The 55,145-nt window shown below is 65.6% G+C and carries 57 protein-coding genes and 3 tRNA genes (2 of these 60 cut by a window edge); 30 read left to right on the forward strand and 30 right to left on the reverse strand.

Annotation, left to right across the window (positions count from 1 at the left end):
• Both MBENS4_RS20545 and MBENS4_RS20550 read right to left on the reverse strand, forming a co-directional pair.
• Positions 1-138 carry the 5' end (the start) of a phosphatidylserine decarboxylase gene (locus tag MBENS4_RS20545; RefSeq protein ID WP_039394244.1) on the reverse strand. 612 nt of this gene lie to the left of the window's left edge, so the window shows 138 of its 750 coding nt (coding positions 1-138); the start codon lies at positions 136-138; its stop codon lies off the left edge, out of view.
• 240 nt (positions 139-378) lie between these two features.
• Positions 379-464 (reverse strand) — tRNA-Tyr (locus MBENS4_RS20550).
• A gap of 175 nt (positions 465-639) precedes the next feature.
• Between MBENS4_RS20550 and MBENS4_RS20555 the strand changes: the two genes are divergently transcribed.
• Both MBENS4_RS20555 and MBENS4_RS20560 read left to right on the forward strand, forming a co-directional pair.
• Positions 640-1,428 (forward strand): TrmH family RNA methyltransferase, encoded by a 789-nt coding sequence (locus MBENS4_RS20555; RefSeq protein ID WP_039394246.1) that lies wholly within the window; start codon positions 640-642, stop codon positions 1,426-1,428.
• Positions 1,429-1,462: 34 nt separating this feature from the next.
• Positions 1,463-2,296 carry a hypothetical protein gene (locus MBENS4_RS20560; RefSeq protein WP_039394250.1) on the forward strand — a complete coding sequence of 278 codons (834 nt, stop codon included), beginning with the start codon at positions 1,463-1,465 and terminating at the stop codon, positions 2,294-2,296.
• Between the two features lie 168 nt (positions 2,297-2,464).
• On the opposite strand, the gene MBENS4_RS20565 is transcribed toward MBENS4_RS20560, so the two are convergent.
• From MBENS4_RS20565 to MBENS4_RS20600, 8 genes are all read right to left on the reverse strand, one after another.
• Entirely contained in the window at positions 2,465-2,737 is a 273-nt protein-coding gene (locus MBENS4_RS20565) for an HU family DNA-binding protein (RefSeq protein WP_039394254.1), read from the reverse strand.
• Positions 2,738-3,094: 357 nt separating this feature from the next.
• Positions 3,095-3,463: a 50S ribosomal protein L19 gene (gene rplS, locus MBENS4_RS20570; protein WP_039394257.1), complete on the reverse strand. Its 369-nt coding sequence runs from the start codon at positions 3,461-3,463 to the stop codon at positions 3,095-3,097.
• A gap of 4 nt (positions 3,464-3,467) precedes the next feature.
• Entirely contained in the window at positions 3,468-4,205 is a 738-nt protein-coding gene (trmD, locus tag MBENS4_RS20575) for a tRNA (guanosine(37)-N1)-methyltransferase TrmD (protein ID WP_084592264.1), read from the reverse strand.
• 83 nt (positions 4,206-4,288) lie between these two features.
• Positions 4,289-4,798, reverse strand: a complete 510-nt coding sequence (gene rimM, locus MBENS4_RS20580) for a ribosome maturation factor RimM (RefSeq protein ID WP_039394260.1) — start codon at positions 4,796-4,798, stop codon at positions 4,289-4,291.
• Positions 4,799-4,816: 18 nt separating this feature from the next.
• Positions 4,817-5,242, reverse strand: a complete 426-nt coding sequence (gene rpsP / locus MBENS4_RS20585; RefSeq protein ID WP_039394262.1) for a 30S ribosomal protein S16 — start codon at positions 5,240-5,242, stop codon at positions 4,817-4,819.
• Between the two features lie 38 nt (positions 5,243-5,280).
• On the reverse strand, positions 5,281-6,750 hold the full coding sequence (ffh, locus tag MBENS4_RS20590; protein ID WP_039394265.1) for a signal recognition particle protein: 1,470 nt from the start codon (positions 6,748-6,750) through the stop codon (positions 5,281-5,283).
• Positions 6,751-6,967: 217 nt separating this feature from the next.
• A tRNA-Ala gene (locus MBENS4_RS20595) sits at positions 6,968-7,043 on the reverse strand.
• A 285-nt stretch (positions 7,044-7,328) separates the two neighbouring features.
• On the reverse strand, positions 7,329-7,652 hold the full coding sequence (locus MBENS4_RS20600; RefSeq protein WP_039394268.1) for an FYDLN acid domain-containing protein: 324 nt from the start codon (positions 7,650-7,652) through the stop codon (positions 7,329-7,331).
• 241 nt (positions 7,653-7,893) lie between these two features.
• On the opposite strand from MBENS4_RS20600, the gene aroA reads away from it, so the two are divergent.
• Positions 7,894-9,246, forward strand: a complete 1,353-nt coding sequence (gene aroA, locus MBENS4_RS20605) for a 3-phosphoshikimate 1-carboxyvinyltransferase (RefSeq protein WP_039394271.1) — start codon at positions 7,894-7,896, stop codon at positions 9,244-9,246.
• Entirely contained in the window at positions 9,243-9,866 is a 624-nt protein-coding gene (cmk, locus tag MBENS4_RS20610) for a (d)CMP kinase (protein WP_039394275.1), read from the forward strand. The genes aroA and cmk overlap by 4 nt, the downstream gene beginning before the upstream one ends.
• A gap of 88 nt (positions 9,867-9,954) precedes the next feature.
• Here the strand turns inward: cmk and MBENS4_RS20615 are convergent, their stop codons facing one another.
• Positions 9,955-10,983 (reverse strand): NAD(P)-dependent alcohol dehydrogenase, encoded by a 1,029-nt coding sequence (locus tag MBENS4_RS20615; RefSeq protein ID WP_039394277.1) that lies wholly within the window; start codon positions 10,981-10,983, stop codon positions 9,955-9,957.
• 350 nt (positions 10,984-11,333) lie between these two features.
• Here MBENS4_RS20615 and rpsA point away from each other — a divergent pair, with 350 nt between their 5' ends.
• The 5 genes from rpsA (at position 11,334) to MBENS4_RS20640 (ending at position 16,451) form a co-directional block, all read left to right on the forward strand.
• Positions 11,334-13,040, forward strand: a complete 1,707-nt coding sequence (gene rpsA / locus MBENS4_RS20620; RefSeq protein ID WP_039394280.1) for a 30S ribosomal protein S1 — start codon at positions 11,334-11,336, stop codon at positions 13,038-13,040.
• Positions 13,041-13,135: 95 nt separating this feature from the next.
• Entirely contained in the window at positions 13,136-13,561 is a 426-nt protein-coding gene (locus tag MBENS4_RS20625; protein WP_144401018.1) for a hypothetical protein, read from the forward strand.
• 88 nt (positions 13,562-13,649) lie between these two features.
• On the forward strand, positions 13,650-14,018 hold the full coding sequence (locus MBENS4_RS20630; RefSeq protein WP_039394287.1) for a hypothetical protein: 369 nt from the start codon (positions 13,650-13,652) through the stop codon (positions 14,016-14,018).
• Between the two features lie 83 nt (positions 14,019-14,101).
• Positions 14,102-14,872, forward strand: a complete 771-nt coding sequence (gene gloB / locus MBENS4_RS20635) for a hydroxyacylglutathione hydrolase (protein WP_039394290.1) — start codon at positions 14,102-14,104, stop codon at positions 14,870-14,872.
• Between the two features lie 484 nt (positions 14,873-15,356).
• Positions 15,357-16,451, forward strand: a complete 1,095-nt coding sequence (locus tag MBENS4_RS20640; protein WP_039394294.1) for a 5-methyltetrahydropteroyltriglutamate--homocysteine S-methyltransferase — start codon at positions 15,357-15,359, stop codon at positions 16,449-16,451.
• Between the two features lie 159 nt (positions 16,452-16,610).
• Here MBENS4_RS20640 and MBENS4_RS20645 read toward each other — a convergent pair whose 3' ends face one another.
• The 8 genes from MBENS4_RS20645 to MBENS4_RS20680 form a co-directional block, all read right to left on the reverse strand.
• On the reverse strand, positions 16,611-17,192 hold the full coding sequence (locus MBENS4_RS20645) for a F0F1 ATP synthase subunit B family protein (RefSeq protein ID WP_084592266.1): 582 nt from the start codon (positions 17,190-17,192) through the stop codon (positions 16,611-16,613).
• Complete coding sequence (locus tag MBENS4_RS20650) at positions 17,185-17,679, reverse strand: F0F1 ATP synthase subunit B family protein (RefSeq protein WP_039394297.1); 495 nt, start codon at positions 17,677-17,679, stop codon at positions 17,185-17,187. Before MBENS4_RS20650 ends, MBENS4_RS20645 begins: the two co-directional genes overlap by 8 nt.
• A gap of 111 nt (positions 17,680-17,790) precedes the next feature.
• On the reverse strand, positions 17,791-18,018 hold the full coding sequence (locus MBENS4_RS20655; protein ID WP_039394300.1) for a F0F1 ATP synthase subunit C: 228 nt from the start codon (positions 18,016-18,018) through the stop codon (positions 17,791-17,793).
• 52 nt (positions 18,019-18,070) lie between these two features.
• Positions 18,071-18,856: a F0F1 ATP synthase subunit A gene (locus MBENS4_RS20660; RefSeq protein ID WP_039394302.1), complete on the reverse strand. Its 786-nt coding sequence runs from the start codon at positions 18,854-18,856 to the stop codon at positions 18,071-18,073.
• 72 nt (positions 18,857-18,928) lie between these two features.
• Positions 18,929-19,249: an AtpZ/AtpI family protein gene (locus tag MBENS4_RS20665; RefSeq protein WP_039394305.1), complete on the reverse strand. Its 321-nt coding sequence runs from the start codon at positions 19,247-19,249 to the stop codon at positions 18,929-18,931.
• 328 nt (positions 19,250-19,577) lie between these two features.
• Positions 19,578-19,979, reverse strand: coding sequence for a YdbL family protein (locus MBENS4_RS20670; protein ID WP_052322579.1), 402 nt, complete (start codon positions 19,977-19,979; stop codon positions 19,578-19,580).
• On the reverse strand, positions 19,979-20,248 hold the full coding sequence (locus MBENS4_RS20675) for a YnbE family lipoprotein (RefSeq protein ID WP_445321525.1): 270 nt from the start codon (positions 20,246-20,248) through the stop codon (positions 19,979-19,981). The genes MBENS4_RS20670 and MBENS4_RS20675 overlap by 1 nt, the downstream gene beginning before the upstream one ends.
• Positions 20,249-20,259: 11 nt before the next feature.
• A complete protein-coding gene (locus MBENS4_RS20680) occupies positions 20,260-23,340 on the reverse strand; it encodes a YdbH domain-containing protein (protein WP_242405031.1) in 3,081 nt (1,026 codons plus the stop codon).
• 179 nt (positions 23,341-23,519) lie between these two features.
• Between MBENS4_RS20680 and radC the strand changes: the two genes are divergently transcribed.
• Together radC and MBENS4_RS20690 are read left to right on the forward strand one after the other, a co-directional pair.
• Complete coding sequence (gene radC, locus MBENS4_RS20685; protein WP_039394314.1) at positions 23,520-24,290, forward strand: RadC family protein; 771 nt, start codon at positions 23,520-23,522, stop codon at positions 24,288-24,290.
• Between the two features lie 261 nt (positions 24,291-24,551).
• Positions 24,552-26,348 (forward strand): SLC13 family permease, encoded by a 1,797-nt coding sequence (locus MBENS4_RS20690; protein WP_039394317.1) that lies wholly within the window; start codon positions 24,552-24,554, stop codon positions 26,346-26,348.
• 15 nt (positions 26,349-26,363) lie between these two features.
• On the opposite strand, the gene MBENS4_RS20695 is transcribed toward MBENS4_RS20690, so the two are convergent.
• Entirely contained in the window at positions 26,364-27,386 is a 1,023-nt protein-coding gene (locus tag MBENS4_RS20695; protein WP_052322580.1) for an alpha/beta fold hydrolase, read from the reverse strand.
• A 165-nt stretch (positions 27,387-27,551) separates the two neighbouring features.
• Here MBENS4_RS20695 and purB point away from each other — a divergent pair, with 165 nt between their 5' ends.
• From purB to MBENS4_RS20715, 4 genes are all read left to right on the forward strand, one after another.
• Positions 27,552-28,865 (forward strand): adenylosuccinate lyase, encoded by a 1,314-nt coding sequence (gene purB, locus MBENS4_RS20700; protein WP_039394319.1) that lies wholly within the window; start codon positions 27,552-27,554, stop codon positions 28,863-28,865.
• A 140-nt stretch (positions 28,866-29,005) separates the two neighbouring features.
• Complete coding sequence (locus tag MBENS4_RS20705; RefSeq protein WP_039394322.1) at positions 29,006-29,362, forward strand: LapA family protein; 357 nt, start codon at positions 29,006-29,008, stop codon at positions 29,360-29,362.
• A 4-nt stretch (positions 29,363-29,366) separates the two neighbouring features.
• Complete coding sequence (gene pyrF / locus MBENS4_RS20710) at positions 29,367-30,044, forward strand: orotidine-5'-phosphate decarboxylase (RefSeq protein WP_039394324.1); 678 nt, start codon at positions 29,367-29,369, stop codon at positions 30,042-30,044.
• A gap of 208 nt (positions 30,045-30,252) precedes the next feature.
• Positions 30,253-31,005, forward strand: coding sequence for an SIMPL domain-containing protein (locus MBENS4_RS20715; RefSeq protein WP_039394328.1), 753 nt, complete (start codon positions 30,253-30,255; stop codon positions 31,003-31,005).
• 13 nt (positions 31,006-31,018) lie between these two features.
• Here the strand turns inward: MBENS4_RS20715 and MBENS4_RS20720 are convergent, their stop codons facing one another.
• Positions 31,019-31,441 carry a DUF4019 domain-containing protein gene (locus MBENS4_RS20720; RefSeq protein WP_039394331.1) on the reverse strand — a complete coding sequence of 141 codons (423 nt, stop codon included), beginning with the start codon at positions 31,439-31,441 and terminating at the stop codon, positions 31,019-31,021.
• A gap of 69 nt (positions 31,442-31,510) precedes the next feature.
• Here MBENS4_RS20720 and MBENS4_RS20725 point away from each other — a divergent pair, with 69 nt between their 5' ends.
• Positions 31,511-32,149: a phosphoribosylanthranilate isomerase gene (locus tag MBENS4_RS20725; RefSeq protein ID WP_039394335.1), complete on the forward strand. Its 639-nt coding sequence runs from the start codon at positions 31,511-31,513 to the stop codon at positions 32,147-32,149.
• Positions 32,150-32,153: 4 nt separating this feature from the next.
• On the opposite strand, the gene MBENS4_RS20730 is transcribed toward MBENS4_RS20725, so the two are convergent.
• Positions 32,154-32,621 (reverse strand): hypothetical protein, encoded by a 468-nt coding sequence (locus MBENS4_RS20730; protein WP_039394338.1) that lies wholly within the window; start codon positions 32,619-32,621, stop codon positions 32,154-32,156.
• A gap of 217 nt (positions 32,622-32,838) precedes the next feature.
• Positions 32,839-33,306, reverse strand: coding sequence for an outer membrane protein (locus MBENS4_RS20735; RefSeq protein ID WP_039394341.1), 468 nt, complete (start codon positions 33,304-33,306; stop codon positions 32,839-32,841).
• A 267-nt stretch (positions 33,307-33,573) separates the two neighbouring features.
• Between MBENS4_RS20735 and trpB the strand changes: the two genes are divergently transcribed.
• The 4 genes from trpB to MBENS4_RS20755 are packed head-to-tail and all read left to right on the forward strand — an operon-like array spanning position 33,574 to position 37,237.
• A complete protein-coding gene (gene trpB / locus MBENS4_RS20740; RefSeq protein WP_052322581.1) occupies positions 33,574-34,851 on the forward strand; it encodes a tryptophan synthase subunit beta in 1,278 nt (425 codons plus the stop codon).
• A complete protein-coding gene (locus tag MBENS4_RS20745; RefSeq protein WP_039394344.1) occupies positions 34,848-35,096 on the forward strand; it encodes a hypothetical protein in 249 nt (82 codons plus the stop codon). The genes trpB and MBENS4_RS20745 overlap by 4 nt, the downstream gene beginning before the upstream one ends.
• Positions 35,096-35,872 (forward strand): tryptophan synthase subunit alpha, encoded by a 777-nt coding sequence (trpA, locus tag MBENS4_RS20750; RefSeq protein WP_039394347.1) that lies wholly within the window; start codon positions 35,096-35,098, stop codon positions 35,870-35,872. Before MBENS4_RS20745 ends, trpA begins: the two co-directional genes overlap by 1 nt.
• 27 nt (positions 35,873-35,899) lie before the next feature.
• Positions 35,900-37,237 carry a bifunctional folylpolyglutamate synthase/dihydrofolate synthase gene (locus MBENS4_RS20755; RefSeq protein WP_039394349.1) on the forward strand — a complete coding sequence of 446 codons (1,338 nt, stop codon included), beginning with the start codon at positions 35,900-35,902 and terminating at the stop codon, positions 37,235-37,237.
• Positions 37,238-37,259: 22 nt separating this feature from the next.
• Here MBENS4_RS20755 and MBENS4_RS20760 read toward each other — a convergent pair whose 3' ends face one another.
• A complete protein-coding gene (locus MBENS4_RS20760; protein WP_052322582.1) occupies positions 37,260-38,531 on the reverse strand; it encodes an MFS transporter in 1,272 nt (423 codons plus the stop codon).
• Positions 38,532-38,686: 155 nt separating this feature from the next.
• Here MBENS4_RS20760 and MBENS4_RS20765 point away from each other — a divergent pair, with 155 nt between their 5' ends.
• A complete protein-coding gene (locus MBENS4_RS20765) occupies positions 38,687-39,685 on the forward strand; it encodes a pseudouridine synthase (RefSeq protein ID WP_039394355.1) in 999 nt (332 codons plus the stop codon).
• A gap of 13 nt (positions 39,686-39,698) precedes the next feature.
• Positions 39,699-40,268, forward strand: a complete 570-nt coding sequence (rsmD, locus tag MBENS4_RS20770; RefSeq protein WP_039394358.1) for a 16S rRNA (guanine(966)-N(2))-methyltransferase RsmD — start codon at positions 39,699-39,701, stop codon at positions 40,266-40,268.
• Between the two features lie 86 nt (positions 40,269-40,354).
• On the opposite strand, the gene MBENS4_RS20775 is transcribed toward rsmD, so the two are convergent.
• Positions 40,355-40,624, reverse strand: coding sequence for a hypothetical protein (locus tag MBENS4_RS20775; protein WP_039394361.1), 270 nt, complete (start codon positions 40,622-40,624; stop codon positions 40,355-40,357).
• A 202-nt stretch (positions 40,625-40,826) separates the two neighbouring features.
• Here MBENS4_RS20775 and MBENS4_RS20780 point away from each other — a divergent pair, with 202 nt between their 5' ends.
• A complete protein-coding gene (locus MBENS4_RS20780) occupies positions 40,827-43,127 on the forward strand; it encodes an ATP-dependent helicase (protein WP_039395687.1) in 2,301 nt (766 codons plus the stop codon).
• A 59-nt stretch (positions 43,128-43,186) separates the two neighbouring features.
• Here MBENS4_RS20780 and MBENS4_RS20785 read toward each other — a convergent pair whose 3' ends face one another.
• Entirely contained in the window at positions 43,187-44,596 is a 1,410-nt protein-coding gene (locus MBENS4_RS20785) for a carboxylesterase/lipase family protein (protein ID WP_084592312.1), read from the reverse strand.
• Between the two features lie 190 nt (positions 44,597-44,786).
• On the opposite strand from MBENS4_RS20785, the gene MBENS4_RS27485 reads away from it, so the two are divergent.
• A complete protein-coding gene (locus MBENS4_RS27485; RefSeq protein ID WP_340140856.1) occupies positions 44,787-45,641 on the forward strand; it encodes a M20/M25/M40 family metallo-hydrolase in 855 nt (284 codons plus the stop codon).
• The gene (locus MBENS4_RS27490) at positions 45,569-46,327 is read left to right on the forward strand and encodes a peptidase dimerization domain-containing protein (RefSeq protein WP_340140864.1); all 759 of its coding nucleotides are present in this window, start codon (positions 45,569-45,571) and stop codon (positions 46,325-46,327) included. Before MBENS4_RS27485 ends, MBENS4_RS27490 begins: the two co-directional genes overlap by 73 nt.
• Positions 46,328-46,352: 25 nt before the next feature.
• On the opposite strand, the gene MBENS4_RS20795 is transcribed toward MBENS4_RS27490, so the two are convergent.
• On the reverse strand, positions 46,353-47,780 hold the full coding sequence (locus MBENS4_RS20795) for a DEAD/DEAH box helicase (protein ID WP_039394369.1): 1,428 nt from the start codon (positions 47,778-47,780) through the stop codon (positions 46,353-46,355).
• 153 nt (positions 47,781-47,933) lie between these two features.
• Entirely contained in the window at positions 47,934-48,524 is a 591-nt protein-coding gene (locus MBENS4_RS20800; protein ID WP_039394372.1) for a hypothetical protein, read from the reverse strand.
• 149 nt (positions 48,525-48,673) lie between these two features.
• Here MBENS4_RS20800 and MBENS4_RS20805 point away from each other — a divergent pair, with 149 nt between their 5' ends.
• Both MBENS4_RS20805 and MBENS4_RS20810 read left to right on the forward strand, forming a co-directional pair.
• Positions 48,674-50,110: an FAD-binding oxidoreductase gene (locus tag MBENS4_RS20805; RefSeq protein WP_039394374.1), complete on the forward strand. Its 1,437-nt coding sequence runs from the start codon at positions 48,674-48,676 to the stop codon at positions 50,108-50,110.
• A gap of 106 nt (positions 50,111-50,216) precedes the next feature.
• The gene (locus MBENS4_RS20810; RefSeq protein ID WP_039394377.1) at positions 50,217-51,002 is read left to right on the forward strand and encodes a SapC family protein; all 786 of its coding nucleotides are present in this window, start codon (positions 50,217-50,219) and stop codon (positions 51,000-51,002) included.
• 403 nt (positions 51,003-51,405) lie between these two features.
• On the opposite strand, the gene MBENS4_RS20815 is transcribed toward MBENS4_RS20810, so the two are convergent.
• Positions 51,406-52,332, reverse strand: a complete 927-nt coding sequence (locus MBENS4_RS20815; protein ID WP_039395690.1) for an N-formylglutamate amidohydrolase — start codon at positions 52,330-52,332, stop codon at positions 51,406-51,408.
• 370 nt (positions 52,333-52,702) lie between these two features.
• Here MBENS4_RS20815 and cpdR point away from each other — a divergent pair, with 370 nt between their 5' ends.
• Both cpdR and MBENS4_RS20825 read left to right on the forward strand, forming a co-directional pair.
• Positions 52,703-53,077: a cell cycle two-component system response regulator CpdR gene (gene cpdR, locus MBENS4_RS20820; protein ID WP_039394380.1), complete on the forward strand. Its 375-nt coding sequence runs from the start codon at positions 52,703-52,705 to the stop codon at positions 53,075-53,077.
• A gap of 98 nt (positions 53,078-53,175) precedes the next feature.
• Positions 53,176-53,250 (forward strand) — tRNA-Val (locus MBENS4_RS20825).
• 70 nt (positions 53,251-53,320) lie between these two features.
• Here the strand turns inward: MBENS4_RS20825 and MBENS4_RS20830 are convergent.
• Positions 53,321-53,770, reverse strand: coding sequence for an NUDIX hydrolase (locus tag MBENS4_RS20830; RefSeq protein WP_039394383.1), 450 nt, complete (start codon positions 53,768-53,770; stop codon positions 53,321-53,323).
• 279 nt (positions 53,771-54,049) lie between these two features.
• Between MBENS4_RS20830 and MBENS4_RS20835 the strand changes: the two genes are divergently transcribed.
• Positions 54,050-55,145 carry the 5' portion of an NADP-dependent isocitrate dehydrogenase gene (locus MBENS4_RS20835; protein ID WP_039394385.1) on the forward strand. 134 nt of this gene lie beyond the right edge of the window, so the window shows 1,096 of its 1,230 coding nt (coding positions 1-1,096); the start codon lies at positions 54,050-54,052; its stop codon lies beyond the right edge, outside the window.

The raw sequence follows: 55,145 nt of genomic DNA on the forward strand, positions 1-55,145 counted from the left end.
CCAGGGTCCGAACAGGACCCAGACGCCCAGCGCCAGGACACCGGCAATGGCGCCGAACTTGCGCCCTTCGGGATGAATGGCCGGCCATTGCCACGAGGCATCGCCACGACCCTGATTATCGAGAATATCTGAGGACATCGGTTTCCTCTAGTGAGTGGCGTTCAAGACCGCAATGCCGCCACGCGCGGGAAGTTCCGCAAAGCGTGCGCAAAGCTGTGTCTTGCACTCCAGGGACAACCGTTCCTGGGCCCCTGCCGCTGGCAAGCCGTACTCATCTGGAAGAATGGGCTGATAAAGGCATCCGCGCCATGGGTTCAGCCGCCACCCGATCCGCCTTGGCGGATCCCTTCGTCATCGCGATTTCGAGAGAAGGGCTGGTGGTGGACAGGGCTGGATTCGAACCAACGTACGCTTGCGCGGGCAGATTTACAGTCTGCTGCCTTTAACCACTCGGCCACCTGTCCACACCAGTCATCTGGCTGAGATTTTCCTTTCGGATCATCTCGTTGGTCGAGAGCGTTTAGTGCCGCCCCCGTTGCCGAGGACCGGCCCAATGCCGAACTCGGCCTTGCCTGTCAATGGGTCGAATGGCAGGAGCGGCACATAATTTGAATTTTTTTGAAAAAAGGATCACACGAGATGAGCAAGCGCGGACAGGGGAAAGCCCTGCGCGGCCGGGCCGGACGCATGAAAAACGGCCGGGGATCGGGGCGCGCGAGCAGCGGCATGGTCCGCCTGTGGGGTCGCCATGCGGTTGAGGCGGCGCTCAAGAATCCGAATCGCCAGCACCGCAAACTTTGGGCGACTCGCGAAGGCGTCGAATCACTTGATGGCGAATTGCCCGTCGATTTCACCGTCGAATGGGCCGAGGCACCCGACCTTGCCCGACTCGTTGCACGCGATGCCCCCCACCAGGGCCTCGTCCTGGAATGCGAGCCGCTCGACGATTTTTTCCTCTCAGACGTCCTCGACAACGATCCCGCGCGCCCGGTGCTCGTCCTCGACCAGGTGACCGATCCGCATAACGTCGGCGCGATCCTGCGTTCGGCGGCCGCCTTCAATGCCTGCTGCATCGTCACCCAGGACCGCCACGCGCCCCCCGAATCGGGAACGCTGGCAAAATCGGCCTCGGGCGCGCTCGAAATCGTGCCGTGGATCCGGGTCGTGAACCTCGCGCGCGCGCTCGAAGAGATCGCCGAAGCGGGCTACTGGCGCATTGGCCTCGATGGCGAAGCCGAATCGACGCTGGCCGAGGCCCTGCCTGCGGGCCCCGTCTGCCTCGTTCTGGGTGCTGAGGGTGATGGCATGCGCCACAACATCGTCCAGCACTGCGATGCGATCGCCAAGCTGCCGATCTCCTCGGACATGGAAAGCCTCAACGTCAGCAATGCGGGCGCGATCGCTCTCTACGCGGCCGCGACGCGCTGAGGCGCCCGGCCAACACGCATCGGAGACGTTCGTCATGCACCTCCCCTTCCCGCGTGCCGATCAGGCACGTCGTGCGCTCGCGGTCTTGACCGCGGGCGCCGCCGCCCTCCTCGTCGCCGCGTGCTTCTTTGCCCCGGGGCGCTTCTCCTCGCGCCTCGATGTCAACGCGGACCACAGCTTCGCCTTCCGCTACACAGGCGAACTCATCATGATCCCGCTGAAGGAAGAGGCCGACAAGGCCGCGCAACCCTTCGAGCCCGAGGACTGCTACGACGAGGACAGCTTCGAGGAGCGAACCTGCACCGAAGATGAGATCGCCCAGCAGAAGGAGGATTGGGCTGCCAAGAAGGGTTCGAATGCCGACGCGGCGCGTGCGCTTCTGGGCGGTATCGACCCGAGCGATCCCGAAGCGGGCCATGAACTAGCCCGCAAGCTGAGCCGCCGCCAGGGCTGGAACAAGGTGGCGTACAAGGGCGGCGGCGTGTTCGACGTCGACTACGCCGTCTCGGGCCGCCTCGACCACGATTTCGTCTTCCCGACCTTCGAAGGCTTCCCGATGGCCAACGCCTTCGTGCAGATCACTCCGCGCAAGGATGGCGCGGTACGCATCAACGCGCCGACCTTCGGCCCCGATGCCACGAGTTCGCCGGCAGCGGGCCTGATCCCAGGCAATCTGTCCGGCCCGTCCAAGGACGGTGGCCCGGCGGAACTGGCCGATGGCACCTTCACCATCCACACCGATGGCAAGATCCTCGCCAACAACACCGACGAGGGTCCGACCACCGACGGCGCGATGCAGGTGCTGACCTGGGCGGTCAATCCGCGTATCCCGGCCGCCCCGACCGCGCTCCTGCAACTGGAGCCCTGAGGGCAGCGCTCAGGGGCGGCGCCACCGGTGTCGCCCCTGACAGCCTCCTCTTTTCCGGCCCCCTCACAGCAGACGCCCACAAAAAAAACGCCGCTTTCCGCACGTGGGGAAAGCGGCGTTTTTGCGTTCACAAGGCCCGTGAGGCGTTACGGGCCCTTGAAGGACGTCTTAGTTGACGGCGTCCTTGAGGCCCTTGCCGGCCTTGAACTTGGGCTGCGACGAAGCCGCGATTTCCATCGGCTCGCCGGTGCGCGGGTTGCGGCCGGTCGAGGCCTTGCGCTTGGCAACCGAGAAGGTGCCGAAGCCGACGAGGCGCACTTCGTCGCCCTTCTTCAGCGCGCCGGTGATGGCGTCGAACACGCCTTCGACAGCCTTGGTCGCATCGTTGCGGGTCAGACCGCTGGTTTCCGCGACAGCGCTGATGAGATCGTTCTTGTTCATTATACCCCCTACCTTTCAGTGGAACAGGATGTGATGGGAAGCTGGATTCGCCTCGTAAGAGGAGACGGAATTGAGCGGTTTTTGGTCACGCTGTCAAAGCCTAAACCGGGCAAAAAAGCGCGGTTTATCGTGTTTTTCCGCCATTTTAGACGCAGAAGCACGTTGTGCAGTGCAGCATGGACTTGCGCCACGGCCCCGCATGCAAATTCGCCGGATTTGCGCGGGGAACGCGACAATGCGGTGACTGCATGGATTTGCCGGTTGCCCAAGCGCCTGCGCCGGGGACAAAAAAGGCGGCTCGCATGCGAACCGCCTGATTGCCGTCCCAGGCCAGAGCCGTGGACGAATGTGACCGAATTAGCCTTCGGTGCGCACGTCGCGACGCTCGGCGATGCGGGCGCGCTTACCGGTACGACCACGCAGGTAGTACAGCTTGGCACGACGCACGATACCGCGGCGAACGACGGTGATGCTGTCGATGTTGGGCGAGTAGAGCGGGAATACGCGCTCCACGCCTTCACCGAAGCTCATCTTGCGAACGGTGAAGTTCGAACCCATGCCACGGTTCGAACGCGCGATCACGACGCCTTCGAAGTTCTGGACGCGGGTACGGGTGCCTTCGACAACCTTCACACCAACCTTGACGGTGTCACCGGCGCGGAAGGTCGGGATTTCCTTGGCGGCCTTGGCAATTTCCTCGGCCTCGATCTGCTGAATCAGGTTCATGAACCTAGTCCTTCGTCTTTTTGCCGCGCATCAGAGGCAGACGGTCCCGAACGTCGACATGACGTTCCCAAAGGTCCGGCCTGCGTGACCGTGTGTGATCTTCCGCCTGGGTCTTACGCCAGGCTGCGATCTTCGCATGATCCCCCGATCGCAGCACTTCAGGGATCGTGCGCCCTTCCCATTCGACGGGTCGGGTATAGTGCGGGTACTCGAGAAGGCCGTCCTCGAACGATTCCTCGGTACCGCTGGAAGCCGCGCCCATTACGCCGGGAAGCAGGCGAATGCAAGCGTCCAGTACCATGAGAGCCGCGCATTCGCCGCCCGACAGGACGATATCGCCGACCGAGATCTCCTCGACCTCGCGGCCCTCGAAGATGCGCTCGTCAAAGCCCTCGAAACGGCCGCACAGGATGATCGCGCCGGGACCTGCCGCGAGCTCGCGAACGCGTTCCTGCGAGATCGGCGTGCCGCGCGGCGTCATCGCCAGCACGGGCGCGCCCGGATTGGTGGCCCGGGCGTGGTCGATCGCGCTCGCGAGCACGTCGACCTTGAGCACCATGCCCGCCCCGCCGCCTGCGGGCGTATCATCGACCGTGCGATGCTTGTCGGTCGCGAAATCACGGATCTGCACCGCGTCCATCGACCAGTCCCCGCGCTCGAGCGCACGGCCCGCCAGGCTGATGCCCAGGGGCCCGGGGAACATGTCGGGATAGAGTGTGAGAACGGTGGCCGCGAACGTCACGAGAGCACGCCTTCCTATTCAAAGATATGCACGTAGCCGCCCGCTTACGGCCATGCCCGGCCAGCGGCGGCTCGGCTCCGGGGTCAATCCTCGGCGAACGCGGCCGTTACCACCAGCTTCTCGGCGTCCCACGAAGGCACAGCGGCCTCGGTCATGGGCACCATGAAGCGCTGGATGCGGCCCTTCTCGTCGCGCTCGGCACGCTCGATCTCGAGCACGTCGCCCGCGCCGAAATTCTCGACCGCAATGACGCGGCCAAGGGCCTCGCCCGTGTCGGAGACAGCGGGAAGACCGATAAGGTCGGCGTGGTAATATTCGCCGTCCGCCAGCTCGGGCATCTCGGCGCGCGGAACGGTGAGGACGGTGCCGCGCAGCTTTTCGGCCGCGGTACGGTCGGTCACTTCCTCGAAACGGGCGATAGCCCCGCCCTTGCCGTCGTCCTTGAGCTTCTTGAGCGTCAGGGCCGAATCGTTGAAGGCGCGGTAGCGCTTGAGCGCCGCCACGCCTTCCCCGAACAGCTTGAGGCGGACTTCACCCGTCACCCCGTGCGCGCCGGTGACGGCGGCCAGGGTGACGGACGTGTCGTGTGCCATATGCCGTGTCCCGAAGGCTTACGCCTCGGTCGATTCCTCGGTGGCTTCGGCAGCCGGAGCTTCCTCGGCGGGAGCGGCCGAAGCGGCAGCAGCAGCCTCAGCAGCTTCGCGAGCCTTCTCGGCCTTTTCCTCGGCGCGTTCCTTGGCCTTGTCGCCCGGCTCACCCTTCTTGGGGTTGTTGGTCGCCTGACGCTCCTTGATGCCGGCCTTGTCGAACATGCGTGCAACGCGGTCGGTCGGCTGCGCGCCGACGGAGAGCCAGTACGAAGCGCGCTCGCCGTTGATCTTCACGCGGTTCTCGTCGTCCTTGGCGAGGAGCGGGTTGTAGGTGCCGATCTGCTCCAGGTACTTGCCGTCGCGCGGTGCGGTCGCGTTGGCGACGACGATCTTGTAGTAGGGACGCTTCTTCGCACCACCGCGCGACAGACGGATCGAAACTGCCATGAGATTACCTTTCTTCTAAATCTTACAAATGTTTGGAATTATTTCTTCAGAAACTTGCTGAGGTCCGGACCACCGGCTCCGCCCGGTCCGCCGAGCCCGGGCAAGCCGCCCTTGGCTCCGCCGCCCAGACCCTGGCCGCCCAGGCCGGGCATCGCGGCATCGAGACCACCCTTGCCGAACATCGCGGCCAGCCCCTTGAGGCCGCCCATCTTCTTGATCTGCTTCATGGCCTTGGACATCTCCTGGTGCATCTTGAGCACCTTGTTGACGTCTTGGACCTGGGTGCCCGAGCCGTTGGCGACGCGGATCTTGCGCTTGGCGTTGAGAAGCGCGGGATTGGCCCGCTCCTTCTTGGTCATGGAGCCGATGATCGCCTCCATGCGCAGCAGCACCTTGTCGTCCATGTTCGAGGCGGCCATCGCGGCCTTGGCCTTCTTCATGCCGGGCATCATGCCCGCCAGCATGCCGAGGCCGCCCATGTTCTGCATCTGACGAAGCTGGGTGCGCAGGTCGTTGAGATCGAACTTGCCCTGCTCCATGCGCTTGGCGAGTTCTTCGGCCTCCTCGACCTTGACCGCTTCGGCGGCCTTCTCGACCATCGAAACGATGTCGCCCATGCCGAGGATACGGTTGGCAACACGGCTCGGGTGGAAGACCTCGATCGCGTCCATCTTTTCGCCGGTACCGGCAAACTTGATGGGCTTGCCGGTGACCGCACGCATGGAAAGCGCCGCACCGCCGCGCGCATCGCCGTCCATGCGGGTCAGCACGACACCGGTAAGGTCGACTTCGCCCGCAAAGCTCTGCGCGACGTTGACCGCGTCCTGACCCGTCAGCGAGTCGACGACGAGCAGTGTCTCGCGCGGGGTGGCGATGGCGGCCACCGCCTTCATCTCGTCCATCAACTGCTGGTCGACGTGGAGACGGCCCGCGGTGTCGAGCATGAGGACATCGACGGCCTGCAGCTTGGCGGCCTGCATCGCGCGGGTGGCGATTTCGGTCGGCTGCTGGCCGGCAATGATGGGAAGCGTGGCAACGCCGGTCTGCTCACCCAGGACCTTGAGCTGCTCCTGGGCGGCCGGACGGTTCACGTCCAGCGAGGCCATCATGACCTTCTTGCCCTGCTTGTCCTTGAGAAGCTTGGAAATCTTCGCCGTGCTGGTGGTCTTGCCCGAGCCCTGCAGACCGACCATCATGATGACGACGGGCGGGCTGGCGGCAAGGTCCAGTTCGGGCGTCACATCGCCGCCCAGGGTCTCGATCAGTTCGTCGTTGACGATCTTGACGACCTGCTGGCCGGGCGTGACCGAACGCAGCACCGACTGGCCAATGGCCTTTTCGGTAACGCGATCGACGAAGCGGCGCACGACGGGAAGAGCAACGTCGGCCTCGAGCAGCGCGATGCGCACCTCGCGCATGGCGTCGCGGACATCCTGCTCCTTGAGCGCGCCGCGGCCACGCAGCTTGTCGAACACACCGCCGAGACGATCGGAAAGGCTGTCGAACATGACCTTGCTCCTCTTTGACAGGCCCCGCCTTGCACAGCGACGAGGCCTATCGAACGCCAAAAACGCCGGTGGGCGAAACCTCGCCGACCGACGCATGCGGGACAGTACGCGAAAAACGCCGGCGGACGAAACCTCGTCAACCAGCGTGGTACGCACATCGCGCGAAACTGATACAACAGAAGCCGCCCTCTTGCGAGAAGCGGCATCTGGTGGGAAATGGTGGAGCCTAGCGGGATCGAACCGCTGACCTCTACAATGCCATTGTAGCGCTCTCCCAGCTGAGCTAAGGCCCCGTGCCATTTCGAAAAACCGGTCTGGGAAGGCCGGTCTGTGTTACCGTTTGGAGCGTCGCCCCGTCCGGTGAAGCGCCATCTAGGGTAGGTCGGTCAGGCTGGCAAGAACTTTTTTCAAAAAAATGAAATTTTTCTGCTCAAGCTAGAATTTGCGCCAATTCCAAGCCCTTGCCTGGCCATTGGCGCCCAACCTTGCCGCGCCGGGTGACCGGCGCCTGCCGGCCGATGCCCCCTTATGCGGGGCATCGACCCACCTGCTCCCGGGAGGCCCCCGGGGAGCGCGCCTTACTCGTCGCGATCGTCGTCGTCGTCGCCGCCGCTCGAGATGCCCAGGTCGTCATCGCCACCCAGGTCCACATCGTTGTCCGGCGAATCGCCGTCGTCATCGATGTCGAGATCGTCATCGGCCAGGTCGTTGTCCTGCTCCTCGACCTTTTCCTTCTTTTCCGCTTCCTCATAGGGGATCGGCTGCTTGGACTTGAGCACCGGCTCGGGCGTCCAGGTGTGGCCGCATTCGATGCAGGTCACCGGGTCGTCCTTGCCCAGGTCGTAGAAACGGGTGCCGCATTTCGGGCAGCCGTGCTTGGCGCCCCATTCAGGTTTGGCCATGAAATGTCCTCGTCTTGGGCGACCCGCGAAGACACGGGCGCTGGAAAAATCCGTTATATGATGGAAAGGCCCCGCTTCAAGATCAAGCACCCACGCACGAACCGGCACAAGGGCCGGCAGGCAGGGCGCACGATCAGGCATTGAAGCCACATCAGGCGCGCGCCTTGCCATGGGCCGCTGCCGCTGTCAAAAGCCGCCGCGATTTTCCGCCCTTCGCCTAGCCCAGAAAGACGCCCTGCCCGTGACTTCCTCTGCCCACGACGCCGCCTCTGCCACTCCGCGCCGTTTCACCGCGCAAGGCCCGCTCAAGGGCCGCACTCGCGTGCCCGGCGACAAGTCGATCAGCCATCGCTCGATCATGCTGGGCGCGCTCGCGGTCGGCGAAACCAAGGTCACCGGCCTTCTGGAAGGCGAGGACGTTCTCGCCACAGCCGCGGCGATGCGCGCCATGGGCGCGACCGTCGAGCGCACGGGCGAAGGCGCCTGGACGGTCAGCGGCGTGGGCGTGGGCGCGCTCCTCCAGCCCCAGGGCCCGCTCGACATGGGCAATTCGGGAACCTCGACCCGGCTGCTCATGGGGCTTGTCGCCAGCCACCCGATCAACGTCAGCTTCACGGGCGATGATTCGCTCTCCAAACGTCCGATGAACCGGGTGATCACTCCTCTCTCGCAGATGGGCGCCAGCTTCGAGGCAAGCGAAGGCGGGCGCCTGCCTCTCATCGTGCGCGGCGCAAGCCCTGCCGTGCCGATCACCTACACGCTGCCCGTCGCCTCAGCGCAGGTGAAGAGCGCGATCCTGCTGGCCGGCCTCAACACGCCCGGCAAGACCACCGTCATCGAGCCTGTCCCCACCCGCGACCATTCCGAGCGCATGCTCAAGGGCTTCGGCGCCGAGCTTGAGGTGGAAACACAGCCCGACGGCACGCGCATCATCACCCTCACCGGCGAAGCGGAACTCAAGCCCCAGACCATCGAGGTCCCGGGCGACCCCTCCTCGGCAGCCTTCTTCCTCGTTGCCGCGCTCATCACGCCGGGCAGCGATGTCGTGATCGAGAACGTGGGCCTCAATCCCACGCGCGCTGGCCTTGTCGACGTACTCATTGCAATGGGCGGCCAGATCGAGAAGCTCGACGAACGCGACGTTGGCGGCGAGCCGGTTGCCGACCTGCATGTGCGCCACTCCGCGCTCAAGGGCATCGAAGTCGACCCCGCCGTGGCGCCGAGCATGATCGACGAGTTCCCCGCCCTGTTCGTCGCCGCCTCGGTTGCCGAGGGTGTGACGACGACAAGTGGGCTCGACGAACTGCGCGTCAAGGAATCGGACCGCCTTGCGGTCATGGCGAGCGCGCTCACCGCCGCTGGCGCCACGCTGGAAGAGCGCGAGGACGGCCTGGTCATCACCGGCACCGGCGGCAAGCCCCTTCCCGGCACCCGTGCAGGGATCGAAATCGCCACGCACCTCGACCACCGGATTGCCATGTCGATGGCCGTAGCGGGCCTGGCAAGCCGGGACGGCGTGCTCGTCGACGACACCCGCCCCATTGCCACCAGCTTCCCGGTGTTCGAATCGATGCTCGAAGGACTTGTCGCATGATCATCGCCGTCGACGGCCCCACCGCCTCGGGCAAGGGCACCATCGCCAAGGCCCTGGCCGCGCACTACAGCCTGCCGCATCTCGACACGGGCCTGCTCTACCGCGCGGTCGGGCGTCAGTGCGCGAAGAACGGAGGCAATCCCGACAGCGCCGAGGACGCGCTGGCGGCCTGTGCGTTCCCCGACGACCTGCTGGCCGACCCGGAGCTTCGCTCGGAGGTGACCGGGGGGCTGGCAAGCCGCGTCTCGATCCACCCGCCCGTGCGCCAGGCGCTCTATGAACGCCAGCGCAGCTTTGCCACGCAGCCGGGCGGCGCGGTCCTCGACGGGCGCGACATCGCCAGCGTCATCGCGCCCGAGGCCGAGGCCAAGCTCTTCGTTACCGCCAGCGTCGAGGCCCGCGCGCAGCGCCGTTTCCTGGAAATGCAGGAGCAGAACCGCGACGTCACCCTCGAGGACATTGCCGCCGACCTCGCCGCGCGCGACGAACGCGACCGGGGCCGCAAGGACGCTCCGCTGGTGATTGCCGAGGGCGCGGTCGAGATCGACACCTCGGACCTGCGCCGCGAGGAAGCTATCGCGGCTGCCATTGCCGCGGTCGAGGCTTTCCGCGCGGGATAACGCCCACCCTATCACACAGAACATGAAGAAGGGGCCGCAAGTATAGCACTTGCGGCCCCTTCTTCATGTTTCGACCTCGTTCGCCGGATCAGGGTACCAGCACCGCGCGCCCCGGCACCTTGCCCTCGCGCAGCCGGTCATAGACCTTGACGGCCTCATCAAGGTCGTGCGTTTCGATATCGGCCTTGATCTGCCCGCTGCGGGCCAGCGCGATGACCTCGATCAGTTCAGCCCGCGTGCCCCAATAGGGAACCATGACCTGCGATCCATAGGGCATGGTGTTCGCATTGTAGCTGAGCGTTCCGCCCGCCAGCCCCACGATCGTGAGGCGGCTGTCGCGCCCGATCAGCGAACTCGCCAGGTCGATCGTCGCCTGCGCCCCCACGAAGTCGAGCGCCACCGTGACGCCGCGCCCGCCGACGAGATCACGGATCTCCTCCTCGGCGCTCTTCGAACCGGAATTGACGACCACATCCGCGCCCAGCTTGCGGGCTGTCTCCAGCTTGTCTGCGCTGATATCGGCCGCCACGATTCGCGAGGAGCAGGTGGCCTTCAGGATCTGGAGCGCCATCTGCCCAAGCCCGCCGATGCCGGTGACGAGCACGGTCGCATCGGGCGTCAGCTTGGCCTGCGCAGCTCGGATCGCGTGATAGGGCGTCAGAGCGGCATCGCTGAGCGGTGCGGCCTGCGCCGGATCGAGATCGCCCAGCGGCACCAGCAGGCGCGGATCGGGCACGATCATGTACTCGGCCATGCCACCATCGGAGCCCAGGCCACCACCGAAGGTCGGCAGGCTGGCGTGATTCTCGCAGTAATTCTCCGCCGAGGTCTGGCAGTGGTGGCACGAACCGCAGCCCCAGGGGCCGTAGACAGCGACCGCGTCGCCCTCCTTCCAGCCCGTGACGCCCTGTCCCAGCGCCTCGATCCAGCCTGCGTTCTCATGGCCAAGCGTGAAGGGCCCCTTGAACGGCACCTCGCCATCGAGGACGTGAAGGTCGGAGTGGCAGACACCCGCGCCGCCGATCCGCAGGAGGACTTCCCCGGGCCCCGGCTCGGGCTTCGCGATGTCGACGATTTCCGGCGGGCGGCCGCCCTCGATGAAGCGCACGGCTCTCATGGCAATTCTCCAGATCGTATCATGTTTGCAGCTATTCAACGACTTAGGCCCGATCGCGTTCCGATGAATTGACAGACATCAAGCGAAACCGGCCCGCCAGCGCCCTCACGCAGGAAATTTGCGCCCTCCCCCGCATACCCCGCCATTTCCCTTGCATTTCCCGCCCCACGCGCGTAGGCGCGCCGGTTCGAGGGGCCGTTCAGTCGGCTCCAAGAGCGCTGTGCAGGTATCCGGCCTGCATGGCAGTTCGGCCCTTTTGGCCCGCCGATGCAATGGTGCGGATGGCGGAGAAAGACCGGCGGAAACAACCGCCTGGCCGGAAAAACGTACAATCTGAGGATAACCTCTTAATGGCTACTTCTGCCAATCCGACCCGCGACGATTTCGCGGCTATGCTCGACGAGCAGCTCGGTGGCGTTGCTGACGACGGCTTCGAAGGCCGCGTCGTCAAGGGCACGATCACCGCAATCGAGAACGACAAGGCCGTCATCGACGTAGGCCTCAAGAGCGAAGGCCGCGTGCCGCTGCGCGAATTCGCGCGCGGTGAAGACGAGCACGGCCTCAAGGTCGGCGACGAAGTCGAAGTCTACGTCGACCGCGTCGAGAACGCCGACGGCGAAGCGATGCTGTCGCGCGACCGCGCTCGCCGCGAAGCCGCCTGGGACAAGCTCGAGAACGAATTCGGTGAAGGCAAGCGCGTCGAAGGCGTGATCTTCGGCCGCGTCAAGGGCGGCTTCACCGTCGACCTCGACGGCGCCGTGGCCTTCCTCCCCGGCTCGCAGGTCGACATCCGCCCCGTGCGCGACGTCACCCCGCTGATGGACGTGCCCCAGCCCTTCCAGATCCTCAAGATGGACCGTCGCCGTGGCAACATCGTCGTGTCGCGCCGCGCCGTCCTCGAAGAGACCCGCGCCGAGCAGCGCAGCGAGCTCATCGACAAGCTGAGCGAAGGCCAGGTCATCGACGGCGTCGTCAAGAACATCACCGACTACGGTGCGTTCGTTGACCTCGGCGGTATCGACGGCCTGCTCCATGTCACCGACATGAGCTACAAGCGCGTCAACCACCCGAGCGAAGTGATCGCCATCGGCGACACCGTCACCGTCCAGATCATCCGCATCAACCAGGACACCCAGCGCATCAGCCTCGGCATGAAGCAGCTGGAAAGCGATCCCTGGGAAGGCGCAGCGGTCAAGTACCCGGTCGGCGCGAAGCTCTCGGGCACGGTCACCAACATCACCGAATACGGCGCCTTCGTGGAGCTGGAGCCGGGCATCGAAGGCCTGGTCCACGTTTCGGAAATGTCCTGGACCAAGAAGAACGTCCACCCGGGCAAGATCGTTTCGACCTCGCAGGAAGTCGAAGTCATGGTTCTCGAGGTCGACTCCGACAAGCGTCGTATCTCGCTCGGCCTCAAGCAGGCTCAGCAGAACCCCTGGGAAGGCTTTGCAGAGCGTCACCCGGTTGGCTCGACCGTCGAAGGCGAAGTCAAGAACGCGACCGAATTCGGTCTGTTCATCGGCCTCGATGGCGACGTCGACGGCATGGTCCACATGTCCGACATCGCATGGGGCATCTCGGGTGAAGACGCCCTGGCCCTGCACCGCAAGGGTGAGGTCGTCCAGGCCGTGGTTCTCGACGTCGACGTCGACAAGGAACGCATCAGCCTCGGCATGAAGCAGCTCGAGCGTGGCGCTCCGGCCGCTGGCGGCACGGTCACCGGTGGCAGCTCGCTGCGCCGTGGTGAAACCGTCACCGTCACCGTCCTCGAAGTCCGCGACGGCGGTCTCGAAGTCCAGGCTGGCGAAGACGGCGCGACCGGCTTCATCAAGCGCTCGGACCTCGGCCGTGACCGCGACGAGCAGCGCCCCGACCGCTTCCAGGTCGGCCAGAAGCTCGACGCGATGGTCACCGGTTTCGACCGTTCCAAGAAGCCGAACTTCTCGGTCAAGGCCCGTCAGCTGGCCGAAGAGAAGGAAGCGGTGGAGCAGTACGGTTCGTCGGACTCGGGCGCTTCGCTCGGCGACATCCTCGGCGAAGCTCTGAAGGGCCGTTAATCGGACCTTTCAGCCTCACCGAAGCTGAAATCACCAAGAGCCCGCCCGGAGCGATCCGGGCGGGCTTTTGCGTTTGCGCGATTACCCTGCCCGGCATGACCCGAGCCGCGACCGTGAACCTTTTTGGCCGCTACGGCCTTGCCATCGCGCTGATGCTCGTTGGTTGGTGTGCATTTGCCATGGGTTACGCCCTGCTTGGCCGCCCGCATGCGACGAGCGCCGCAGGATATGCCCTGTGGATCGTGGCCGGTCTCGTCACCCTTGTGCAGGCACTCTGCATGAGCGGTACAGGCCCCGGCGCTGTGGCCACCGTCGCGCGCGCGGCCTGGCCCCTGTCATACCGCCTCATCCTGGCGGCAACGTTGGCTCTCTTCCTCATCTGGGCCTGGGATCAGTTCCTTGGGGAAGAGCGCATTCCCCCGATGGGCTTCATGCCCCTGGTCGGCGTGAGCGCGGCGCTCGAACTGGCCGCTTCGCCACGTGACCGAGCCGGTCCCCCGACCACCATCCCCAAAGCCTGAAGTCAGGTCTGCGACACCGCCACAAACACGGTTCAAACGTGTGCCCCGGACATTTGCCTTCCCATGCCGGCTGGCCTAACGCAGCCTCATGAGCCATCCCCGCAAGAGCCCGCTCGGCACACTCCTCCAGGCCCGGCGCGACCGCGTGGGCGCCCTCTTCGTCGCCCTCGCCATCGTCACCGCCTTCCTGCCGCCAACCGCCTTTGCGCTCGTCGCGGGGCTGGAAGCGCTCGCGCTCGTCCTCGCCTTGCGCACGGCACGCGCCATGACACCCGAGGAACGCGCGCCGATGTCGATCCTCGGGCACATCTCGGCGGTCGTGGCGGGCTCGCTCGTCTGCGTGTTCTTCATCAGCCGCTATGTGCACTACATCAGCTTCCAGACGCAGGCGGTTGCCTCCGTCCTCCTGATCGGCGCGCTCGCCATTCTGCTGGTGCTGCGCCGCCCGGTGCACTGAGACAAAGCTACCAGGTCCCGACTTCCTTTGACACTTGGGACCCTTTGCCTAGACTCAAGACCATGCAAGGAGAAAGGAGCGCCATGCTCGAAGTTCACCAGTTTCCGTGCCTGAACGACAACTACGGCTACCTGCTGCACGACAGCGCCTACGGCGAAACGGTGTGCATCGACACGCCCGATGCCGAGGAATACCTGAAACAGGCGGGCCAGAAGGGCTGGCAGATCACCCAGATCTGGAACACCCACTGGCACCCCGACCACGCGGGCGGAAACATGGCGATCAAGGCCGCCACCAATTGCACGATCACCGCGCCCGAAGGCGATGCGGGCAAGATCGAGGGCGTCGACCGGATGGTGAAGCAGGGCGACATCGTCACGATCGGCGACCGCGAGGGCAAGGTCCTCGACGTGGGCGGCCATACGCTGGGCCACTGCGCCTACTGGCTTGCCGGCGCGCGCATGGCTTTCGTGGGCGACAGCCTCTTCGCGCTGGGCTGCGGGCGCATGTTCGAGGGCAGCCCCGAACAGTTCTGGACCAGCCTCAAGCGAATCAAGGCGCTTCCGGCCGACACGCTGATCTACTGTGCCCACGAATACACCGAGGCGAATCTCAAGTTCGCGCTTCACGCCGATCCCGACAACGCCGAACTTGCCGCCTATGGCGAGGACATCGCCCGCTGGCGCGCCGAGGGCCTCCCGACCGTGCCGACGAAGCTCCAGCGCGAACTTGCGACCAACCCCTTCCTGCGCGCCGACGATGCGGATCTTTCCGCCCGCTGGGCTCCCGACGGCCACATGGGCGACCCGGTCGCGACCTTTGCCGCCCTGCGCGCCGCCAAGGACAACTTCTGAGCCCGGGTGGGCGGGCCCATACGCAAGCGCCCGCCCAAGCCTGCCTCAACCGTCCGTGAAGCCGAGGAAGGCTCGCTCCGCAGGACAGCGCACATGGCCGCGCCAGTACGCCCGCACTGGAGCCCGCGCCCCGGCAGTGAGTATACGGAAACGACGAAGTTTCAGGGGCCTCCGCGCTATGACCCCGCCCGCAGAACACATATAAAGAACTCTTTATATCCGCCTTGACGGTGCCGCATCGCTGCGCTCTAAGGCAGGTGTCGCGGTTCATGGCGCTGCAGTGCAGCATGCCCGGCTCGCGACCACGAAACTACGAACCGCGCCGGGACACAAGGAGCCCTGCGGATGCGGAGCAGGGCTGGCCTTCCCCAAGGAACCACGCCTTCCTCCGACACTCCGCACACGCCCCAGCCCGCCGGAGCCAGAACAGGCGTGTGGCCCCTCGCCGCACGCACAACGGACCAGCAAGAAGGGTCATACGTCCATGTCCAAACCCCGCTTTCGCGCCGACCACGTCGGCAGCCTGCTTCGCCCCGAGCCCGTCGCCAAGGCCCGCGCCGAAGGTGCCGACGCCGCGATCCTGCGCGCCGCCGAAGACGCGACCATCCCCGACCTGATCAAGATGCAGGAAGACGTCGGCCTCAAGGTCGTCACCGACGGTGAAGCGCGCCGCGCGTTCTGGCACTTCGACTTCATGGGCATGCTTGATGGCATGGAACTGCGCACGCGCGACGAAGGCGTGAAGTTCCACGGCGTCGACCTGCCCCCGATCCGCCCGACCATCACCGACACGCTGGGCTTCCCGGCCGATCACCCGATGCTCGAACACTTCACCTTCGTGAAGGACCACACCACGGTCTGCCCGAAGATCTCGATCCCCGGCCCCTCGGCCGTGCACTTCCGCACCGACCCCTCGGACGTGCTGCCCGAGAAGTACCGTGATCAGAAGGTGCTGATGGCCGACATCGCCGCGACCTACAAGGCCGCCGTCGAGGCCTACTACGCCGCTGGCTGCCGCTACCTGCAGATGGACGACATCTTCTTCGCCTACCTCGCCGACCCCAAGCAGCGCGAACAGCGTCTGGCGATGGGCCAAGATCCCGACCAGCTCATCACCGACTACGCCTGGATGCTGAACGAGGCGATCAAGGACCGTCCGTCGGACATGACCATCGGCATGCACATGTGCCGCGGCAACTTCCGTTCGACCTACGCGGCGACCGGCGGCTACGATGCGGCGGCCGATGCCATCTTCAACGGCACCGATGTCGACATCTACTTCATGGAATACGACACCGAACGTGCCGGTGGCCTCGAGCCGCTCGCGCTCCTGCCCAAGGGCGACAAGCGCATCATGGCCGGTTTCATCACCACCAAGACGCCCGAACTGGAATCGATGGACGACATCAAGCGCCAGTTCGAAGCGGCCAGCAAGTTCGTCGACATCGACCAGCTCGGCATCGCACCGCAGTGCGGTTTCTCCTCGACCGAGCACGGCAACTCGCTGACCGTCGATGACCAGCGCCGCAAGCTGGAACTCGTGGTCAACGTCGCCCAGGACATCTGGGGCGAAGCCTGATCCAACAATGTGTTGCGCGCCGGTCTTCGGACTGGCGCGCCGCACGCGCGTTGTCCTCGGGAGACATCTCCCATGCACACGAAAAAAGCCCCCGCCAAACGGCAGGGGCTTTTTTCGTGGTTGGATTATCGCAAGGCCTCCGGAGACGTCCGGAGACGATCAGATCCCGGAAATCGCCTGGTTGACGAGAACCTTGTCGGCATCGGCCGAGTGATTGCCCGCAATGAGGCCACGGGCAGCTGCCGTCGCTGCGTCGGCCGCAACGGCGCGAAGGTCCGCAACGGCCGCAAGCTGGGCAGCACCGATCTTGTCTTCGGCCATCTTCTCGCGGCGGGCAATGACGTCCGCCGTATCGGTTTCGGCCTTGGCAACGATGGCGATCGCTTCCTTGCGCGCATGCTCGAGCATCTCGGCGGCGTCCTTTTCGGCACCGGCGATCTTGTCGGCATACTCCTTGCGCAGGGCTTCGGCCTCGGCGCGCAGGGTCTTGGCTTCCTCGAGCTGGGCCTTGATGTCCGCGATGCGCGAATCAAGACCGCGGCCGATCGCCTTGGGAACGCCCTTCCACAGAGCGATGCCCAGAAGCACCAGCATCGAGGCGCTGACGACCATGGCCGGCGGGGCTACGCCCAGCAGCATCGGCTCGGCGTGGTGCTCGACACCCGCGTGGGTCTCGGCCGCCGCTTCGACGTGCGCGCCTTCGTTTTCCAGGGAGGACTGGACGGCAGGGGTATCAGCCATGGACCAGGTTCTCCTTCACGGCGGCGCGGACCTGGCCCTCGTCAAGCGAGAGACCGGCAACGCGGCCAATGATGTCACGGGCAGCTTCGGCTGCAACCGTTTCGATTTCGTCTGCTGCGGCCTTGCGGGCGGCAGCAATGCCAGCCTCGGCTTCGGCGATCTTGCCGTCGATCGTGACCTGGGCGGCGGCAAGGCGCTGCTCGGTTTCGGTCGCGGCCGTGGCACGGGCCTCGGCGATCAGGGCGTGGGCCTTGGCGCGGTTGGCGTTTTCACGCTCCCGCCAGGATTCCTCTTCGGCATCCGCCTGCTTGCGCGCGCGTTCGGCGGCAAGGAGGTCGTCGGCAATCTGGGTGTCGCGCTTCGCAACCGTGTCCATGACCTTCGGAACCATGCCCCGTCCGATGACGAAGAAGGTGAAACCGAAGAACACCAGCATCCAGAAGATCTGGCTGGAATAGGTTGCGGCAAGCTGTTCGATCTGAGGCATGGGTCAGCCCTGTGGTCGAGGTGGCCGGAAAAAGTGTTCCGCGATCCGGCTGCCCTACCAAAGGGTCAGGGCAGCCGGATGCGGATCAGTGTGGTCTGGATCAGTCCGCGATTATGCGGCGAAGATCAGCAGAGCCGCGATAACGAACGAGAGAAGACCGAGAAGCTCGGCACCGGCGAAGCCGATGAAGAGACGGCCCTGCTGCGCGTCGGCAGCACCCGGGTTGCGCAGCGCGCCTTCGAGGAACTTGGCGAACACGTTGCCCACGCCGATCGAGGCGAGACCAGCACCGATAGCGGCGAAACCTGCACCAAGCAGCTTTGCAGCTTCTGCGTCCATTTCAAAAACTCCCTTTGGTATGCCCGAATGTTTGAGGCGGTAAAACTTGAGATCAGTGAAGATTCTCGGCGTCGTTGAGATAGACGCAGGTGAGAAGAGCGAAAACGTAGGCCTGGATGCCGGCGACGAGCAGCTCGAGAGCGCAGATGCCGATCATCAGGATGAAGCTGGGCAGGCCGGCAATGGCGAAGAGGCCGATGTTGGCGTTGCCCGAGTCGATCACGAAGCTGGAGAGCACTTCGAGCAGAACGTGGCCGGCCATCATCGCAACGAAGAGACGCAGGCCAAGGCTGAACGGACGCACCAGGAACGAGACGAGTTCGACGAAGAAGATCGGAACCACCATCGCAGCGGGCGTACCGTGCGGCACGAACAGCGAGAAGAAGTGCAGCTTGTGCTTCGCAAAGCCAACGATCAGCACGATCGCGAAGGACATGATCGCCAGGACACCGGTCGCCGAGAAGTGGCTGGTGAACGTGAAGGCGTGCAGGCCCAGGACGCCGATCGGAAGAAGACCGAGGACGTTGGCGAACAGAATGAACATGAAGAGCGAGAAGATGTACGGGACATACTTCTTGCCGTTGGGGCCGACATTGGCGGCCAGCATGCCGTCCACGAACCCGGTGAAGGTTTCCACCGCCATCTGCCAGCGACCGGGAACGAGCTGACGCTTCGAGCCCCCCGCCACGAAGATGAGAAGCGCCACGGTGGCAATCGCCATCCAGAGCGCACTGTTCGTAAAGGCGATATTATACCCCGCGATGGACCAGTGACCCGAGCCGAACAACGGCTCGATGGTGAACTGGTGCATCGGATCGACCTTCGCTTCGGCTGCCACGCGAATATCCCTGTCGCCTGTGAACGGCAGCGCCCTTGCCTGATCCCCTTGCCCCATCGAAGAATGGAGAGATCAGTCCGGGCGCCGGTTCGTAATCCGGATAATGTTCCTGAAGGCAATGAATATTCCGAAGAACATCATCCCCAACAGACCCCAAGGGCTTGTACCTGCGAAATGGTCAATGAGCCACCCCAGGAACAGGCCACCTGCAATTCCCCCCAGCAGCTCCGAAAGAACGCGGTTTCCGATGCGGTAATTCTCATCGGCTTCCACGCCTGCTTTCGGCTGGTTGCGCACTTCCTCGCGTTCGCGGAGGTCCTTCAACCTCTCGTCGAGCGCCCGGATGCGCGCATCCTCGCCAACAGGGCCTTGGACGGGGTCCTTATCGCTCATGTCCTTTGCTCCTTATATCAATCAGGAACGAGTGACGCGTTCGACAGTTGCCCGTCTTGGGCGCCGACCCCTTAGGGTGGGGCTTTTCCCGAGTCAACCATGGCAGCCACATGACGAACCACCGATCTGCACAGGCAGCCCCGTCACGGCGCCCCGCTGCGAATTGGAAGTTAGCGATAACCTAATTCCGCAGCCGCGCAAAAGTGCGGCATCGCGCATCGCGATAGAATTGTCCTACAAAAGCGAAAGGCCCTCTCCCGTTTTTCAGGAGAAAGCCTTTGCATGAGACCTAAGTCGAAGAAAAGAAGTTCTATGGGATCCGCCGTATTCAGGGACACTTGGGATCGCGTTCGGGCGCGCCGCTCCCGCGTGTCTTCCAACTTCCGTCGAGCCCCTCGTACTTCTCGCCAGGCGAGGTTTCCGCGATCAGGCGGCAGGCTGTGGTAAAGGCGTACTCGTCGATCGTGCTCGACAGGCTGGCGGCCTTCGAGGTGTAGATCGAGCGGCGCTTGTTGTTGATATCGCGCACCATCGAACGCACGTCCGCGCTCTGATCGCCGACCACCCCGAGATAGCCGTTGCGCTGCTCACCAACCTGGCCTTGCGCCTTGGCGGCAGCATAGGCCTCGCCGCGCGACTGGGCACCAGCCGGTGCCGCCATGCCCAGCCCCGCCAGCATGGCGAGGGCCAGCGTCGCCGCGGCTACGGGTTTCTCGATAAGGCTGCGCATCAGAAGATCTCCGGATTTTCCTCAATGGTGTTCGCGGCATCGGCGGCCAATCGGTAGATAACCTCCTGGCGGATATTGATGTTGAGCTCGATCACGATGGGCTTGTCGGGTGCGGATACGTTCACGCAGCCCCCCAGCGTCGGTATCGCGCCCAGCCCCAATCCTGCCAGTGCCATCGCCCGCATCACGGACCTCACTCCCTTGCCCTGCGTCAGGTTCGCCCGGCGAACCGTGTGCGTTCCTTTTGCAGCGACGGGCGGTGTGGTCAAATTACACGTAATCATGGAGTGTCCTCGCTGACTGGAGGCTGAATGGAGATGAACGGAGCGACAGCGCCCTCTCCCGCCTGGGATTTGCCGTCCTTGGCAACAAGGCCGAGCTCGCGCGGATCGACCACGTAGTTCGAATCGTAGAGCGAGCGCATGTTGCCAAAGAGCTGGAAGAACGGCGCCTGGATATTGACGATGAAGCGCACCGGCAGCTTCGCGATCTGGCGGGTCAGGAAATTGCGCGTGGCTCCTGTCCCCTGGCTGATCCCGGTAAAGCGCAGCTGGGTGATGATTTCACCCGAGAGCGAGCCGTTGAGCGTCACTTCCATCGTCTTGTAATCAATCGACTTGAGCGCATCGAACGCAAAGTTGCCCATGGTCGAGAGATCTTCGTAGCTGAGCGCCCCGACATAAGCGACGTTGCCGCCCGGCTCGCGCGCGACGAGGCTGCCGTTCTCGATCCGCGCGCCGTTCTGGTCGTAGACAATCGGCAGCTGGCCATCGAAGACGCCGCTCGCCGAGATATTGTCGAGTTCCATGTGCCGCACGAGGCTGGCTGCGTTCAGGCCCTTGACGTTCAGCGTGTAGCGCCGGGTCTCGAGCGCACCGACCGTCATCGTGGTGGGCGCAAGCGTCAGTTCCCCGTCCATGAACGGCCACTTCGCCCCGTTGACGACCAGACGATAATCGGGCTGCATCTCGAAGGAGATCGTCCCGTCCGTGACCTCGATACCCGGATTGATCGAGGCGACGGCAAGGCGCTGGTCGGGGGCGGTGACCATGCCGAGCAGGTCATTGAAGACAACCTCGCCCGACAGCCCCTCAACAGGTCCAAAGGGCGCTGCAAAATCAAGGCCTTCGCTGGCGAAGCGGCCGCGACTGGTGACCGCATCGCCCCTCCAGTCGATCCGCCCCGTCCCCGTCACGGTCCCCTCGACGAGCGAGACAAGACCGCGCAGGTTCGTCGAGAGCTGCTCGGGTTGGAGATTGTCGCCAAAGGTCAGGCCATCGACCGCAAGATCCGCATGCCCACGCAAGGTGCCCAGGTCATGGACGATGTCGACACGGCCCACCGCGCGATCCGATTGCGGTTCGCGCAATCGGGCCGAGGCAGAAATCACGTTGTCAGCAAGCTCCAGCGAAGCGCCGCGCGCGACCATCGGCTCGAAACGGGCGTCCTTCTGCCTGTCGACCAGGACGAACTGCGAATCGTCGAGCCGCAGCACACCCCCGGCGTAGCTCCAATTCCCGGCGACCTCGTGCAGATCGAGCGGCACCGCCGCGAGCGCGACGTCCGCATTTTCAAATGTGCCCGCGACATCGCCCGCGAGATCGGCCGTCAGATTGGCGATGGCAAAGCGCGAGGGCGCCGTCTCGGGCCCCAACGCCACGGCGATATCGCGCGCCGCAAGCGTTCCGGGATAGGCCAGGCCGACAGGACCGGTCGCCAGCCGCACCTCGGATTCGCCAAGATGACCGGAAAGTTCGAGCGCGGGTGTACCCGCTGCGAACGCAAAGCCGCCGCTATCGTAGCGTGCCATTGCCCGACCCTTGGGCGGGCACAGCGAAAGCCGGTTCGCATCGAGCGTCAGGTTCGCCATCGTGAGAGCGTCAAACGTGACCGTGGTGCACGAGGACCAGAGCGCGAGATCGCCATTGCCCTTCCAGCGGCCCGAGACCGGTACACGCAGGTTGCGGACTGATCCGCCCGGCAGCGCCCCGCCCAGCCGCACTTCGCCCGCGACATCCAGATCGCCATTGCCCCGCTGGCGCAGGACCATCTCGGGGATCGCGACATGGTCCTCGCCCGCCCGGTAATCGGCCATCTGGACGTGGAAGGCCGTCTCGCCCGAATCGCGCGTTTCCATGCGCCCGTTGAGGCGCGGCAACCCGCGCCCCGACGTCACGAAGTTGCCCGAGACGCGCGGTGCGCCATCGGCCAACAGCATCTGCATGCGCGAGAGTTCGAGCAGGCTTTCACCGCTGCGCGCCCGGACCCGCGCCTGGGGTACCACCACGCTGCGTCCGCGCGCATTGCTGCGCGCGATGAGCCGCGCTTCGAGCGTGCTCCCGCGCAGCTCGCGGGCAAGATTGACGCGAATCTGGTCCGCGAGCCCGGCGACCAAGGAACCTTGCGTAGTGCGCGCCAGGTCCTGCAGGGCGGAAGCAAGCCCGGAACCGGGCCGCAGGTTCTCACCCGACAGGTCGGTTTCGAGCGAGAGCGTATCGAAACCCGCGCTCGCCCGGGCCGTACCGCTGAGCTCAAGCCGGGAAAGATGGAGCGGCGCACCGCCCGGATCCCTTGCGGCCAGATCGTAGCGCGCATTGAGACTGTCGCCCCGGTAGGTGACCTGCGCGGAGCCCTCGAGCGCTGCGGCGCCGGCATCGGCCATGCGCAAGCGCTGCGCGGAAAGGTCCAGCGAAGCGCGGCCGCCGTCCAGCGTGTCATCAAGCTCAAGGTCGAGGTCGAGCGCGGCCTTCGCGAGCGAGGCCCCCTGCCCTTCGCAGGCGAAATCCTCCAGCCGCAACGGCCCTTTCAGGCGCGGCCGCCCCGCCGCGACGGACAGCTTGCCGTAAAGGCTCAGCGGACCGCTGGTGCAGCCCGCATAGGCCAGCGCCGGGGCTTTTGCGGCAAGCTCCCCCTCGAAGCCACCGCGCAAGGTGCCCTCGCCTTCCAGGCTGACCCCCACCCGCCCCGCATCGGTCACGAGCAGCGCGCCGCCATCCTTCACGGCAAGATCGAGATCGGGAAGCTGCGTGGGCTCCGTGCTCTGCGGATCGGCAAAGAGGACCTTGTCCAGCGAGCCGAAGCTGACACTGCCGTTCTTCATTCGGCCATAGAGACGCGGGCGCACAAGAGTGATGCGGCCAAGGCCGGGCAATCCGAAGGTGAGCCGCGTTGCCACACGCACCTCCGCGATCGTCAGGTCGGGATGCGCCGGATCGCCGATCACCACATTGCGCACGATCTGCTCGTCGGGCCCGATCTGGACGATGTCGTAGGTGGCTGGCAGCCCCAGCGCGGAAAGTTCGCTCTGGACGATATTGTCGGCGATATCCTCGCGCGCGATCCAGGCGCTGCCAAGCGCCATGGCCCCGACGACACCCAAGCCCAAAGCGATTCGCCGCCGCCGGCGCCGACGCGCAGCGACAGGCCGCGCCGCTTCCTCGGCAACGCGCTCTTCTTCGTTACTTTCCAGGGACTCGTCTTGCGCCATGCGCTCCATCACTTGCGCTGTGCGCGCCGGAAAGGCAATTGTCAGAGCCAACGATGGCAGACGATACCCCCCTCTTTCCTGAACGGACCGAAAGCCAGCCCGCGCGCGCCGAGACGAAGGCTGCGCACGACAGGACGAAGGCGAAAGACGCAGGGAGCGATACCTCGGGCCACCGCACACGGCTACGCCAGCGCCTGCTGGGCGGCGGAGACGAGGCCCTCGCCGACCACGAAGTGATTGAATTGCTTCTGATGCAAGCGGTGCCCCGGCGCGACATGAAGCCGCTCGCCCGCAGTCTTCTTGCCCGCTTCGGTACGCTGGCAGGCGTCCTCCAGGCCGATCCTCGCACGCTGGCCCTGCACCCCGGCATGGGCGAGGCGACCGCGGCAGCCCTGCGGATCGTCACCGTCGCGGCAACCCGGCTCGCCCGCCAGAAAGTGCGTGAGACCCCCGTGATCGGCTCCTGGCAGGCGCTGATCGACTACCTCACCATAGATATGGCGCACCTGACGCTGGAACGCGTGCGCGTACTCTACCTGAACACCAAGAACATGCTCATCCTCGACGACCTGGTGGGCGAAGGCTCCATCGACGAGGCCGCGATCCACCCGCGCGAGGTCATCCGCCGCGCCCTCGATATCGGGGCCAGCGCCCTCATTCTGGTCCATAACCATCCCTCCGGCTCGCCCGAACCCAGCCGCGCCGACATCGACATCACGACGCGCATCGCCGAGGCCGGGCGCCTGCTCGGCATCACCGTCCACGACCATATCGTGATCGGCCGCGAGGGGCATGTGTCACTGCGCGCCAAGGGCCTGATCTAAAAGGCAGGTTGCACCTTCCACTGAACCCGGCAGGCGGACAGAGCGCCCGACATCCGACAGGCGGAAGGAACCGCGAAATGACTGGGGCGCCCGCACATGTGCGGCCACCAGTGCGGGCACGAAACGGGCCCCAACTTTTTCTAATGACCCCGCAATCAAATCAACTTTTTTAGTAGTAAACAAAGCCTTTGCGCGCTGCACAATTGTCGCTAGACCCTTGCGCGAAGCGCTGGGTTCCCAGCGTAATCGATAGGGGAATGGATGCATTTCGGTCTGGATCTGGCTTCACCGCTCGTCATGGCGCCGTTGCTTGTTCTCCTCTTCCTTGCCTTTGCCTTCGAGCTCGCCGCGCCCGAAGTCGTGGCGCTGGGCCTTGTCGCGGTTCTGCTCCTGCTGGGCATCATCGCGACCGATGACGTGCTCGAAGCGATGGGCAACCCCGCCCCGCTGACGATCGTGAGCATGTTCATCATGTCCTCGGCGCTGGTGCGAACCGGCGCGCTCGACTTCTTCTCGTCCTGCATTACAGGGCTTGGCCGGACGCGCCCCTTCCTGTGCATGTGCGTGTTCCTGGGTCTGATCGCGACGATCTCGGCCTTCACCAACAACACACCGCTGGTGATGATGATGATCCCGGTGGGCATGACGATCGCCCGCGAACTCGACATTCCCGCCTCGCGCGTACTCATGCCGATTTCCTTCGCCGCCGTTCTGGGCGGCACCGTCACGCTGCTCGGCACCTCGACCAATATCCTTGTCGACGGCGTCGCGCGCCGCGCAGGGCTTGAACCCTTCGGCCTCTTCGAGATCGCACCGGTCGGCATCATCGTGGCCATCGTCGGCGTCATCTGGCTCGCCGTGTCGAACAAGCTGCTTCCCGAACGCCAGACCGTGGCGAGCCTGGGTAATGCAAGCGATAACAAGCGCTTCGTCGTCTCGATCTTCATCGAGGCGGGATCGCCCTATATCGGCCAGCCACCCAAGACCATCGACCTGCTCTCGCGCAGCGAACGTCGCCTTGTCGACGTGCTGCGCGGCGACCAGTCGCTGCGCCGCAATTTCGCCGCACAGACGCTGGAGGAAGGCGACATCCTGGTCCTGCGCACATCCGCGAGCGACCTCATGTCCCTAAAGGAAGCCGGGCGCATCTCGATGACCGCGGCCTCCACCACCGACCCGCACCTCGTCCAGCTCTCGACCCGTAACTCGGTCATGGCCGAAACGCTGCTGGCTCCGGGCGCCGAGATCATCGGGCATACCCTGTTCGAGCTGCGCCTGCGCCGCCGCTACGGCGTCTACCCCATTGCGCTCCACCGCAAGGGCACGAACCTTGAGGACCGTTTCGAGCGCGTCCCCCTTGAAGTGGGCGACACACTCCTGATCGAAGGCGCGCCCGAAGACCTGCGCCGCCTCGTCGAGGACCAGCAGCTGGTCAACATCGCCGAGCCGACCTCGCGCGGCTTTCGCCGTAACAAGGCCTGGATCGCGATTGCGACAATGCTCGGCGTGGTCCTCGGCGCTTCGTTCGATCTCATGCCGCTCGCGGGCCTCGCCGTCATGGGCGTCGCCGTCGTGCTTGCGGGGCGCTGCGTGGAGCCCGAGGAAGCCTTCCGCTCGGTCGACTGGCGCATCATCGCGCTGATCGTGGCCATGCTTTCCATTGGTACGGGGCTGGAACGCTCCGGGCTGGTCGAGACCATCGTCGGCTGGGCCACGCCCTGGCTCGGCAGCCTGGGCCCGATTGCCGCCCTCGCCGCAATCTACTTCCTCAGCCTGTTCCTGACCGAACTTGTCACCAACAACGCGGTGGCCGTCGTCGTAACCCCCATTGGCATCACGCTGGCCCAGGCGCTGCATGTCGACCCGCGCCCATTCGTCGTCGCGGTGATGTTTGCCGCCTCGGCCAGCTTCCTCACGCCCATCGGCTACCAGACCAACACCCTCGTCTACAGCGCGGGCGGATACAAGTTCACCGACTTCTACAAGTACGGCTTTCCGCTCACGATCCTGGTGTCGATCACGACGCTGATCGTGATCCCGATGATCTGGCCCTTCTGATCCGGGGAGACAGGATCAAGGTGCCGGACTCTCCAGCGCCGCGATCAAGCGGGGTTCGAACTCGTCCGGCGCCTCGACCTGGGGCGAATGGCCGCGTCCTTCGAACCAGACGATGCGCGCCTCGGGCATGCGCGCCGCAGCGTCCTCGACCACCTCGGGAATGGGCCTCAGCCGCGCCTTCACCGCGTCGGGGGCCTGCCCCTTGCCGAAGGTCGTGGTGTCGAGCCGGCCGATCATCAGCGTGACGGGCACCCTCAGATTGCCGAACTCGTGCGACACCGGCTGGGTCAGGATCATCTCGGCGGTCTTGGCCTGCGCGATCTCGACTGCGTCATCATCCTCAGTCGCATATTGCCCGGCGAGCATGTCGACCCAGCGATCGTAGTCCGCGCGCCATTCGCCGTGGTAGTAGGTCCGCAGCTGATAACCCTTGATCGACGCGCGGTCCTTGGCGCGTTCGGCCGCGATCAGCTTGTCGAGCGGCACATAGGGCACCCCCTGCTCCATCCGGTCGACAAGCCCCAGCGGATTGATCAGCAGCAGCCGCGAGGTGTCGTCCGGGAACATCAGGGCATAGCGCAGCGCCAGCATACCGCCGGTCGAATGGGCCAGCACGATCGGCTTCTCCACCCCCTGCGCCTCCAGCAGGCGGTGCGTGGCATCGGCCATCAGCGCGAGCGTGTACTGCGCGCTGTCGGGCTTGGAGGACTTGCAGAAGCCGAGCTGGTCGGGGACGATTACCCGGTAGCCGGCCGCCAGGAGCGCGCGCGCCGTGCTTTCCCAGGTCGCCGCGCAGAAGTTCTTGCCATGGAGGAGAACCACGCTCTGCCCGTTGGGCCGGGCGGGCGCGACATCAATGAAGGTCATCTGCGCGTCCTCGTCCCCCACGCGCACGGCAAAGCGCTTTTCCGGCCAGGGATAAGCGAAACGCTCCAGGTTGCTGCCCAAGGGCGCCACGTCCTGCGCGCTGGCTCCGCTCGCGCTTAGAAGACCCAGAGCAAAGGCGGCGGTAGTGGGTACAAGACGGCGCAGGGACACGAAATTTCTCCAACCGGGGACTGCGGGTTCCTAGACCAAGCGCGTGGCCGCGCGGAAGGCTCCTGCCAAAAAAGTAACCCCGCTCATCGGGTAGCCGCGCGCCTTGCACTTGCCTTTCGCCCGAAGCGGCCCTAGCGGACGCCGCGTCAGCCAAAGGAGTCTTGCATGGTCCCCCGTTACGCCCGCCCCGCCATGACCGCGATCTGGGAGCCCGAAGCGCGCTACCGCATCTGGTTCGAGATCGAGGCGCACGCCGCCGTCAAGATGGGCGAAATGGGCACCGTTCCCGAAGCCGCCGGCAAGGCCCTGTGGGACTGGTGGGCGACCAACCCGAAGGTCGACGTCGAAGCCATCGACGCCAAGGAAGCCGTGCTCAAGCACGACGTGATCGCGTTCCTCGACTGGGTCGCCGAACAGGTCGGCCCGGAAGCGCGCTTCATGCACCAGGGCATGACCAGCTCGGACGTCCTCGACACGACGCTCAACGTCCAGCTCGTGCGCGCCGCCGACATCCTGCTCGCTGACCTTGATGACCTCCTCGCCGCGATCAAGCGCCGCGCGATGGAGCACAAGTACACCCCCTCCATCGGCCGCAGCCACGGCATCCACGCCGAGCCGGTTACCTTCGGCCTCAAGCTCGCCGAAGCCTATGCCGAGTTCGCCCGCGCGAAGAAGCGCCTGATCGCCGCGCGCGAGGAAATCGCGACCTGTGCCATCTCGGGCGCTGTCGGCACCTTCGCCAATGTCGATCCGGCCGTGGAAGTCTACGTTGCCGAGCAGATGGGCCTCGAGATCGAGCCCGTCTCGACCCAGGTCATCCCGCGTGACCGCCACGCCATGTTCTTTGCAACGCTGGGCGTCATCGCCAGCTCGATCGAGCGCGTCGCCGTCGAAGTGCGCCACCTCCAGCGCACCGAAGTGCTGGAAGCCGAAGAATACTTCTCGCCGGGCCAGAAGGGCTCGTCGGCCATGCCGCACAAGCGCAACCCCGTGCTGACCGAGAACCTCACCGGCCAGGCCCGCATCATCCGCTCCTACGCGATGCCCGCGATGGAGAACGTGGCGCTGTGGCACGAGCGCGACATCTCGCACTCCTCGGTCGAGCGCTTCATCGGCCCCGACGCGACGATCACGCTCGACTTCGCGCTCGCGCGTCTCACCGGCGTCATCGACAAGCTGCTCGTCTACCCCGAGCGCATGCAGAAGAACCTCGACCGCATGGGCGGCCTCGTCCACTCGCAGCGCGTCCTGCTCGCGCTCACCCAGGCGGGTCTCTCGCGCGACACCTCCTACCGCCTTGTCCAGCGCAACGCGATGAAGGTGTGGGAATCGGACGGCCAGCTTTCCCTCATGGAACTGCTCAAGGCCGACGAGGAAGTGGCCGCCGCGCTGACGGTCGAGCAGATCGAGGACAAGTTCAACCTCGACTACCACTTCAAGCACGTCGACACGATCTTCGCGCGCGTCTTCGCCGACTGAGACGCGATGCACGCAGCGCCGATGCCGCAGGGCCGATGATCCGGGGCCTTCCCTTACCCCGTTTTCGGTCCTAGCATCGGCGCTTCGCCGCGCCCGGGCACCCGCCCGGGTCCGGCACGGCACGAACATCGGGAGCATCCATGAAAGCCGTCCGCACCATCGCCTGGATCGTGACCACGGCCATCCTGGTCGCCTTCATCGCCATGAACTGGACCAAGGTCCCGGTGAACTTCTGGCCATTGGACGATGGCAACTACATCCATTTCGACTGGCCGGTGGGCTTTGTTGCGCTGTTCTTCTTCCTGCTCGGCATGATGCCGGTGTGGCTGTACTTCCGGGCCGTGCGCTGGCGTCTCAACCGCCGCATCGCCAGCCTCGAGAACGCGCTCCACGCCAGCTCGATGCCTTCGCTCGCCGAGGAACCGACGGCCAGCACCGCCACCTCCCCCCGGCCTGACACGTCTCCGCAAACGACACCCCTGACCCCGGATACCTGAGCCCATGAGCAACAATCCCGTCTACCTCGCACTCGACGTCCCCCGCCTCGACGCCGCCGAAGCGCTGGCCCGCAAGGTCAAGGACCACGTCGGCGGGATCAAGCTCGGCCTCGAATTCTTCTGCGCCCACGGCCACCACGGCGTGCGCGAGATTCAGAAGGTGGGCCTGCCCATCTTCCTCGACCTCAAGCTGCACGACATCCCCAATACGGTCGCCGCTGCTATGCAGGCGATCAACACGCTGAACCCGGCCGTGGTGACGATCCACGCCGCGGGCGGACGCGCGATGATGGAAGATGCCAAGGCCGCCGCGGGCGAGAACACCAAGGTCGTGGCCGTCACCGTCCTTACCAGCCTCGACAACGACGACCTCTCGGCCATCGGCATCACGGCCGATCCGATGGAACAGGCGCTGCGCCTGGCCGAGTTGTCGCAGGCCGCCGGGCTCGATGGCATCGTGTGCTCGGGCCACGAAGTCGGCGCGATCCACAAGCAGTGGAAGGACGGCTACTTCGTCGTCCCCGGCCTGCGCCTGCCCGACAGCAAGCTGGCGGACCAGAAGCGCATCGTCTCCCCGCGCGAGGCGCGCGACAATGGCGCGAGCCTGCTCGTCGTCGGCCGCCCGATCCGCGGCGCGGAAGATCCGCTCGCCGCCGCCAAGGCCATCGAAGAGACGCTGTAAAGCCAAGATCGGCGACTTCACCGTTCGCACGCAACGCGGCGCGCACACGGTGAGGTCGCCCGTTCCGCGAGCCCGAGGGCAATGGCCCTCGCAACCCTTATCTTCCTCTTCTGATCCGGCTCCACGCACCTTCCATTCATCGCCACGAAACATCCTCTCGTCCAAGTCGTTGGACAAGCTCTGAGAGGATGATGGAGTGCAAACGACGATGAAATCGAAGCTTCTTTGGGCCGCTGCGGCCGCGACACTGGCCACGCTTCCCGCGCTGGCCCAGGCCCAGCAGGCCGAAGCCCCAGCCATCGCGGCGAACCACACGCTCCTCAGCGTAAACGCGGAAGGCTCCTCCAACCGCGAGCCGGACATGGCCAACTTCCGCGCCGGCGTCACCACGCAAGGCGCCAGCGCCAGCGCCGCGCTTGCCGAGAACTCGCAGCGCATGACCGCTGTCTTTGCCGCGCTCAAGCGCGCGGGGATTGCCGAGAAGGACATCCAGACCAGCAATCTGAACGTGAGCCCGGTCTATTCGCAGCCCGCCCGACGTCCGGACGGCAGCTATGATGCGAACGAGCGCACGATCACCGGCTACCAGGTCAACAACACCGTCCTGGTACGCCAGCGCAAGCTGGACAATTACGGCGCCGTGATCGACGCGCTCGTCTCGGCGGGCGCGAACGAGGTCAATGGCCCCGACTTTGGCCTGTCTTCCCCCGAGGCAGCGCAGGACGAAGCGCGTACCGCCGCCATCAAGGCCGCGCGCGAACGCGCCGATCTTTACGCCCGTGCGGCGGGCCTTCGTGTCGTGCGAATTGTCTCGATCACCGAAGCGGGCGGCTATGCACCGCAGATCCGGGCCAAGAGCGACATGATGCGGCTCTCTGCAGCCCCCGCGCCAGCCCCGGTCGCGGCGGGCGAACTCGACATCACCGCGCAGGTCTCGGTCCAGTTCGAACTGGCACCGTAAGAGCCCCCTCTGCTCAGTTGAGCATCATGTCCTGCGAATCGATGGCGTAGTTCACCAGGGTAACCGCGTCCTCGTCCCCCTTGCGGTAGGTGAAGCGCTCGGTCCCGGTGCCTTTCTCGAACGTGGTCTGGTAGGTCGCGGTGAGATAGGTACCGGAGGTCGAGGCGTTGGTGTTCCAGCCCACCTGCTTGGTCTCCTTAACCGCCCCAAGCTTGGTGTGGACCGCGCCCAGCAGCTTCTCGAACGCGGCCTTGTCGCCCGCCTTGCGCAGTTCCGGATCGGCCTGCGTCCAGATACGGGCGTAGTTGGCCGCATCAAGGTCGCCGTGGAACCGCGCGATGGCCGCGTCCGCCTTCTCGAAGGACTCCTTGATCCCGCACCCGCCAAGCATTGCAGCGGCGGCAAATGGGACTAGAAGGCGCGCGATACGGTTCATTGCGAAGAGATCCTTGTTGCAACTGGCAGGGGGCGAAGAGCCGAGATCACTCTAGCCAGCGGACAGGCCATGCCAACACCGGCGATCAAGATTTGCGGTATCTCCACAAGCGACGCGCTCGACGCCGCGATCCGTGCGCACGCGGAATACGCCGGCTTCGTGTTCTTCGAAAAGAGCCCGCGCCATGTGACGAGCGCACAGGCCGCTTCGCTCTCGCAGCGCGCACAGGGCCGCATCGCGCGCGTCGGGCTTTTCGTCGATGCCGACGACGCGACCATCGGCGAGGCACTGGCCGCAGCCCAACTCGACGTGCTCCAGCTTCATGGCTCCGAAACGCCCGAGCGCTGCGCGCAACTGCGTGCGCGCCACGGCGTGGAGGTGTGGAAGGCGCTTCCGGTCGCCACGACCGAGGACGCGGCAAGGGCGCATGGCTATGCCCAGGCCATCGACCGCGTGCTGTTCGATGCCAAGACGCCCAAGGGCACGCTGCCGGGCGGCATGGGCCTGAAATTCGACTGGCGGCTGGTGGCCAACTGGAAGGGCCCCGTCGCCTGGGGTCTTGCCGGAGGGCTGACCCCCGACAACGCCGCCGAGGCCCTTGCGCGCACCGGCGCGCCGCTCCTCGACACCTCCTCGGGCGTCGAGAGCGCGCCGGGCGTCAAGGACGCCGACAGGATCGCGGCGTTCTGCCGGGCCGCGCGCGCCTGATCGCTCAGAACATGATGCCGAGCCCGGCGATGAGGATCTCCTTGTCGCCTTCATGCTCGGTTGCGAGGTGCTTGTATTCGCCCTTGAGGTAGAGCCGCTCACCGATCTCCTGCTCCCAGCCGCCGCTGAAGCCCCAGGCCGCCTCGCAATGGGGGCAGTCCTTGGACTGGTAGTTGAGCCCGACGAAGGCCTTGCCCCGCTCGGTCACTTCCAGCCCGGCGCGCACGCCGATGCCCAGCGCCACGTGGCGCTCCTTGACCATCTCCTTGTCGAGGCTGGCCTCGAGCCCCACGAAGATGGTCTCGGTGAGGTCCCAGTCATAGCCCGCCGCGAGGCCGAAGATCGCCGCGTCTTCCTCAGGCCCGAAACTGATGCCGCCGATCACTTCGGCATAAGCCTCGTCGGCATGCGCCGGACTGGCAAGGCCCGCCACTGCCAGAGCCAGAAGCCCTCCCCATGCCCTGCCCCGCATCGCCTCTTCCTTTCCCGCCAGGGCCAGGTGCACAAGCGTGCGCCGGGCCCGAGTGAAAGGAGAGGCTATCATCCTGAAGAGCGCCGCGAACTCAGGTGTTTCCCGCGCAAATCAAGGGGAAGATGCGGAAGAGCACGCACGAAAAAGGGCGCCCCGCAATCCTGCGAAGCGCCCCTTTCGTGCCCGGGTTGCGACCCTCAGGCTATGGATGTGGCGATCAGAACTTCACGCCAACGCCGACCAGACCCACGTCTGCGTCGGGGGTGTTGTCACCGATCAGCATGTGCTTGTACTCGGCCTTCGCGTAGAAGTTCTTGTTGAGCGACTGCTGCACGCCGCCGCCCAGGTTGACCGAGCTGTTGCAGAAGCGGCAGGGCTTCGACTGCCATGCGGCCGAACCGTAGATCTTGGTGCCTTCGAACAGCTTCACACCGGCGCGGCCACCGGCGCCCCATGCGACGCGGGTGTGGTCGGTCAGGATCTTGTCGGCCGAACCTTCAACGCCGATGAAGACGCTCTTGGTGAGGTCGTAGTCGTAGCCGGCAGCGACGCCAGCGACAGCTTCGTCACCGCTGCCGTTCCAGATGATGCCGGTGCGGCCTTCAACGCGGATCTCGTCCGCCATGGCGGGAGTGGCGACGGCAGCAACCGCAGCAGCGGCGAGCGAAACAAGTGCAATACGCATAAAAACAGACTCCAGTTGTACCCCCGACCCTCGGCGGGGGGTGTCCCTCTTGCGGGGCAGGAGCGCCGCTGCGCCTTCCAACCTGTCGGCCAGATGAACGAAATATTCCTTTCTGTCCTCAAGACGTCACAATTCTGCGGCATAGAGACACATTATTGCATTGAATGTGCCGGCAATTGCACTCCTTGCAATTGAAAACACAGCGGTCCTCCCCAGCACGCGATCGCGCTGGACAGGTCCGCGCGGCTCTGCCAATCCGCCCTCACTATGACTGACCAAACGCCTGTGAACCGCCCCGCGAGCCCTCTGGCAGCCGACCAGGTGAACTCGTGGCGCGCCCTGCCCGATGCCTCCGGCCACTTCGGCCAGTTCGGCGGTCGCTACGTCGCCGAAACGCTCATGCCGCTCATTCTCGATCTTGAGAAGGAGTACCGCAAGGCGCAGGACGATCCCGCATTCTGGTCGGAATTTGATTCGCTGATGAAGGACTTCGTCGGCCGCCCCAGCCCGCTCTACTACGCACCGCGCATGACCGAACACTGGCGCGCGAAGGCGCCTGCTGGAAAGGGCCCGAAGATCTACTTCAAGCGCGAGGAGCTGAACCACACCGGCGCGCACAAGATCAACAACTGCATCGGCCAGATCCTGCTTGCGATGCGCATGGGCAAGACGAAGATCATTGCCGAGACCGGCGCGGGCCAGCACGGTGTCGCGACCGCGACCGTCGCGGCGCGCTTTGGCCTGCCTTGCACGATCTTCATGGGCGCGACCGACGTCGAGCGCCAGAAGCCCAACGTCTTCCGCATGAAGCTGCTGGGCGCCGAAGTCGTGCCCGTGACAAGCGGCGCGATGACGCTGAAGGACGCGATGAACGATGCGCTGCGCCACTGGGTCGCGAACGTGCACGACACCTTCTACATCATCGGCACCGCCGCGGGTCCGCACCCCTATCCCGAGCTCGTGCGCGACTTCCAGTCGATCATCGGCAAGGAAACGCGCGAGCAGATGCTGGAGAAGGAAGGGCGCCTGCCCGACCGTCTCGTGGCGGCCGTGGGTGGGGGCTCGAACGCGATCGGCCTGTTCCACCCCTTCCTCGACGATCCGGACGTCCAGATGACCGGCATCGAAGCGGGTGGCCACGGCGTCGATACCGACAAGCACGCCGCTTCGCTGACGGGCGGCAAGCCCGGCATCCTGCACGGCAACAAGACCTACCTGCTCCAGGACGAGGACGGGCAGATCACCGAGGCGCATTCGATCTCGGCCGGTCTCGATTATCCCGGCCTTGGCCCCGAGCATTCCTGGCTGCACGAATCGGGCCGGGTCGACTACGTGCCGATCACCGATGGCGAGGCGCTCGAAGCCTTCCAGCTGTGCTGCGCGCTCGAGGGGATCATCCCCGCGCTCGAAAGCGCCCACGCGCTCGCGGCCCTGCCCCAGCTGACAGCCGAGATGGACGAGGACCAGCTTCTCGTCGTCAATGTCTCGGGCCGCGGCGACAAGGACATCTTCACGGTGGCCGAGGCGCTGGACGTCGAGCTGTGACCAAGGGCTGGCAGCGGCCTCTGGTCGACGCCCTGATCCTGTGGATGGCGGTCTTTCCCGCCATCTTCGTCTTCGCCGAACTGGTCCAGCGCCGCTCGATCGACCTCTCGTCCTCGCGCTACTACTGGGCCTTCGCCTTCAGGGGCACCTGGCTGAACATCGGCATCAGCCTGGGCTATCTCGGCATTTTCGTATTCCTGACTGCCGGTATCCTTCGCATGACCCGAAAGAGCCTGTTTACCTGATGACCCGCTTCGAAAACGCCTTCGCCAAGGGCCCGGCCCTCGTCACCTTCATCACCGGGGGCGATGGGGACACCGCCGCCAACCTCGACGCGCTCGTTGCGGGCGGCGCCGACGTGATCGAGCTGGGCATGCCCTTCACCGATCCCATGGCCGATGGCGATGCCATCCAGCAGGCCAACATCCGCGCGCTCGGCAAGGGCACGAAGACCAAGGACATCTTCGAGCTCGCCACCGGCTTCCGCCAGCGCCACCCGGACGTGCCGCTGGTGCTGATGGGCTACGCCAACCCGATGATCGCGCGCGGGGCAGACTGGTTTGCCGCCGAATGCGCCAAGGCCGGTGTCGACGGTGTGATCTGCGTCGACATTCCGCCCGAAGAGGACGCCGAGCTCGGCCCGGCGCTGCGCGCTGCGGGGATCTCGCTGATCCGCCTGGCCACCCCCACCACCGATGCCGCGCGGCTTCCCGCCGTTCTCGAAGGCTCCTCGGGCTTCCTCTACTACGTCTCGGTTGCCGGGATCACCGGCACGCAGACCGCGGCCCAGACCTCGATCGAGGACGCCGTGGCAAGGCTCAAGGCGGCCAGCGACATTCCCGTCGCGGTAGGCTTCGGTGTGCGTACGCCCGAACAGGCAAGCGCGATCGCCAAGGTCGCGGACGGTGTCGTCGTGGGCTCGGCCTTCGTCGATCTCGTCAAGGAGCATGGCGACAAGGCCGCCGGGCCTTTGCGCGAACTCACCTCGGCGCTGGCCGAGGCCGTCCACTCCGCGCGCTGAGCGCCCTGAAGGCACGCCCGAACAGCCATGTCCCGCCCCAACGACTTCGCGGTCTCGGAAGCCCCGGCCGTCCAGACCCAGCTTGACCGTCTTGCCGCGCTGTCGGTCCCGCAGGGCCGCCTCGGGCTCGACGTCATCAAGGACCTGTGCGCACATCTCCGCCATCCCGAGCGCGCGCTCCCGCCGGTCTTCCACGTCGCGGGAACCAACGGCAAGGGATCGACCTGCGCGTTCCTGCGCGCCGCGCTCGAAGCGGCGGGCAAGACCGTCCACGTCTTCACCAGCCCGCACCTGGTGCGCTTCAACGAGCGCATCCGCGTCGCGGGCACACTGATTTCGGACGAACTGCTCGCCGAATTGCTCGCCGAAGTGTTCGACGTGGCAGAGACCCACGGCATCGGTGCCAGCTTCTTCGAGATCTCGACGGCGGCCGCCTTCCTGGCATTCTCGCGCATTCCTGCGGACGCCTGCATCTTCGAGGTGGGCCTGGGCGGGCGGCTCGATGCCACCAATGTCATTCCCGATCCCCTCGTCTGCGGCATCGCGGCGCTGGGCATCGACCACGAGCAGTTCCTGCTTTCGCCGAGCGAAGGCACACCGGACGATCCTTTTGCGCGCATTGCCTTCGAGAAGGCGGGCATTGCCAAGGCGGGCGCCGCGCTCGTCACCCTGAGCTACGGCCCGGGCATGAACGAGACCGTGGAGGCCCAGGCCGAACGCGCCGGGACTTACGTCGTGCGCGCAGGCTCGGACTGGTCGACCGCGCCCGAACCGGACGGCTTCTCCTACCAGGACCACAAGGGCCTGCTGCACCTGCCGCGCCCGCGCCTCTCCGGTCCGCACCAGACGATCAATGCGGGCCTTGCCGTTGCCATGCTGCGCCACCAGGACGCGATTGCCATCCCCGACGCCGCGCTCGCCGCCGCGATGGACTGGGCGCGCTGGCCTGCGCGCCTGCAACGGCTTGAGACGGGTCCGCTGACTGCGCTGCTGCCCGAGGGCACCCCCTGCTGGCTCGATGGCGGGCACAACCCCGATGCGGGCAACGCGCTTGCCCAGCATTTCCGCGAGCCGCGCCCGTACGTCCACCTCGTCATCGGCATGCTCGCGAACAAGGACCCCTACGCGCTGATCCGTCCGCTCGCCGCTCAGCTCGCCAGCGTAACCGTGGTTCCGGTTCCCGGCCACGAGTGGCACGGTGCGGAGGATTTCGACTACGCCCTCGCCCCCGAGGCCACGAGCGCTGCAGGCGTGCGTGCGGCCCTTGAAGGGCTCGACGTGAAGGAAGGCGAGGTCGTCCTTATCGGCGGCTCGCTCTACCTTGCAGGCACCGTGCTGGCGGCGAACCACCAGCTTCCCGACTGAGCGGCCGGGAGGGCCAGCGCGCTCAGTCGCGCGCGTCGCCCTCACCCACTTCGCCCGCCGTGCCCATGGCATCGTCGACAAGGCCGGTCGCCATCATCACCGCGAAGATCGCGATGCCCGGCAGGGCTGCCACGGTGGTCGCCAGATAGAAGTTCACATAGCCCATCGCCTCGATCAGCGCGCCCGCCGTAGTCCCGGTGAGAAAGCGCCCGACGACGCTCGCCCCGGCCGAGATCAGCGCGTACTGGGCCGCCGTGAAGCGCAGGTCGCACAGCGCCGAGAAGTAGGCCACCACGACCACACCGCCATAGCCGCTCGCAAAGTTCTCGAAGCCGATGGCAAGCCCCATGCCGAGGTTCGAGTGACCGGCGGCGGCCAGCATCGCGAAGCTGAGGTTGGAGACCGCCATCAGCACCAGCGCGATCAGCACCGAGCGCTTGAGGCCCATGCGCGCGTAGATCACGCCGCCCACGAACACACCGACGATGAGCGCCCAGAACCCGATCCCCACGTCGTAGAGCGCGATCTCGTCGTTGGAGAAGCCAAGGTCGTCGAACAGCAGGCGGAAGGTCAGGTTCGCCAGCGTATCGCCGATCTTGTGAACGAGGATGAAGGCCAGGACGAGGAACGCCCCCTTGCGCTGGAAGAACTCCGCGAAGGGCCCCGCGATCGAGGCCCAGATCTCGCCCATGCCCTTCTTGTCGCGCACGACCTTGTGACGCTCGGGCTCGCCCACGATGAGCGCGGTCAGCATCGCGGGCAGCGCGAAGACCGCGCAGACCGCATAGGCCAGGTGCCAGTCCGAACGCGCCGCGACGACCAGCGCGAGCGAGGCGGCGAGCCCCGAACCGATGCGCCAGCCATACTGGCTCATCCCTGAGCCGGTTCCCAGCTGGTAAGGCTTCAGGGTCTCGATGCGGTAGGCGTCGATCACGATGTCGAACGTCGCACCGGCCAGCCCCATGAGGACGGCCGCCAGCGCGGTCCCCGCGATGTCCTTGCCCGGATCGACCAGCGCCAGGTTGAGGTTGGCAGCCATGACGAGCAGCCCCACCACCAGCATCCAGGAGACCCGCTGGCCCAGGCGTCCGATCACGGGCAGCGAAACCCCGTCGATCACCCAGGCCCACAGCGGCTTCAGATTGTAGACGAAGAAGGCCAGCGCAAAGGTCGTGATCGTCGATTTCTCGATCCCGTCCTGCGCCAGGCGCGTGGTCAGCGTCGCCGCCAGGAGCGCGAAGGGATAGCCCGAGGACACCCCCAGCATGAAAGCCGCGACGGACTCCTTTTCCATGTAGGGCCGGACCGAATTCCATAGGCCGCGTCGTTGGTTAGTCGTCTGCGCGGTCACACTCGATCCTTTTCGTCATGATCATGCGCGCAACTTAACGACGCGCCGCGTGAAGGGAAGGCTGGATGAAGGCGCGATCAACAGGTATGGGGCGGCGGATGTCCAAACCACCTCGCAAATCCGGCGGCTCCTCCTATGGATCCGATTCGCGCGGATCCGATTCGCGCCGCTCCGAAGGGCGTGGCCCTGCTCGCGGCCCTTCGCGTGGCCCCCGTTCGGGTGGCCGCTCCTCCGACGAGCCCCGCCGCGATGGCCCCTTCAACGAACGCAAGGGCGGCGCCGGATCGCGTCCGCGCAGCTTCGGCAAGCCCAAGCCTGCCGGCCCTACTCCCAAGGACCCGAACATGCCCGCGCGCGAAGGCGATCGCATCGCCAAGCTGCTGGCCCGCGCCGGGGTTGCGAGCCGCCGTGAAGCCGAGCGCATGATCGCCGAAGGCCGCGTGAAGCTGAACGATGAGCTGGTCGAGACCCCCTCGACCGTGCTGACCTCGCTCGCGGGCGTCACCGTCGATGGCAACCCGGTCAAGGAAGCGGACGCCACGCGCCTGTTCGCCTTCCACAAGCCCGCCGGGCTCATCACCGCCGAGCGCGACCCGGCCGGTCGCCCCACCATCTACGCCGCGCTGCGCAACGCCCTACCCAAGGATGCGGGCCGCGTGATGCCGGTGGGCCGTCTCGACTTCAACACCGAAGGCCTGCTGCTGCTCACCAACGATGGCGAGTTCAAGCGCGCACTGGAACTGCCCTCGACCGGTGTTCCGCGCACCTACCGCGCCCGCGCCTTCGGCGACATCACGCAGGAACAGCTCGAAAGCCTCATCGAGGGCGTCGAGATCGACGGCGTGCGTTACGGCAAGATCGACGCCAACATGGAGCGCGGCGCAGGCCGCAACCGCTGGATCGAGATGACGCTCACCGAGGGCAAGAACCGCGAAGTGCGCCGCGTGCTCGAACACTTCGGCCTCAAGGTCAGCCGCCTGATCCGCATCGGCTATGGCCCCTTCGCGCTTGACGAGCTGCCCAAGGGCGCCGCCGTCGAGATCGACGCGAAGGTGCTCGACCGGTTCCGCCGCGAGATCGACCGCGCCAAGGGCTGAGGGAGCACACGACATGAAGGGACCGGCCACCCGGACCGGCCTGCGCATCATCGCGGGCGAATGGCGCGGGCGCAAGCTCGCCACTCCTGAGGGCGACACCACCCGCCCCACTGCCGACCGCACGCGCGAGACGCTGTTCTCGATGCTGGCGAGCCGTCTTGGCACCTTCGAGGGGCTCAAGGTGGCCGACCTTTTCGCGGGCTCGGGCGCACTTGGCCTCGAAGCGCTCTCGCGCGGGGCGGCGCATTGCCTCTTCGTCGACCAGGACGCCGCTGCGATCCGCGCGATCCGACGCAACATCGCCAACCTCAAGGCGCAGGACCGCAGCGACGTGCGCCCGGTCTCCGCGCTCGCGCTGGGAACGGCGAAAGAGGCTCTCGATCTCGTCCTGCTCGACCCGCCCTACGACACCGGCGCGGGCGCGGTCGCGGCCGACAAGCTGGCGCGGCTGGGCTGGATCAATGAAGCGACCTGGGTCTCGATCGAGACCGCCCGGGACGAGAGCATTTCCGTGCGCGGCTTCGAGGTCGAGGCGACCCGCGATGTCGGCAAGGCCCGCCTCCACATCTTGCGCAAGGTCTGAGGAAAAAGCCGCAAAGCACTTTCCTGAAACGAAAAAGGGCGCCGGAAGAACCGGCGCCCTTTTTTGCTGAAACTGTCCTGATGGAATCAGGATGCGGGCATCTCCTGCCCCGTGTCCTCGGGATAATGGTCGAGCGGGCGATTGCCGAAGTTGAGCCCGGCCTCGCGCGGATTGATACAGCCGTCAGTGGCCTCACCGCGGCACACGTCGTAGACCTTGCCCTCGACCCGAACCTTCGCAGCCACCCCGCGCGCGTCCTTCTCGACGACCTCAGGAGATGCCGATGCGCTCTGCGCCTGAGCGCAAAGGGGCAGTACGGCCGCCGCAGCGGCGCAAGCAATAAGACTTTTCTTCATAATCTTACTCCCATTTCTTAAAGCCCCTTGCACGCAGCCCGCAGCCGCCTTCCCGCGCTGGCGGACCGCCGTACATCCCGGGGCCGATCACTCCATTTCGACGCATTGGCCGGGGGAATTGTTCCGGGACGGCGACGAAGCGACCTTGCACCGGGTTAATCCGTTCCCTAGTTGTTCACGTGTGACCGAGAGCCATTCCCCCCTGCCCGCCGCGCCCGCCCATCCTGCAGGCGCCGACGCGTCCAATCCCCTCATCGCCGGACTGAACGAGCCCCAGCGCGAAGCCGTCCTGACGACGGAGGGGCCGGTGCTGATGCTGGCCGGTGCAGGCACGGGCAAGACTTCGGCGCTCACCCGCCGCCTTGCCTTCCTTGTCCAGAGCCGCCTCGCCTGGCCGAGCGAAATCCTGTGCGTCACCTTCACCAACAAGGCCGCGCGCGAGATGCGCGAGCGCGTCGGCCAGCTGGTTGGGCCCGCGGTCGAAGGGATGCCCTGGCTCGGCACCTTCCACGCCATCGCGGCCAAGATGCTGCGCCGCCACGCCGAACTGGTGGGCCTGGAATCAAACTACACGATCATCGACACCGACGACCAGCTGCGCCTCCTCAAGCAGCTCATCCAGGCGGAGGGGGTCGACGAGAAGCGCTGGCCCGCCAAGCAACTGGCCGGGTGCATCGACCGCTGGAAGAACCGTGGCCTCAACCCGCGCGACCTCGACGCGCGCGAGAACGAGGCCTACGCCGAGGGCAAGGGCCAGCATTTCTATCATATGTATCAGGAGCGCCTGAAGGCGGTGAACGCCTGCGATTTCGGCGACCTCCTGCTCCACATGCTCAACATCCTGCGCGAGCACCGCGACGTCCTCGAACATTACCAGCAGCGCTTCAAGTACGTCATGGTCGACGAATACCAGGACACCAACCAGGTCCAGTACCTGTGGCTGCGCCTGATCGCCCAGCACCGCCGCAACATCTGCGTGGTGGGCGATGACGACCAGTCGATCTATTCCTGGCGCGGCGCCGAAGTCGCCAATATCCTGCGCTTTGAAAAGGACTTTCCGGGCGCCAAGGTGATCCGGCTCGAACAGAACTACCGCTCCACGCCGCAGATCCTGGCCGCCGCCTCGGGCCTCATCGACGAGAACACGCAGCGCCTGGGCAAAACGCTCTGGACCGAGCGCCATGGCGGCGACAAGCTCCACGTCGTCGGCGTCTGGGACGCGCCGGAGGAAGCGCGCCGGGTGGGCGACGAGATCGAACGCCTCGAACGCGAAGGCGCCCCGCTCGACCAGATCGCGATCCTCGTGCGCGCGCAGTACCAGACCCGCGAGTTCGAGGACCGCTTCATCTCGATCGGGATGAAATACCGCATCGTCGGCGGCTTTCGCTTCTACGAGCGTGCGGAGATCCGCGATGCCCTCGCCTATCTGCGCGTCATTGCCCAGCCCGCCGACGACCTCGCCTTCGAGCGGATTTACAACACGCCCAAGCGGGGGCTCGGGGCCAAGGCATTGGAGAAGCTGCACCTGCTGGCGCGTCGCCGAGGCATCCCGCTCGCCAAGGCCGCGCTTGAAATCTGCGACACCGACGAACTGCCCGCCCGCGCACGCAACACGCTGCTCTCGCTGATGCGCGATTTCGCGCGCTGGCGCGACATGGCCAGGGAGGAAGGCCCCGCCGACCTCATCCGCACCGCCCTCGACGAGAGTGGCTACACCGACGCGCTCCAGGCCGAACGCACGCCCGAGGCCAGCGGACGCCTTGAAAACCTCGTCGAGCTCGCCCGCGCGATGGAAGAGTACGACAGTCTTGGCGACTTCCTCGAACACGTCAGCCTTGTCATGGACAATGACGCGCGCGACGATGAGGAGAAGGTCACGATCATGACCATGCACGCGGCCAAGGGGCTGGAATTCGACAACGTGTTCCTGCCCGGCTGGGAGGACGGCGTGTTCCCCTCGCAGCGCTCGCTCGACGAAGGCGGGCTGGCCAGTCTGGAGGAAGAGCGCCGTCTCGCCTATGTCGCGATCACCCGTGCGCGCCGCAAGTGCACCATCCTTCATGCGGCGAACCGGCGCATCTACGGCCAGTGGACCAGTTCGATCCCCTCGCGCTTCATCGCCGAATTGCCCGAGGACCAGGTTGAGAGCGAGACCACGCTCTCGGGCGGTGCCTCGCTCTGGCGCGCGCAGTGGTCCGAGCACGCCGATCCCTTTGCCGATGTCGCCCGCGCCCAGCCGTCCCGAACAGTAACGCGTGGCCCCGGCTGGCAGCGCGCCGCCCAGCGCGAATTCGACACCGCACCCAAGCGCCTCAAGGAAACCACCCGCAGCGCCGCCAGCTTCGCCTCCAAGCCCCGCACCGACATCGAAGTGGGCGCGCGCGTCTTCCACGAGAAGTTCGGCTACGGCACCGTAGCGGCGCAGGAAGGCAACAAGCTGGAGATCGAGTTTGAGAAATCAGGCTCAAAGCGGGTCCTCGACAGCTTCGTAAAACCCGCCTGAAACATACTGAAAAAGGGCCGGAAGATATCTCCCTTCCGGCCCTTTTTTCTATCCGTTCGTCACATGTCCGCGGCGTCGATCTCGGCCTGCCAGGGGTCGTCGCGGAAGTGGACCTTGCCATCGGTTGCGAAGTCCATGATCTGGCCGTTTGCCTCGGCATAGGGCTTCCAGGCCGGCAGACCCCAGCCGGTGGACGGCGCACCGGTCCTGGCGAAATTGACCAGATAGCTGCTCATCGCATCACCCATCGCGTTGTCGCGCACACTTGTCTCCTCGCCATACTTCGCCCTCTGCGTATCGAAGAAGAAGGGGATGTCGGTCGCGTGCTGGGCGCCCGGTGCGGCCACCGAATCCGCGACGTAAGAGAAGCGGTATTCATAGACCGGCACACCCTGCTCGCCGATGACCTTGGCCAGCTTGCGCGCGCCCGCGACCATCTGCCCCTCGACCCCGCCGATGTCGGCGGCCGTCGCGCCGATCATCACCGGGACATGCGCGAAGTCGCCGCTCTCGAAATTGCTACGCTGGGGCGCGGCGGTGACGCCATCGATGACGGGCAGCGTGTAGGTGACAGGGCCTTCCTGCGGCGCGAAAAGCGCCATGAGGTTAAGGCCATCGACCACGTCCTCACCCGAAAGCGCGCGCAACTTTTCCAGAGCGGCGGGGCCCGTGCCGGTGATCCCCTTCTTCTTCGCAAAGGCCACACCAGCCTCGTGCGCGGTCTCCATGCTCGACTTGGTGAAGCCCTTGCCGTTGCCACCCGACATGACCACCGCCTTGTCGAACAGGCCCTTGGCCGCGGGAAGCGTCAACAGGTTGTCGACCGAGTTTCCGCCCGCACTCTCGCCCGCAATCGTCACGTTGTCCGGGTCACCGCCGAAGGCCGCAATGTTGCGCTTCACCCATTCGAGCGCGGCGACCTGGTCCATGTAGCCGTAGTTGACGAGCTTGCCATTATCGGGATCGGCCTTGGTCAGCGCGGGATGCGCGAAGAAACCAAAGCGCCCGATGCGGTAATTGAAGCTGAAGACAAGCACGCCCTTCTTCGCGAGTTCCGCCCCCGAATAGGTCGCTGGCGAAGCCCCGCCGTTGATGAAGCCGCCGCCATAGATCCACACCAGGACGGGCAGCTTGCCCTCGGCCTTCTCCGGGCGCCAGACATTGGCGTAAAGGCAGTCCTCCGCAGGCGGCGTGCCGAGCGGCGCGGCATCGCCGCCAAAGGGCTTCTGCATGCAGTCCGAGGCATAACTCGTCGCCTGGCGCACACCCGACCAGGCCTTGGCGGGCTGCGGCGCGCGCCAGCGCAGATTCCCCGTCGGCGGGGCCGCGAAGGGAATGCCCTTCCAGCTCAGGACCCCATCCTGTGCCACACCGGCCAGAGTACCTGTCTCGACCTTGGCCGTGGGAGCACTCTCCTGCGCGCTGGCCGCAACGCTCAGCCCCGCAAGCACGAGAGCGGACATAACCATCGGAATTTTCATCAGTAACCCTTCCATTCGAACGCACGTCGACGCGTCCGTTCGTTGCAATCGCACCTGCCAGAGTGGAGTTCCCGTGCCAGGAGGCAAGCGCAAAAAAGCGCGCTGTCCATGGATCGGCTTGCAAGCCCGCCGCCATCTGCGCATCCTGCGCGGCACATGTCCGGAGGGGAGGACCGCCATGAACACCACGACCGCGACCACGCCGTCGCTCGACCGCCGCCGCCTGCTGGGCACCTCACTGCTGCTGCCCGCGTTCGGCGCGCTTGGCCTTCCCGCGCGCGCGCTTGCCGCCGACACGCCGCAAGGCGCAATCCTGCGCCAGCTTGAGGCGGGCCGCGAGGCGGACATCGCCCGGCTGCGCGAATGGATCGCCCTGCCCTCGATCGCGGCCGAGAACCGCAACATGCCCGACGGCGCGCAGATGATGGCGCGCCTTGCCCGCGAGGCCGGATTCGAGAGCGTCGAAGTCGTGCCGACCGATGGATTTCCCGGCATCTTCGGCGTGATGGACAACGGCGCCGCAACGACGCTGGGGCTCTACTTCATGTACGATGTGAAGCAGTTCGACCCGGGCGAGTGGTCCTCACCTCCGCTTGAGGGACATATCATCGCCAAGCCCGGATGGGGCCAGGCGCTGGTCGGACGCGGGGCAATCAACCAGAAGGGGCCACAGGCGACGCTGCTCGCCGGGCTGCACGCGATGCGCCGGGCCGGGATCAGGCCGCCTGTAAATCTTGTTCTCGTCGCAGAAGGGGAGGAGGAAATCGGCTCGCCCCACTTCAAGCAGCTCGCCACCCATCCCAAGGTGCTTCCCGCGCTGAAGCAGTGCGCCGGGATCTTCATTCCCGCCTGCTGGCAGGGGCCCGATGGCGAAGTCTCGATCAACCTGGGTGCCAAGGGCGTGGTCGAACTCGAACTCATTGCAAGCGGCGAAGCTGGGGCCGTGGTCCGGTCGGTGACATCCATTCCAGCAACAAGGCCAGCGTCGATTCGCCGGTCTGGCGCCTCGTTCAGGCGCTCCAGACGCTGGTGACGCCCGACGGGAATACCGCCGCCATCGACGGCTGGTTCGAGAACGTGCGCCCGCTCACCGCCCGCGAGAAGGAGCTGATCGCCTTGTCGGCGGCGAACACCGACGAGGCCAAGGTCAAGGCGATGATGGGGGTCACCCACTGGATCGACGACCTGCCCTTCGAGGCCGCGATCACGCGCCAAGCCAGCCAGCCCACGGTCAACATCGAGGGGCTCGTCGCGGGGTACACCGGGCCCGGAGGCAAGACGATCCTGCCCGGGCGCGCGGCCGCCAAGCTGGACCTGCGCCTGGTCCCCAACCAGACCCGGGCCGAAGCCGAGCGCAAGCTGCGTGCGCACCTCGACGCCCATGGTTTTCCCGATGTCGAGATGAAGGTGACCGGTGGCTACGATCCCACCGAAGTCGCCGAGAATGCCCGCCTGATCCGCGCGCAAAAGGAAGCCTACGCCGCGATGGGCGTGAAGGCCAACCTGTTCCCGCGCCTTGCTGGATCCTGGCCGGGCGCCGTCTTCACCGCGCCCCCGGTGTCCATTCCGGCAACACAGTTCGGCATCGGCCATGGCAGCGGCGCGCATGCGCCTGACGAATATTTCGTGATCGATTCGACCAACCCCAAGGTCGCCGGGATGTCCCGTGCGAGCCTGGGCTTCGTCGAACTCATGTACCAGCTGGCAGGCACCTCCTGAGGCGCGCGCCAGTCGGACGCTCGTTTCAGGAAATGGCGGAAACCGCGAGGAAGTCCGGGATCGGGCCGTTCCAGTCGCCCGCCGCTTCGAGCGCGGGCGCGGCTACCGGAGGCTCGGCCCGGCGACGCGGCGCGCGGCCCTTGGGAGCGGGAGCCTCAGTCTCGACCCTCTCCTCGACCACGGGGGCCGGAGCGGGCTTGGCCGCCGCCTTGGGAGCGGGCTTCGCCTTGGCCGGAGCCGCAGCGGTCCTGGTGGACGTCTTCGAGCGGCTGGCGCGCTTGCGCGGCGCGGGAGCGGCTTCCGCCTTTTCGCCAGCAGGAGCGGCTTCTGCGCTGTCCGCAACCTCGCCGAACAGCGGGATCACCCCACCGGTCAGCTTCTCGACGTTCTCCACGGCCTCGGCATCGTCCGGGGTCACGAGGGTGAAAGCCCGGCCCGAAGCGCCGCCACGGCCGGTGCGGCCAATGCGGTGGACGTAATCGTCCGGATGCCAGGGCGTGTCGTAGTTGAAGACGTGGCTCACGCCCTTCACGTCGAGGCCGCGTGCGGCGACGTCGGAGGCGACGAGAATGTTGATCTCACCCGACTTGAAGCAGTCGAGCTCGGCGATGCGCGAGGATTGGTCCATGTCGCCATGGATCTCGCCAGCGGCAAAACCGTTCTGCTTCAGGTTCTTGGCCAGTTCACGCACGGTCGTCTTGCGGTTGCAGAAGATGATCGCGGTCGACACGTTGTCGGTGCGCAGGATCTCGCGCAGCGTCTCGCGCTTCTTGCGCGCGGTGACCGGCACCTTGAACTGGGCGATGTTGGTGTTGGTCGAGGCCGGACGGGCGACTTCGATGTACTTGGGGTTCTCGAGGAAGCGATCGGCCAGCTTCTTGATGACCGGCGGCATCGTTGCCGAGAACAGCAGCGTCTGGCGGTTGGTCGGCAGCTTCGAGCAGATCGTCTCGATGTCGGGGATGAAGCCCATGTCGAGCATGCGGTCGGCTTCGTCGATGACCAGCAGTTCGCAGCCCGTAAGCAGGATCTTGCCCCGCTCGAACAGGTCCATCAGGCGGCCCGGCGTCGCGATCAGGACGTCCACGCCTTCCTGCAGCGCCTTGACCTGTTCGCCCATCTGGACGCCGCCGATCAGCAGCGCCATGCGCAGGTCGTGGTTCTTGCCGTACTTGACGAAGTTGTCCGCCACCTGCGCGGCGAGTTCGCGCGTCGGCTCCAGGATCAGCGAACGCGGCATCAGCGCACGGCGGCGGCCATGCGCGAGCACGTCGATCATCGGGAGAACGAAACTGGCGGTCTTGCCGGTGCCGGTCTGCGCAATCCCGATAAGGTCCTTCATCATGAGGACCGGGGGGATCGCCTGCGCCTGAATCGGGGTCGGTTCGCTGTAGCCTGCGGCTTCCACCGCTTGCAGCAATTCGTCAGACAGGCCGAGGTCGGCAAAGCTCATATACGCTCAGTTTTCCGGATAAGGGATGCGGGACAACGTGTGTTCTTGGCAATGCACGCGCCACTTCCGACCCGCGCATCACGATTGCGGGCCCCTAGTCCCATTGGTGCACAAAAGTCAAGGAAATCCGCAGAACTCGCGGAGAAATGCAGGTCAGTCCCGAATTCGGACAAGTTCGTGCATGCGGGTCAGACTGCATTTGGTGCCACTGCGCGACTGCAGCTTGTCGCGCTTGACGCAGACCTTTCCGTCTTCGTTGCCCGCAAGATAGAAGCCGGAATAGAAATCCATGGCACGGCACGAATGGTCAAGCTCCGCGCTCACCACGCGCCGGTCACGCATGAAGAAGATCAGGCGGTTGCCGCGTTCGGGCTGAACCCCAGCGATTCCCGCAGCGGCAACGCACTTGCTCATGGGCCGCTCTTCGTAGCGCGGCGCGCCCGGCCCGCCAGGCATGGCAATGCCGCGCATGTCGGGGGGAAGCGGCGCCCGGCCACGTGGCGATATGCGGATCGTCATGCGCCGCTCGATGCGCACCTGCCAGGCGGGCTCCGGCTGCACGCGGCGCATCTCCTCTTCGCGAAAGGCAAGAGCCTCCGGCGCATCGTCCGGAACAACCGTTTCGGGCCAGAGCTGCGCACGCGTGGTCTCATGCCCCCACGCCCCACTGTCCCGCGGCTGCAAGGCCGAGGACGCCGGCGCCAGAAACGCCAGCGGTATCAGCAGGACGGATGTGAAACTCATTGCAGACCCATTTCCCCGACGCACGGTGATGCCGCAAGCCGACCCCTAGCGCAACAGCTTGAACGCCTGCTGAACCTTGCGCCCGGGAACCGCGCACACCTGCAAGAGGGGATGAAAGTGCCAGGGGGCTGTGCCATAGACCCGCGCAGATGAGCACCTTCGACACCTTCCTCGCCGAGGCCGACGCCCTGCTTGGCCCGCGTGGCCTGACCCGCGATGCAGACCTGACCGCGCCCTGGACGACCGACTGGCGCGGCCGCTTTCACGGCGCCTGCCTTGCCCTTGCCTCGCCGGCTGACACAGCCCAGCTGAGTGCGCTCGTGAAGCTCTGCGCAGCGCATCGCCTGGCGCTCGTCCCCCAGGGCGGCAACAGCGGCATGTCGGGGGGCGCCACCCCCTCCCCCGATGGAAAACAGCTCCTCGTCTCGCTGCGCCGGATGAACACGATGGGCGCCATCGACGTCGCCGAGCAACGGGTCACCTGCGGGGCGGGCGTCGTGCTCCAGAGCCTGCACGAAGCCGCCGAGGCACAAGGCTTGCGCTTTCCCCTGACACTGGGCGGCAAGGGCTCGGCCACCATAGGCGGGCTCATCTCGACCAACGCCGGCGGCACGCAGGTACTGCGCCATGGCTCGATGCGCGCCATGGTGCTGGGCATCGAGGCGGTGCTGGCCAGCGGCCAAGTCTATTCGGCGCTGACGCCGCTGCGCAAGGACAACCGCGGTTTCGACCTCAAGCAACTCTTCATCGGCGCGGAAGGCACGCTGGGTATCGTCACGGCGGCAACACTGCAGCTTGTACCAGCCATCGGTGAGCGGGTGGTGATTTGGGCGGCGGCTCCCTCGCTCGGCGCGGCGCGCCAGTTGCTCCAGCGCTGCGAGGAGGCGCTCCCGGGTGCGGTCGAGGGCTTTGAGGTGCTGCCCCAGCCCTGCCTCGACCACGTGCTCGAATACCTTCCCGAGGCCCGCGCGCCGTTGGCCACGCGCGCGCCCTGGCATGTGCTCATCGAAGCGGTCGCGCCGCGCGATGCGCCCGCAGGATCGGCTACGGACTTGCGCGACCAGTGCGAAGCCGCGCTGGCGAGCGCGCTCGAGGACGGGGTGATCCTTGATGCCACGATCGCGGCCAGCGAGGCTCAGGCCGAGGCGTTCTGGACCTTGCGCGAATCCGTCTCGCCCGCCGAGCGGGCGCAGGGGCCCGCCGTCCAGCACGACATCTCGGTGCCCGTGGCGGACATGCCCCGTTTCATCGAAACGGTCAGCCCCCAGCTCGAAGCCGAATGGCCGGGCACACGCGCCGTCGCCTTCGGGCACCTGGGCGATGGCAATGTCCACTTCCACATGATTGCCCCCCAAGGCGTCGATCCTGCCACCTGGTATGCGGGTGAGGCCAAGGCCATCAGCGCGCGCGTCCATGATCTGGTCACGCAGTGGCACGGTTCGATTTCGGCCGAGCACGGGATCGGCCAGCTCAAGCGCGACGAACTGGCCCGGCTGGCAGACCCGGTGGCACTCGGGCTGCTGCGCGCGGTCAAGTCCGCGCTCGATCCGCAAGGTCTCCTCAACCCGGGCAAGTTGATGAACTGAGTAGAAGTCCCCTAGTGGCGGGAACCCTCGGCTTGCACGGCCGCAATCAAGCCACTAAAGCCACCCGCTGATCTTTTTTGAAACCTCGATCGCGGAGAGTATTGCAATGGCCACTGCGCCACAGAATCCATCCCTTCCCTTGTTCTACAAGGATCTGGTGCCGCTCAATTCGCAGCAGCACGCAAGCTGGAAGACGCGTTCGACCGACAAGGCGACCTGGCTGGCCGGGGTAAACTCGATTCCCCTGACCGTCGAAGAGTTCCCGCAGGCGCAGCGCCACTTCCCGATCATCTTCACCGGCACCGACCAGCCGATCCCGCTCGCGCTGATGGGCATGAACGAGGGCGTCAACGTCTTCGTCGAGGACGACGGCACGGTTCCCAACCCGGTCTACATCCCCGCTTACGCGCGTCGCTACCCCTTCATGCTCGCGCGCCTGCGTCCGGACAGCGAAGAGCTTTCGCTTTGCGTGGACCCCAGCAGCGACCTGATCGGCGAGATCGAGGAAGGCGAGGCCCTGTTCGCCGACGGCCAGCCGACCGACACCACCAAGAACATGCTCAAGTTCTGCGAGAACTTCGAGATGGCGGGGTCGAAGACCGGCAACTTCATGGCCGAGCTCAAGAAGCACGACCTGCTCATGGACGGTGAGCTCAACATCGACATCGGCGGCGGCCAGCCCTTCAACTACCGCGGCTTCAAGATGGTCGACGAGAACAAGCTGCGCGAAGTGCGTGGCGACATCCTGCGCCAGTGGAACCAGAATGGCCTCCTCGCGCTGATCTACGCCCACCTCTTCTCGCTCGACCTGGTGCGCGACATCTTCGGCCGCCAGATGCAGCAGGGCAAGGGCCCGCAGGCCCCCGCGCAGGCTCCCGCCGCGAACGCCTGACCGGGGCGCCTGACCCGGCACGCCGGATCCCAGGCAACCCTTCAGGGCCTCGCGCCCGACCGGGAATACCCGCGGCCCGGGTGGACGACGCAGACGCGAAGTCCGCCCGGGCCACTGCTTTTGAAGGTTGCCGGACCCTTCATGACAAAAATGTCACAATTGGATTTGATAATCCGGTCACGTGATTTTTTAACTGGACATGATGCGCAATTTTTGCGTGGAAGAATCGCTTGAACTCGGCACAAGGTTCGCTATGTTGGAGCCAGCCTGATCGGCGCTACCCTCATGGCCCGATCGGCTGGTGCACTCGATGTGCACCTCCTCCCTGAACCTTGGCCACCTCGCGCGTCGCGCGGGGTGGTTTTTTTAGGTCTGCCTGCGCGAGGCGCCAGACCTTGTATGGCTACTGCGCGGCGAGCGGCCAATCCTCGCCGCCCTCCTCAGCCCCGCGCGGGCGCGCCAGCTCCATGACCGCCGCAGCCTGGGCTCGAACCAGACCCGCAAGCTGCTCCACCAGAACGTCCACGCCCGCGCTCGGCGTGCGCATCTGCGCATCGAGATAGCACGTCCGGTCAATCTCGACCTGGAGCGCGTGAATGCCGCGACGGGGCGCGGCATGACGGTCGAGGACATAGCCCCCGGCATAGGGCCGATTATGCGCTACAGCGCGCCCGCAACGGGCAAAATGGGCAAAGGTCGCGGCGATGACCGCGCCATGGCAACTCGCCCCGAAGCGATCCCCGATCACGATCTCGGCGCTGGTCTGGCCGGGCCGGGCCTGGAGCGGCGGCATCGAATGCAGATCGACCAGCAGCGCCACACCCCAGCGCGCGCGAATTTCCGCCAGGCGCTGCGCGAGCGCGGCATGGTAGGGCGCATGGACCTGCGCGATCCGGGCCTCGACCTCCTCGCGGCGCAGCGAACGGCGCCACAATTCACCAATACCGGGCAGACGCCGGGGAATGAGGCCAAGACCACTGCGCGCCCGCGGCGAAAGCACCCCACGCGATGCGCCCGCTACCCTTTCGCCGGGCATGCGTTCGACCATGCCCCAGTCGACATCCTCGGGCGCGCGGTTGAGATCGATCATCGCCCGCGGCGCGTGGGCCAGGAGCAAGTCGACGCCGGTCGCCTCGGCCACGCCGCGCGCGAGAATATCGACGTAGCGATCTTCCAGCCGCACACTGGCCTGCCCCGCTTCGCGCAGGTCCCCCAGCAGCGCCTCGGGATAGGCCCGGCCCGCGTGCGGCACGGCCAAGAGGATCGGCATCTCCCCCGCACCGCCGCCGTGGAGCGTGTAGGCAGGCTGCTGCCCCGGATGCCCCGGCACATTGCCTCCCGAAAGCGCGAGGGACGGCGCATCCGGGCCGGAGGGCGAATCTGGGGAATGGGGGGCAGGCGACATGCGGCGAACGCTGCCCCGTTCCCGCGCCCCTGTCAAAGCCCCGTCGCACGGCCTGTAGGACAAGCCCTCCCCCGACAGGGCCCGAGGTCCATTCCGGGCAAGAAATTTAACCCCAACCGCGCTATGGCGAGTCGCCCAGAGCATTTTTTCCGCTTGATGGATTCACCTGATGATTCCGAATATGCGGGAAGCCATAATCTGGAGCGGTTGGTCCGATTACATCGGATCGGGAGGCCGCTTCACAAGACACCGCCTTGCGGTCGCACACGAACACCAGGTTGGAATAAAACAAGAGATGATCCGCATCCTCCTAGCCGAAGACGATCAGGCCATGCGCACCTACCTTGCACGCGCGCTGGAAAATGCCGGGTACGACGTCGTCGCGGTCGACCGAGGCACGCAAGCGCTGCCCCACCTCGAAAGCGACAGCTTCGACCTGCTCCTCTCCGACATCGTCATGCCCGAGATGGACGGCATCGAGCTGGCCCAGCGCTGCGCCAAGATCGCGCCCGCCACCAAGGTCATGTTCATTACCGGTTTTGCCGCCGTATCGCTGCGTGCGAGCCGCGAAGCGCCGCAGGCCAAGGTCCTCTCCAAGCCCTTCCACCTGCGCGATATCGTCTTGGAAGTGCAGCGAATGTTCGGTTTGAGCGAGCACGCGCAGATCTGATTACATTTTTCTGAAAAAAGCCCTTGCCAAGAATCGGAAGCCCCTTTAGAGGGCCTCTCCACCGAGGGGGACAACTTCTCGGAACGCTCGAATGGAATGGGCGTATAGCTCAGTGGTAGAGCACTATGTTGACATCGTAGGGGTCGCAAGTTCAATCCTTGCTACGCCCACCATTCCGCAAGACCCCGCCGGCTGAAAAGCCAGGCGGGGTTTTTGTTTGGGGCTTTGCGCGCCCTTCCCCGCTCACCACACTCCGGCATCGACGAGCATGGCCGCAAGGTCCTCGGGCCAGACCTGTTCGTCCAGCCGCTCCAGCTCAGCACGAGGACACCAGCGGTGCCCGGCTATGGCGTCCTGCTCCAGCGCGGTGCGATGGAGCGCCGACAGCGCCGCGCCGTCGTGGCGCACCAGGAAGTAGCGCTCCTCGCTTTGCACCGGCTCGCCTGTGGGCATGACGAAGTGCACCGTACGCCGCGCCACCTCGCGCCCGGGATCGGGCATCGCAAGGCCGGTCTCCTCGAACAGTTCGCGCATGGCCGCCTGCGCGAAGTCCTCGCCCGGCTCGAGCCCGCCCCCCGGCGTCGCCCAGAAATCGCCTCCGCGCAAAGCGCCCTCACGAAAGACGAAGCGCAGCAGCAAAACGCGCAACTGCGCGTCGAGTACAAGCAAGCGGGCGGCACGGCGGATTCGCATGGTGCGCGCAGCGATGCCTGAAGAGCCGCACCCGCGCAATCGCGCGCCGCGCCCGCCTTCCCGCCACTTCGCCGCCCCGCATCCCGGCGCTATCGATGCAGACCCGGTCGCCGTGGCCGTTCACCATGCCTTTGCGCAGATCAGATAATGCAAATCATTATCTCCAGCTTGCAAGGGGCTCCGGGACGCCCGGACAGACCCGCCTTGCTATACGGGCGCTCTCTGCCTAAGAGACGGCCCAATTCTCACCCACCTTCACCCCAGGGGAGCTTTTCTCGAATGGCAAAAATCAAGGTAGTTAACCCCATCGTCGAAATGGACGGCGATGAGATGACCAAGATCATCTGGGAGTGGATCCGCGAACGCCTGATCCTTCCCTACCTCGACATCGATCTGAAGTACTACGATCTCTCGGTCACCAAGCGTGACGAGACCGACGACCAGATCACCGTCGACGCCGCCAACGCCACCAAGGAATACGGTGTCGCCGTCAAGTGCGCCACGATCACCCCGGACGAAGCCCGCGTCGAGGAATTCAGCCTCAAGAAGATGTGGCGTTCGCCCAACGGCACGATCCGCAACATCCTGGGCGGCGTTGTCTTCCGCGAGCCGATCGTGATCAGCAACGTGCCCCGCCTGGTTCCGGGCTGGACCGACCCCATCGTGGTCGGCCGTCACGCCTTCGGTGACCAGTACCGCGCCACCGACACGCTGATCCCGGGCCCGGGCAAGCTGCGCCTCGTGTTCGAAGGCGAAGACGGCCAGGTCATCGACAAGGAAGTGTTCGACTTCCCGGCACCGGGCGTCGCCATGGCGATGTACAACCTCGACGAGTCGATCCGCGACTTCGCGCGCGCCTCGTTCAACTACGGCCTCAACCTCAAGTGGCCGGTGTTCCTGTCGACCAAGAACACGATCATGAAGGCCTACGACGGCCGCTTCAAGGATCTGTTCCAGGAAGTGTTCGACACCGAAGGCTTCGCCGAGAAGTTCAAGGAAGCCGGCATCACCTACGAGCACCGCCTGATCGACGACATGGTCGCCTCGGCGCTCAAGTGGTCGGGCAAGTTCGTCTGGGCCTGCAAGAACTACGACGGCGACGTGCAGTCGGACACGGTTGCGCAGGGCTTCGGCTCGCTGGGTCTCATGACCTCGGTTCTCATGGCGCCGGACGGCAAGACCGTTGAAGCCGAAGCTGCCCACGGCACCGTGACCCGTCACTACCGCCAGCACCAGCAGGGCAAGGCCACCTCGACCAACCCGATCGCGTCGATCTTCGCCTGGACCCGTGGTCTTTCCTACCGCGGCAAGTTCGACAACACCCCGGACGTCATCGCCTTCGCCGAGACCCTCGAGCGCGTCTGCATCGAGACCG

Source organism: Novosphingobium sp. MBES04 (genome assembly GCF_000813185.1).
In the GTDB taxonomy this organism is placed as follows: Bacteria; Pseudomonadota; Alphaproteobacteria; order Sphingomonadales; family Sphingomonadaceae; genus Novosphingobium; species Novosphingobium decolorationis.

Bases quoted from the DNA above. Each gene is read 5' to 3' on its own strand.
- purB (WP_039394319.1), top strand. From the start codon at position 27,552: ATGGTCCCCCGTTACGCCCGCCCCGCCATGACCGCGATCTGGGAGCCC.
- MBENS4_RS20720 (WP_039394331.1), bottom strand. From the start codon at position 31,441: ATGAACCGTATCGCGCGCCTTCTAGTCCCATTTGCCGCCGCTGCAATG.
- MBENS4_RS20690 (WP_039394317.1), top strand. From the start codon at position 24,552: ATGCATTTCGGTCTGGATCTGGCTTCACCGCTCGTCATGGCGCCGTTG.
- MBENS4_RS20805 (WP_039394374.1), top strand. From the start codon at position 48,674: ATGAGCACCTTCGACACCTTCCTCGCCGAGGCCGACGCCCTGCTTGGC.
- MBENS4_RS27485 (WP_340140856.1), top strand. From the start codon at position 44,787: ATGAACACCACGACCGCGACCACGCCGTCGCTCGACCGCCGCCGCCTG.
- pyrF (WP_039394324.1), top strand. From the start codon at position 29,367: ATGAGCAACAATCCCGTCTACCTCGCACTCGACGTCCCCCGCCTCGAC.
- rplS (WP_039394257.1), bottom strand. From the start codon at position 3,463: ATGAACCTGATTCAGCAGATCGAGGCCGAGGAAATTGCCAAGGCCGCC.
- MBENS4_RS20625 (WP_144401018.1), top strand. From the start codon at position 13,136: ATGACCCGAGCCGCGACCGTGAACCTTTTTGGCCGCTACGGCCTTGCC.
- MBENS4_RS20680 (WP_242405031.1), bottom strand. From the start codon at position 23,340: ATGGCGCTTGGCAGCGCCTGGATCGCGCGCGAGGATATCGCCGACAAT.
- MBENS4_RS20715 (WP_039394328.1), top strand. From the start codon at position 30,253: ATGAAATCGAAGCTTCTTTGGGCCGCTGCGGCCGCGACACTGGCCACG.
- gloB (WP_039394290.1), top strand. From the start codon at position 14,102: ATGCTCGAAGTTCACCAGTTTCCGTGCCTGAACGACAACTACGGCTAC.
- MBENS4_RS20645 (WP_084592266.1), bottom strand. From the start codon at position 17,192: ATGGCTGATACCCCTGCCGTCCAGTCCTCCCTGGAAAACGAAGGCGCG.
- MBENS4_RS20755 (WP_039394349.1), top strand. From the start codon at position 35,900: ATGTCCCGCCCCAACGACTTCGCGGTCTCGGAAGCCCCGGCCGTCCAG.
- cpdR (WP_039394380.1), top strand. From the start codon at position 52,703: ATGATCCGCATCCTCCTAGCCGAAGACGATCAGGCCATGCGCACCTAC.
- MBENS4_RS20765 (WP_039394355.1), top strand. From the start codon at position 38,687: ATGTCCAAACCACCTCGCAAATCCGGCGGCTCCTCCTATGGATCCGAT.
- rpsA (WP_039394280.1), top strand. From the start codon at position 11,334: ATGGCTACTTCTGCCAATCCGACCCGCGACGATTTCGCGGCTATGCTC.
- MBENS4_RS20800 (WP_039394372.1), bottom strand. From the start codon at position 48,524: ATGAGTTTCACATCCGTCCTGCTGATACCGCTGGCGTTTCTGGCGCCG.
- MBENS4_RS20730 (WP_039394338.1), bottom strand. From the start codon at position 32,621: ATGCGGGGCAGGGCATGGGGAGGGCTTCTGGCTCTGGCAGTGGCGGGC.
- rsmD (WP_039394358.1), top strand. From the start codon at position 39,699: ATGAAGGGACCGGCCACCCGGACCGGCCTGCGCATCATCGCGGGCGAA.
- rpsP (WP_039394262.1), bottom strand. From the start codon at position 5,242: ATGGCAGTTTCGATCCGTCTGTCGCGCGGTGGTGCGAAGAAGCGTCCC.
- MBENS4_RS20600 (WP_039394268.1), bottom strand. From the start codon at position 7,652: ATGGCCAAACCTGAATGGGGCGCCAAGCACGGCTGCCCGAAATGCGGC.
- MBENS4_RS20650 (WP_039394297.1), bottom strand. From the start codon at position 17,679: ATGCCTCAGATCGAACAGCTTGCCGCAACCTATTCCAGCCAGATCTTC.
- MBENS4_RS20655 (WP_039394300.1), bottom strand. From the start codon at position 18,018: ATGGACGCAGAAGCTGCAAAGCTGCTTGGTGCAGGTTTCGCCGCTATC.
- cmk (WP_039394275.1), top strand. From the start codon at position 9,243: ATGATCATCGCCGTCGACGGCCCCACCGCCTCGGGCAAGGGCACCATC.
- ffh (WP_039394265.1), bottom strand. From the start codon at position 6,750: ATGTTCGACAGCCTTTCCGATCGTCTCGGCGGTGTGTTCGACAAGCTG.
- radC (WP_039394314.1), top strand. From the start codon at position 23,520: ATGGCAGACGATACCCCCCTCTTTCCTGAACGGACCGAAAGCCAGCCC.
- MBENS4_RS20665 (WP_039394305.1), bottom strand. From the start codon at position 19,249: ATGAGCGATAAGGACCCCGTCCAAGGCCCTGTTGGCGAGGATGCGCGC.
- MBENS4_RS20640 (WP_039394294.1), top strand. From the start codon at position 15,357: ATGTCCAAACCCCGCTTTCGCGCCGACCACGTCGGCAGCCTGCTTCGC.
- MBENS4_RS20615 (WP_039394277.1), bottom strand. From the start codon at position 10,983: ATGAGAGCCGTGCGCTTCATCGAGGGCGGCCGCCCGCCGGAAATCGTC.
- MBENS4_RS20735 (WP_039394341.1), bottom strand. From the start codon at position 33,306: ATGCGTATTGCACTTGTTTCGCTCGCCGCTGCTGCGGTTGCTGCCGTC.
- MBENS4_RS20705 (WP_039394322.1), top strand. From the start codon at position 29,006: ATGAAAGCCGTCCGCACCATCGCCTGGATCGTGACCACGGCCATCCTG.
- trpB (WP_052322581.1), top strand. From the start codon at position 33,574: ATGACTGACCAAACGCCTGTGAACCGCCCCGCGAGCCCTCTGGCAGCC.
- MBENS4_RS20760 (WP_052322582.1), bottom strand. From the start codon at position 38,531: ATGGAAAAGGAGTCCGTCGCGGCTTTCATGCTGGGGGTGTCCTCGGGC.
- MBENS4_RS20670 (WP_052322579.1), bottom strand. From the start codon at position 19,979: ATGCGCAGCCTTATCGAGAAACCCGTAGCCGCGGCGACGCTGGCCCTC.
- MBENS4_RS20565 (WP_039394254.1), bottom strand. From the start codon at position 2,737: ATGAACAAGAACGATCTCATCAGCGCTGTCGCGGAAACCAGCGGTCTG.
- MBENS4_RS20795 (WP_039394369.1), bottom strand. From the start codon at position 47,780: ATGAGCTTTGCCGACCTCGGCCTGTCTGACGAATTGCTGCAAGCGGTG.
- MBENS4_RS20775 (WP_039394361.1), bottom strand. From the start codon at position 40,624: ATGAAGAAAAGTCTTATTGCTTGCGCCGCTGCGGCGGCCGTACTGCCC.
- MBENS4_RS20725 (WP_039394335.1), top strand. From the start codon at position 31,511: ATGCCAACACCGGCGATCAAGATTTGCGGTATCTCCACAAGCGACGCG.
- MBENS4_RS20630 (WP_039394287.1), top strand. From the start codon at position 13,650: ATGAGCCATCCCCGCAAGAGCCCGCTCGGCACACTCCTCCAGGCCCGG.
- MBENS4_RS20560 (WP_039394250.1), top strand. From the start codon at position 1,463: ATGCACCTCCCCTTCCCGCGTGCCGATCAGGCACGTCGTGCGCTCGCG.
- MBENS4_RS20830 (WP_039394383.1), bottom strand. From the start codon at position 53,770: ATGCGAATCCGCCGTGCCGCCCGCTTGCTTGTACTCGACGCGCAGTTG.
- trpA (WP_039394347.1), top strand. From the start codon at position 35,096: ATGACCCGCTTCGAAAACGCCTTCGCCAAGGGCCCGGCCCTCGTCACC.
- rimM (WP_039394260.1), bottom strand. From the start codon at position 4,798: ATGGCACACGACACGTCCGTCACCCTGGCCGCCGTCACCGGCGCGCAC.
- MBENS4_RS20785 (WP_084592312.1), bottom strand. From the start codon at position 44,596: ATGGTTATGTCCGCTCTCGTGCTTGCGGGGCTGAGCGTTGCGGCCAGC.
- MBENS4_RS20810 (WP_039394377.1), top strand. From the start codon at position 50,217: ATGGCCACTGCGCCACAGAATCCATCCCTTCCCTTGTTCTACAAGGAT.
- MBENS4_RS20555 (WP_039394246.1), top strand. From the start codon at position 640: ATGAGCAAGCGCGGACAGGGGAAAGCCCTGCGCGGCCGGGCCGGACGC.